Here is a 57671-nt window from a genome sequence, read left to right as displayed (position 1 = left end):
TGATGAAAAAATGGTTAATCTATGTTGAAAAAAGATGTGCTTCTAATATAACAGAAGAGTCAAAAGAATATGAAAATTATGTATGGGACATGGACTTTCATTATGGTGATTGGATGACTCCAAGCTGTGTTAAGGAAGATGGTAGTTTAGAGCCTATGATTTCTGCACAATTAACAAAAAATCAAGTTGCAACTATGTATTTTGCATATTCTTCAGAGCTTTTATCAAATATTGCACATATATTAAATAGAGAAGAAGATAAAATATATTACGCTGGTTTATCTAAGAAAGTAAAATATGCATTTAATGAAGCTTATGTAGATGATGAAGGCAAGATTTTAAATGATTTACAAGGCTTATATGTTTTAGCAGCGCATTTAAAAATGGGTAGTGATGAAGTAAATAAAAAATTTATAGATAGGTTAAAATTTAAGATTAAGGAAAATAATAATAAATTAGATACAGGGTTTTTAGGAACGCCAATATTATTAGATGTGCTAACTAATTATGGTGAAAAAGATTTAGCATATAAGCTATTATTGCAAGAAGAATGTCCATCATGGCTGTATATGGTAAAGCAAGGAGCAACAACTATATGGGAGTGTTGGGATGCAATTAAACCAGATGGAAATAGGAGTATGATATCCTATAATCACTATTCATTAGGAAGTGTACAAGATTATATAGTTCGTAAAATTGGTGGGCTTGTAAAATGCCCAGAGGAAAGCAGTAAATTTATAATTGAACCAGCTTTAGAATCGCCCTTTGAATATTGTAGCTTATCTTATGAAAGTCCATATGGAAATATAGAAGTTAGGTGGGACTTAAGAGCGTGTAGGAATGAAGTAAATATAGTAGTTCCAATAGGTGTTACAGTTATACTTAGAATAGTAAATCAAGAGGATAGGGAATTTGGCTCAGGAGTATATAAAATGAATTATATAATAGATCCGTTTTCAGAAAAATATTCAAGTAGAGCTTAAAGAATTATATTCTAGATTAAGAGTAATTGAATAAGAAAACTTTAAATATTTATAAACCTATATAAGAGCATGGATTTGATTTGAGATTCATGTTCTTTTTTATATGTTTATAAATGAACGATAGGATAAATTTAATATTACATATTAAAAAGTCATTAGAATTAAAGGAATAATAAAATGTACAAACTTAAATTCAGTTGTGGTAAATGTTATGATTAGTTGTTAAACAATTAAATAGAATGTATTAAAATGTTTACATGAAAAGCTTTTCTAAAGGAATGATACAAGTTATTTATTGAAAAAGTGAAGGAACTAACAAATAATGAATTAAGATTATTTTAATCCTAAAGCAAAAATATTATAAATTGAAAAGGAGTAATAAAATGAAAGATTTAACTATTTCAAATAATACAAAAACACCTTTTGGTAAATTACTATTTGGTATGTTAATTGGACAATCAACTTATACTATGGCAACAGTAATTCCTTTAGCAATACTTTTAACATTTAAGTTTTTGGAGATTGATCCACAAAATGTTACAGTTGATTTTAGTTTAGCATCTGGGGTAGGTGCATTAATAGGTGTTGTTTTTAATTATATAGGTGGTGCAATAAGTGATAGAACAACTTTCTTCTTTGGGCGTAGACGTACTTGGATTCTGATAGGGGCATCATTGGGCGCAGCTTCATTAATGGGTATTGCACTAACTAAAAGTGTTACGATGGTAGTTGTATTTTGGAGTACTGCACTTGCAGCCTATTCAACTGCATTTGCAGCTTATTCAGCTTTATTTTCGGACCAGGTAGAAGAAAAACGCAGAGGTACAGCATCTGGAGTTATAGGGTTATTTAATCCGGTAGCTATACTTGTTGGGATGATAATATTAACAGCCTTAAATAATCTTAGTTTAACTATGAAATATGGTGTAGTAGCTGCTATTTCATTAATTGGAGCATTAACAACTTGTATACTTGTTAAAGATGAACCAATTAAACATTATATATCAAATAAAGATTCAAATAATTCAACATTAGAAGAAAAGTTGTCTAAACTTTATCCAAGTCCCAAAAAATATCCTGCATTTACGTGGGGAGTAATAACACGTTTACTTGTTTGTACAGCTTTTGCTAGTCAAGTATATGCTACATTATATTTTATGCAAAAGTTTAATATATCTAAGGAAGAGGTAACAGGAGTAGCAACTTTAAACTCATTGATACAAACAATAGGTCTTGGAGTTTCAGCAGTTTTAGGTGGTATGCTTTCAGACAAATTCCGTAAGCAAAAACCTTTTGTAGCAGGTGCAGCTGTTGTAGTTGCTATTGGTGTATTTACTGCTGCTATAGCGCCTTCAATACAAGTTGTATTTATAGGAACAGGTATTTTAGGCTTTGGATATGGCGCTTATATTGCGGTAGATATGGCTCTAATTGCCAGAATATTACCCAATCCACAAGATGCGGCTAAAGATTTTGGAATAATGAATATTGCAGGTCAATTACCTCAATCTATAGTTCCAGTGGTCGCACCAGTATTGATAGGAGCAGGTGGATTTACATTACTATATGGTGTTCTTGCAGTTTCAGGTCTTTTAAGTGCAGCAGCAGTTGCTCCAATTCCAGAAATGCCTTCAAATCCTGTTGAGGAAGTAGCTATAGAATAAAGATATAGAAGGTTAATAAATTCATAGTTTAAAAAGGTGTAAAACTTAATTTTAACGATTAGGAGTTATACCTTTTTATATTAAATTATCTGCTATTCTATTTTTTCGTTAATATTTAAAGCATCATTTGGATATTTTTTAGTTTTTGTTTAAAAGATAAAATATTGATAGACTATCTTCTCTTTATGCTGGTTGTCTCATAAATTTGAATTTCATGTTGTTATCTATATTAATGCAGGTTATTCATTAGAAAAGTTTTTTCTATACTCAGTAGGATTGCAGCCAAAATATTTTTTAAATATTTTATAAAAAAAGTTTGTATTTTCATATCCTATACTATTAGCTACTTCGATTACTGGGATATTTGAGTTCTTTAAAAAAAATGCTGCTTTTTTTAGTTTTGCTTCTTGTAAGACAAAGGTGAAATTATTTCCAGTAAATTTTTTTATCACTGTACTTAAATAATTGGGATGAAAATGAAAATGCTCGGAAACAGAAGTTAAAGTTGCATCTTTGCAATTATTTTGTATATAAAGAATTATATCTGTAATACCAGCATTCTTAAGTAAATGACGACTTTTAGTATTGGTATGATTTTCATATACCCTAAGAAGCTCAGAGAAAATTATGATCATATAACTATTAATAACTTCATCAGAACAAAGCGATTTATCAAAATATTCACAAAGAACGTCTTCCATTAATTTAGAAAGTTTTGCAGATTCACTAGAATTAAATAATATATATTCATTAAAATCGTTACTATAGTAAAGTGCTCTAATAAAAAAGCTTGATAGTAAATCGTTTCCTGATAAACGATCTATTAAAATGTTATCAAGGTGCTTTTTACTCATAAGACAATTTACGATAATATCATTTTCAGATGCAGGCTCAATTGAATGTAATACATTAGTATCTAATATACATACATCCCCTTTATTCATAGCTATAGTTGTACCATTTACAACTTGATTACACTTGCCTGAATAAACATAAACCATTTCTATATAATCATGATGATGTTCTATAATTTCGCCAAAACGAGGATGACAAGTGAATATAATACCATTCTTTGGATGAGGTATAGTCTTAGTTTCAAATTGTTTTTTGGGATTTATTAAAAAGTCCTCCAAATTGTCATCATTAATTAAAGGGAATTTTCTCATTAGATTTTTATCAAAGAATGTGTTTTCAATAAAAGATTTTATAGCTTGCATGTCATTATTATTTTTAAAATTTAAAAGGTATTTTTCGAAAAAAGTGTGTTTTTGTAAAAAATTATTAAGTTCAAAAGAATTCATATTATCACCCTTTAACAGTTAATAGTATTAAAATATTTTTAATACCAGTACTTTAACATAACAATAGATAAAAAACAAATTTATTGTTGTTTCTTTACTTTGTTTGGAATATAAGGAGGTATTGACTTTATAAAGTTAAATTTGATTGCATATTAAGCTACAATCAGTCTGCATTGTCTTTATCAATTTTAAATTTATCAAGGAGTTTTCCTTTAGAACTAATTGAAGAGACTTCAATACCACTTGCAATAATATCAACTACAACGAAATGATATTTAGCTATAGGAGCTATTATAATTCCTTTTTTATCTTTAAACTTATCCCTGAGTGTTTCTCCACTGCCGCCTGTAATAACTTGATAAATACTTTTTTCGTACTGTATTTTTCGTCTAGAATAATTATGTTCATGGCCTGAGAATACCAGATCTATATTATAGTCATGAACAATCCTCCAGAAAGCATCTCTATTCTGAGGATATAAGTCCAAGCAATGTCCGTAATGTGCTCCTGTAGGAAAAGCAGGAGAATGAACAAAAACAATCTTATTTTTTACATCTGCAGAAGCGACTTCTTTAAACCAAGAAAGCTGTCTTTTTTCGATTTTGTTTATTTCGTTAAAGTGGAAGGCATTTAGTATTATTAATCTGACATCTTCATAATCTACATAAAATACGGTTTTGTTATAACCATCAAGATATGTATTAGGAAGCATATCATTATAAATTCTTCTAAAGATTCTTTCACAATTATCATCCTTAGGTTCGTTATTTACTTCATGATTGCCTACAACAGGAATTAAAGGTATCCCTGGATAATATTTTTCTATTAAATCTCTTAAAGTTTGAAGCTGATCCACTAATACGTTGTCTATGCTACTGCCAGCAATGTTATCTCCACCTAATACTATAAAGTCAGCCCTAGGTGTTAATTTACAAGACTCATTTAAAAGTTTTATTAATATTTTTTTATTAATACCATTTTCTTTTCCTTTTGAGTCACTTAAAATTAAAAATCTCATTTTTATATCACCACCAAAACATTATAAATAATTAATTAAATTTTAATACATCTTTTTATATTTTTTCTTTGAGTAATTTATCCATTGAGCATATAAATTTGGTCTGTTGTTTTTTAAAAATTTAAAAAAGTCTTCTTTGTATCCAATATCCTCTAAACCACTAATAAGTAAACTTGGAATGGTTGATTTTTTCTTCATTGCTTTGGCCGTATCTATAAGTTTAAGTTCTGTGGAAGGCATTACAAGGATATGAAATATTGCTGCATCCTTTCTTAAATAGCCGACATTAACTATGGCTTCATATAGTTCTATGAGTTTTTTTGAAATTTGAGAAGTTAAAATTTTTTCCTTTAATAAATATTCGTTTAATTCAATGCCATTAACATATTCTCTTATGATGTAGTTTACACCGAATTCGTAAAGTTGAGGGAAGTGTACATCTTTTTGAGACATTAGTAAAGTTTTTACTTCATTATTACATTCTTTATTTCGCTTAAAAACTTTTATGCATTTTTGAGAATCTATTCTATATACCTTACCTTGGGTACCTTTGCCTATAAACTCTAAATTTTTTATATCTATATTTAACTTAATGTTAATCGCCTGCTTCAAAAATAATCATAATATCAAGATATGCAAGGAAATATGTTTTTGTAACATCTAAATTATAGAGAGAGGGAATAATAACTAAATAAAATGAAATAATAAAAAAAGAAAAGAATATGAGAGGAATAAGGACGAACTTATTACCTATCATATCTTTTTCTTTTAAATTTGTTTTAAGCCCTATGAAGTTTGTAAAAATCTAAGTACTAGATTTTTAATGGCTTTTTAGCCTAAGTAGATTTTATATAGACTTATAGAATTTCTCAATAGCCTGTACAAGTTCCTCTGGTCTCTCAAGTTGAATCCAATGACCAGCACCATTAATTTCATAATAAGAGAATTTTGCACCAATATATTTTTCTGAATTTATCATTTGTGCTTTACTAAGATATAAATCATTAGTACTGTAGATTCCTAAAACAGGCACTTTAACAGTTGTAGGTGTTTCCTTATCCTTTGGTACTGCATATTTTGGATCAAGATTTGCACGATACCAGTTTAAAGCTGCAGTGAAACGCCCAGGTCTTTCTAAATCTGGAATCCAATTTTTATCCGCTTCTGGATTATTATCCGTAAACATTCTAAGCATTGCCCAATTATTTGCTGAAAACATGTTTTCTGCTCTGCCCTCAAATAAATTTGCCATGGTGTACCAACCTTTTTTCTTTTGTTCAAAACCACCATCATTTAAATAACTCATGGGATGTCCAACTGAAATTGCAACGTAAGATTCCAACATCTGAGGGCAGGCTATGGAAAAAGCCCATCCGATATTGGCACCCCAATCATGTCCAATTAACCGTATTTTTGAGTTTACTTTTAATGCAGCTAATATAGAAAGGGCATCTTTAACTATGTTTTCTACACGGTACTCTTCTACATTTACTGGAGCATCTGTTTCTCCGAACCCTCTTTGGTCAAATGCGATGACACGATATCCTTTTTCTAATAACAATGGAATGACTTTTCTCCAGGTTTTAAGTGAATCGGGATAACCATGAAGGAGCAAAACCGGTTCACCTTTTCCTTCATCGAATACATTAAAGTTCAAACCATTTACATGAAGTTTTTTTGTTGAAAAATTCATTTCTTTTCCTCCTTAATTCTCGATATAGGAAAAGAATAACATATAATACTGTTTTTGTCTTTGGACAGTTTTATAAATGTGATGTAAAATTATTTTTAAATGATAACTACAGACTAAACACTTTTTATGTGTTCATTCAACAGGCATCATTTTAATTAATGAATTAACTTCAAAATGAAATCGTTATTTAAAAATTGAGCAGTTAAATTACCGAAAAACTATTCGTATTAGCGTAGTTTTTTCACTTCAGCTAATAAAGAAACTGACTCTATGATACGTTTTAATTTAGTTTCTTGACGTTTAGCCGAAGTGATCCATGATACATATTCCTTCTGAGCAGTATATGAAAGTGATTGGAAGGTGGCTACAGCAGTTTCGTTATTATTCATTGCAATAGCAAAATCTTCAGGAATTTCCACTGAGCGTTCTTCATCATCCTTTTCTAAAGTTACGAATACTTCATCACCAAATCCTTTTTCAATTCTTTTTCGAATCTCTTGTGTAAGACCAAGCATGTAACAGCCACCCATGCTTACAAGGGAACCTCGATATTCAACACCATCAAAAGTTGCTTTCACTTTAACACGTTTTGAACCAAACACTTCTTTAACGTCAAATGGTGGTTCTACATAAGCCGCATTTTTGTTTTCATGTTGTTTTATAATTGTCTTGAATTCATATTTAAACAATTTGACACCTTCTTATATTAGTTTATTAGATTGAACAATAATTTACTTTTAGTTATTATATCAAATATCTGATAAAATTAATCCATATAAAGATTTTTATCATTGCATGGATAAAACAATTTCAATTTATGGAAAGAAACTTTTTGAATATTCTTCGCCAAAAGGTATGATTGAACTGATTAATGTTTTGACTAAACACTTAATAAACTTTCAAATATTTACTAAGCCTGAAAACATATTTATTACAAATGGTTCACAACAAGCGTTATACATTCTTGGGGTTATGCCATTTCCAAGTAGCAAATTAAAGATTCTTGTTGAGCAGCCTACATATTCAGTGATGTTAAACATATTAGAAAATGCTAAGATTCCCGTTATTGGCATTAAAAGAACCAATGACGGTATAGATTTAAATACATCTATTCTTACACAAGGGGAACTTGAAGTTTATTTAAAAAGCAGCATGTACAAGTTTCATGTAAGAAGAACAAAAGAATTTTATAGAAACAAAATGGGTATTTTAAGAAAACTATGCAATAAGAATTTAAATGATAAAATAACCTGGTATATACCTGATACTGGATTATATGCGTATATGGAGGTGAAAGAAGTTTCTTCACACAACCTTGAAAACAACCTTTTAAATAGCAAGATACTTGTAAGCAGTACAAATAATTCCTATATTGAAGGTTTCAAGCATACTGAAGGTATACGATTATGTGTATGTAATGCAAGTGAGGAAGAAATAATAAGAGCAGTTAATGTAATTAATATGCAGTAAAATTAAAAAAAGAAGAGTTTAACTATTGACTTTAACCTTAACTGGAAGGTTTATACTATATTTGTCGACTGAAAGGAGATGGAATTGTGTACACTATTGGACAATTTTCTAAAATTGGAAGAGTTTCAACTAAGACACTTAGGTATTATGATGAGATTGATCTTTTGAATCCTGCACATATAGACCAATGCAACCAATATAGATATTACTCTGATGAACAAGTCTCAAAAATAATTTTTATATCTGAATTGAAAGAGTATGGTTTAAAATTGGAAGAAATCAAAGTAATCATTGATAAACAAGATACTAATTTATTAAAAAAATTTCTTGAAAGCAAAATAAATGAAATTGATATGAAAGTTCAAAACAATTTAAAATTAAAGGATTTTATTGAAGAAAAAATTAAAAAAATTGATTTAGGAGGCAATATTATGGAGTTAAACAAAGATTTAAAAGTTGATTTAAAAGAAAAGCAGTCATTAATTGTTATGAGTAGGAGAGCAACTACAAGTATGAGTAACATTAGTAGTGTTATTGGTAAAGTATTTGAGGATATTTTTAAAATGAATCTTCAACCGACAGGTCCTATTATGACATCCTATTATGACAGGGAATTTGAGGTTGAAAATACAGATTTAGAAATTTGCATCCCTATAAATAGCAGCATAAATACTGAAAAGAGTGATAAAATAAAGGAATTTCCAGGAGGGTTACATGCATGTTGTACATTTGTAGGACCGTATTCTAAATTAGGAGAAGCCTATGCTAAGATTATGAAATGGATTGAAGAAAATGGGTATAAATGTATTGGAGCACCTTTTGACATATATTTGACAGGTCCAAGGACTGCTAAAAATCCAAATGAGTTTGTAACTGAGGTTTGCTTTCCAGTAAGTAAATAGTTTTTTTATTGAAATTCTGAGTGTTTTGAAGTAAAAATTAAATAATGTTTATATTAAAGGTTAAGTAGTTCTAAATAAATTACACTATGTTAAGTAGAGGCAGCTGAAAAATATATTAAAATTCCCTTAAACTTAGGTTTTGGGGAATTTTTCATGGATTATAAGAATTAATTAGTATAATATAAAGATAAAAAACATTTATAATTTATATCTATAGTTTTGTAGATAAGTAGTTTTATTAAAATAATAAAAACAATGGAGGTATTTATTATGGTTATTGCAATTATTGGTGCAGGTGCTATGGGATGCTTGTATGGAGCATACTTAAGTAAAGAAAATGATGTGATTATGCTGGATAGCTATGAGCCACAAGTTAATTCAATAAATCAAAATGGAGTTACACTTATAGAAGCAGATGGCAGTGAAAAAGTATATAAAAATGTAAAAGCATATAAATCTGGAACTTGTAAAGACTCTGTAGATCTAGTAATTGTATTTGTTAAGAGCACATATACAGAACAGGCACTTGAAGAAAATAAAGATTTATTTGGCAAGGATACATTTGTTATGACGCTGCAAAATGGAGCAGGTAATGATCGAAAAATAAAAAAATATGTTAATCAATGCAATATAATTATAGGAACATCAAAACATAATGCTGTAAATTTAGGGGAAGGAAAAATAAAACATGGAGGTTCTGGAATGACTACTATTGGAAGCAATTATAATGCAGATAATGTAGTTGAAGCAGTAGCTTCTTGTTTAGGAAAAGCTGGGATTGAGGTAGAAGTATCAGATGATATTCAAAGGATTATATGGAGCAAGCTATTTGTGAATCTTTCTATTAATACATTTACTGCTTTAATTCAAACACCTATTGGTTATATGATACAAAACGAGAGTGCATGGAACTTTGCAAAGCGTCTTGTCTATGAAGCTGTTGAAGTTGCAGAAGCAGATGGAACATATTTTGACAGAAGGGAAGCTTTAGAAATGGTGCGTGACGTATGTACCAAAGCTGGGACGGGATATTCATCTATGTATCAAGATAGGAAGAAAAAAATCAAGATGGAAATAGATGCTATAAATGGTGCTATTGTTGAACAGGCAAAACTTTATGGTGTACCTACTCCATATAATTCATTAATAGTGGATTTAATACATGCTGTAGAGGGAGCTTATGACTTATATGATTAAGATTTTTAACAAAAAATGAATTTAGAACTTATTATTATCATAGAAAGAACTTTTTATGATAATTAAATTTTATAAAGATATTATATCTAAAAAGATGTAATATCTTTTTTATAGCCTAGCATACCATAATTATTAGGGCAGTGCATTTATTAAAGCAAGACAATAGTATTATTTTAATAAAAGTTTAGTTATGTCTTTAAGTACATATTGCACAGTTTTAAATTAAATTTATATCGTATTGTTCCAGCAAAGTCATTACAGTATTATTAGGTGCAGTTTCTGTAATAATACTGTGGAAATCTGTTATATTTGAAAAATTGAAAATTCCATCTAGATTAAATCTTTCATTTTGTGTTATTAGAAATAATTCTTTAGATATTTTCATAATTGCTTTTTTAGTACCAGCATCCTCAGATTCACTAGTACTAATACTTCCATCTCGCAGATCTATTCCACTACATCCTATAAATGCTTTATTACAACGATAAAGTTTTATTTGTTCAATGGAATGAGAACCTATATTTCCACCTACAAGGGGATTGTAATCACCGCCGATAAAAATAACGTGTATTTGCGAATCTAAGCTAATCATTGATGAGATTTCAACCATATTTGTAATTAAAGTAATGTTTTTATTGTTTTGTGCAATCAGCTTTGCAAGCAGATAAGAAATACTAGATGCATCTAAAAAAATCGTATCACCTTCTTTTATTAGTTCATATGATTTTTTTGCAATTATTTCTTTTAAATCTGTATTCTTTTCAACTCGTTTGAAGAAACTCTCACCATTTACTATAGTACGTTTTATATTAATAGCACCACCGTAAGTACGTTGTAGCAAGTTGTTTTTTTCTAAAACTTGAAGATCTTTCCGAATCATACTTTCACTTACTTCAAATTGTGTACTTAAATCTTTCACCAATATCTTTCCATCTCTTTCTAATAGATCTAAGATATGTTTGTGTCTTTCTTCAATAAACATAATTTCCTCCAATTTATTCTCATTTACTTCTATTTTAACAATCATAATGTTAAAATGCAATTAAATTAATTGACAAATGAGAATAAATGAAATAAAATGACATTAAACGGTAATAAATTGTATAAAATAAGAATAAACTATATAGAGAGGAAGATGAATTTATGGATAAGGCAGTATTTTTTGATATAGATGGAACTTTAATGGATTGTTTAAATGGAATAACAGACATTACTCCTAGAGTAAAAAAGGCTATACGTGCATTGCAAGCAAAAGGAAATTATGTTTTTATTGCCACAGGAAGACCGTATGCTTTTCTAAATGAAGCTTTAAATAATTTTGGCTTTGATGGTTTTATACTTACTAATGGAGCATATGTAAAAGTTAAAGATAAGTGTATATATAAGGAAGCTATTAAGAAAGAACTTGTAAAAGAATTAGTATGTAATTTTGAAAAACTGAATATTGAATATATATTGCAGGGAGAAACATATTCATATATTAAAGATGAGCATAAAAAACTAAATTCATTTTATGATTCTTACGGTATACCTAAAAAATATTTAGAAGGTAATTACAATCTTGAAGAGGTAGACATATATAAAATTGAAATGTTATGTAATGATAAAAAAGGAAGAGATTATTGTTTATCATTAGGAAATGGTAATTTTGATTATGTTCATAACGTAGAAGAAGGTTCCTTTGAATTATATTCAAAAACAAATTCAAAGGCTACTGGAATTTTAAAAGTATTGGAGTGCTTAGGTATTCATTTAGAAAATAGTTATGCTTTTGGTGACGGAAAAAATGACATAGAAATGTTATCTACAGTAGGCTGTGGAATAGCTATGGGGAATGCTGATGATTATGTAAAAAGTTATGCTAAAAAAGTTACAGATACAGTACAAAATGATGGAGTAGCTTTAGAAATAGAAAAGTTTATTTTATAAGTGAGATATCCAATTTTATATTTGGTTAATCGAACTTACTCGGCGAACAAATGTACTTCCAGTTTCCTTAAAAAAATAAATAAGTCATTTAGAATTAAAAACAATTTTAAATTTTATTATGAAGTGTGCTGATTAAATTGTTAAAATCTTTAGATATTGAAAGAAGAACTAAAATGGCCCAATTAATTATGTTAAAAGGAAGTATATCAGTTAAAGAACTAGCTGAAGAATTTAATATTTCTGCTGAAACTATTAGAAAAGATTTAATATTATTAAAAAAAGATAATAGTATAAATAAAAACTATTGTGCTGCTATATCACCTAATTATTTAGAAAGTCATTTTGATGATAAATTGTTAAAAAACATAAGTGAAAAATTTAAAATTGCTCAAAAAGCGGTTGAAATGATCCACCAAAACGGTGTTGTTATTTTAGATTCTGGAACTACAGTTCTACAAATTGCTAAGTTATTAAATCTTAAAAGTGACCTAGTCATTGTTACAAGTTCATTAATTTTAGAAAACACTAAAAATCAACTCATTGTAATTGGTGGAGAATTGCAAAAAAAGAGTATGTCTTTCGTTGGGAATTTGGCAACGAAAGCTATAGAAAATATACATGCTGATATAGCATTTGTAGGCTATGATGGATTTCATAAAGATGGTCCTAGCTCTAGATCATATGGAGAATTAGAAGTTAAGCAGAGAATTTTTAAGAATTCTAAAGAGGTTGTTTTAGTAACTGATAGCTCAAAGTTTAGCCGGAATGGTTTATATAGATTTGCAACTTTTGATCAATTTAATTATTTAATAACTGACACAAATATTAAGGAGGAAGAACTTGAACTACTTTCAACCAATATTGAAGTTATCATCGTATAGTGGTTTTACATAAAAGGATTATTATAATATATGTCCTTTAAAAATATAGATTATACTACTTTCAGTTAGTGTATAATAAAAAAATAAAGTATTTAAAGATTTACTAAAATGTGGTGATGTTTTGAAGTGCTCATATGAGAAGAGAGAATAATGCACCTAGTATAAAGTATAGAATAACAAGGAATATTAAATTAAGTTAACTTAGGATCTATTATTCCTTTTTAGATGAGTGTAATTATCAGAAAATATTGAATATTGACGCAATAATTCGATTATAGTATATTGATATTAATGTGAGAAAGTATAAAAATAAGTGATAATTAGCAATTGTAATAACTAATAAGTTTACACAAGGAGTCTTGAAGAATTGGAGATTTTATTCAATTGAACAGTTAACTCAGTGTAAACAATATGAATTAATTGGTTGGAGCAAATTTTGTTATAAGATATTAAAAATATTAAGAGAATATTCTTTGAAAAATATAAGATTTTATTTAAGTAGAAGGAGAGTAAAATATGAAAGATGAGAGTAAGCAAACAATAACTGTTAAAACAATAATTAATGCGCCAGTAGAAAAAGTATGGGAATATTGGACAGAACCAGAACATATAAAAAAATGGAACAATGCTTCTGATGACTGGCATACATCTTTTTCAGAAAATGATTTAAGAGTTGGGGGAAAATTTCTTTCAAGAATGGAAGCTAAAGATGGAAGTTCAGGATTTGATTTTTGGGGTATTTATGATGAAGTGAAATTATATGAGACAATAGATTATACTTTAGGTGACGAAAGAAAAATTAAGATTACTTTTGCTAGTAAAGAAAAGTATACAGAAATAACTGAATCTTTTGAAGCTGAAAGCATTAATTCTATTGAGCTGCAACAAACAGGTTGGCAGGCAATTTTGGATAATTTTAAAAAATATACTGAAGAATCAATTTGATTTAATAAATTTAAATTTATTTTATTATGGAGATTAGTTCCTTTTGCCTTGGTGAGGTGCTAAATGCAACTAATTCTCTAAAGTCACAAAGGGGTATAGATGAATTGCTTCATAATAAAGAAAATCGAAAATTTAAAATTATAACAAGCATATGGATGAAGAATAACGAAGGGATAAATTATGGAAGAAAATAAAATAAAATTTAATACTATTGATGAATATATAATACAATTTCCAATCGAGGTTCAGGAAACACTTAAAACACTAAGAAAAGTTATAAAAGAAGCTGCACCTGAAGCAGAAGAAAAGATAAGTTACAAAATGCCCACTTTTATATTACATGGAAATTTAGTTCATTTTGCTGGTTATAAAAATCATATAGGATTTTATCCAGCACCCAGTGGAATAGAAGCATTTAAAGAAGAATTATCCCAATATAAAGGAGCAAAGGGATCAGTTCAGTTTCCTATAAAAGAACCATTGCCGTATGAATTAATAATTAAAATTGTAAAATATAGAGCTATGGAAAACATGAAAAAAGCTGAAGAAAAATTGAGGAAGAATTAATATTATATTATTTGAATTTCAAGTCTATTGCTTTAAGTTATTTTGGGATCCATTTAGCTTGCGGAAATAATATATTATTGAAGTAATCAAAGCTGCTACAATTTTTATAATAAGATCTGTAGCAGTATCTTCAAGTCCACCATTTACCATATTTGTCTTAAAAAAATAATCCCATAAGAACTCGAAAATTTCCCATAAGGTACCTAGAGTAATTGAAAAGCAAAAAGCAAATATTAAGCTGAAAGTAGCAAATCGTTTAATACTCACATGCTTTTCTTTTTGAATAACTCCTTGGATTAGATATAAGGCAATAATAACTACATAACCGCCAAATACTCCATGGAGAAATAAATCCCACCACCAAAACCTAGAATAAAATTTCAGAAATTCTCCAAAGTATAGCGTAAGTAAAATAAATATTACTGTTATTGGTTGAAAATTAGATGGAAGCATTAATTTTTTTTTATTAGCAGCATATGTAATTATAAAAGGAAGTATAATGCATATAATTGCTTGAACTAGTAGGAGTAAATTATTCCATTGTTTTGAAATAGTATTAAGAATTGCAGTAACTATTAATATTATTTCAAATAGTATTGTAATTCCAATAGCGAGCTTACTTTTCTTATTAATCATTAAAATTTACACTCCTTATTTATTATAATATTAAAAAAGCTATAACTATATCTTATCCATGTTTACTAAAAAATATGGTATAAATTAAAATTTATTTACTAACTTTATGTTTTTTTCAGAGGATTTATATTTATTTTATAAAAATTTTGAGAAAGCTGAGTTATGAACTATTTCTAAATAATAGAATACCTATTATTGAATAGTATGTTCAACTAAGTTTGCAATATAAAAGGGGGAGGAATAAAAATGGGAGAGAAAAAAGAAACAAGGATAATATTAACTAAGGAAGAGTTAATAGAAGGCTTTAAAAATTGTGGAGTAGCAAAAGGTCAGGCAATATTTGTACACACGTCGTTAAAAAGTTTAGGATTTGTTGTAGGTGGTGCTGAAACATTAATAAGAGCACTTCTTGAAATTGTAGGAGAAGAAGGCACTTTAATGATGCCTTCTCAAACCTGGAAAAACCTTGATCCATCAACTGGAGTACATTGGAAAGAACCAGAAGAATGGTGGCCTATAATTCGTGAAAATTGGCCAGCTTATGATAAAGAAATTACACCTGCAATCAATATGGGGGCAGTTGCTGAAATGTTTAGAAAATGGCCAGGAGCAAAAAGAACAAATCATCCAGCTAGATCTATAGCAGCAGTAGGTAAATATGCAGAGTACATTACAAAGGATCATGATTTAAGTAATATCTTTGGTGAGAATTCACCTGTAGATAAATTATATAAATTAGATGGTTATGTTTTACTTATTGGGGTTGGATATGAAAAAAATACATCTTTACATTTAGCTGAAACAAGAGCAAATTTTTCAAGTAAAAAATTTACTGATGAAAGCAGTGCAATAATGATTAATGGCAAAAGAGAATGGGTAACATATAATACTCAAGTCGTAGATGATGAAGATTTTATAAGGCTGGGACAAGAGTATGATAAAGAAAAGAATATAAAAGTCAATAAGGTTGGGAATGCTGAGGTAAGATTTATAGGGCAAAGGGATTTAGTAGATTGGACGATTAAATGGATGGAGAAAAATAGAGTTTAGAGAATTAAAAAGCTGTAAAACATGAAAATTAATATACTTTATTGACATAGGAAAAACCTGATTTCTATACGAAATATAATATTCATATAGAAAGCAGGTTATTCTATTTATTATATATTTATAGGATAAGCTTTTGTTGGATTAATTTTTCAATTTATAGATTGATAGCTTGTCATTTATTAATTGTGATTGAGAAGCTAATTCTTGAGTAGATGCAGCAGTTTCTTCAGCTGTTGCTGAATTTGTTTGAACTACATCTGATATTTTATGAACTCTAGATGTCATTTTTTCTATTGCATCAGCCTGATCTTTAGATTCAGTAGCAATTTGTTTTACTAAATTAGCAGTATCATCCACGTTTTTAACTATTATATTTAAAGCATCTGCAGTTTCCTGTGCTAATTTTTCTCCACCCATCACCGCGTGTAAGGAATTGGAAATTATAATTGTAGTGTTTTTAACTGCTTCAGAAGATTGAGCTGCAAGTCTTTTTACTTCATCAGCTACAACTGCAAAGCCTTTTCCAGCATCTCCAGCTCTAGCAGCTTCTATAGCAGCATTTAATGCTAAAAGATTTGTTTGAGAAGCTATTTCTTCTATAGTATTTACAATTTCAGCAATTTGTTTTGAAGAGTTAGTAATTTCTTTCATTGATTTCATTAAATCATTCATTTTACTGCGTCCATCAGTAACAATATCTTTTGTCTTATCTGAAAAGCTATTAGCTTTATATGCGTTGTCAGTATTTTTTTGAACTTGTGTTAATATTTTAGTGAAGCTTGATAATAAATCTTCTACAGCTTCTGCTTGAGAGGCAGAACCTTCGGAAAGCATCTGAGTAGTTCCAGATAGTTGTTCTGAACTATTTGCTATAAGACCAATTGCTTCACGTATTTGATGAAAAGTAGAATTTAAACTGGTAACAATTCTAGCAAGTGATTCTTGAATAGGAGAAAAATCACCTTTATAGCATATGGAATTATCTAAATTTATATTTAAATCTGAGTTTGATAATCTTTCTAATGTACTTGTAATATCATTTACATATGAAGTCAACATTTTTAAGGAGGTAATTAAATCATTACACATTTCACCCATTTCATCATTAGAAGTATAAGTAGAATCTATTTTTAAATTTCCTTCCAATAAGTTTTTTGATATATTTTTTATATTATTAATTCCTTCAATTAATTTTTGTCTTAATAATTTTTCGACTAGACTTGCGATGAACAATATTATTATTATGAAAATAATAATAGCTATTACACTTAAGTTTCTATATATATTGGAACTACTTACAAACTTCTCAGCATCTACTTCAGATTGGTTAGATATATCCTGAATAATATTTTGATTAAGTTCCATTGTTAGTGAATATGAAGATTCAAGAAGTTTTATAGCTCTTTCTTTTTTGCCCTCTTTAATTAAATTACAAGCATCTTGTCTAATAGGTTCTAATATTTTAATATTTTCTGAGAGTGATTGCAACAAGGTATTATCTTCGGCGGATATTTTATTTAATGTTTCAATATTCTTTTTTAAATCTTCAGCTGCTGCATTTGAAAGATCTATACTGTAATTTCTTTTTGAGGTCTCATTTGTTGATATAGCCTTATATAGATTATCGTCTAAATCCTTTAAATTATATTTTATATTAGAAATAGTATTTGAAACTGCATATGGTGAAGTATATAATTTATTAGTTCTTGAAGCCATAGAAATAATAGATATGGTTGAACAAATCATAGCTATAGCCGTTAGTATTATTATGAATTTAAAAGAATTAGATATCTTTTTTTCAATTGATTCATTTTCAATAAATAAAAATAATTTTTTAAAGATTTTACTATTTTGTAGTTTAGAAAAAATTTTTTTATTAAGTAGATTGATTTTAGGCAAGTTAAATGTTTTTTTTGTAAGCTGGTGAGTTTTATGTTTTAATGATAATTTTTTGAACATATGTGGCCACTCCCTTTATTAACATTTTACAAAAACTTAATATGAAAATAATTTACACTAAGTTTTTTATAGAGTTATTAAAAATAAATAAATTTTGGTAATGAATTTGTTTTATAAAAATATAAATAATTTTAATTATATCTATAATATAATTATATCAAGTTATGAATACGTTTTACAATATTAATTTAATAAAATATAAAATATTTTATTAAAAAATAAAATAAAATATCTTGTGGCAGAAAACATGTCCTTAAATTTTGATTTAGTTAAAAAAGTATTTATGAGTATAGAAGAGTTACTAAATTAAAATACTTAATATATGGATTTATAGAAAGAATACTTAGAAATTTATAAATGTGAATTTATAATTAACAAATGTGAGTAAGATGAAAAGTTATGATATACTAAGGTTATTGAAATATGAATATAAGGTGGAAGAAATATGAAGATAAGAAGTAGAAGTAAATATTTAAGTTTGATTTTAATAACTATACTAATGGGTTCGTTTGTATTAATGGGATGTGGAAATAATAAAAGTAATACAGCTAAAACAGATGAATCTGCTCCTAAAAGTGAAAGTACTAATACAGAGTCAGAGTCAACAAAAGAAAATAAAAATCTGCCAATAGCTACGATAACTGTAGAGGGATATGGTGTTATGAATGTTGAGCTATATCCAGAAATTGCGCCAAATACAGTTAATAATTTTATTTCTTTAGCTAATAAAGGTTTTTATAATAATTTGAAATTTCATAGGATAATTAAAGATTTTATGATTCAAGGTGGAGATCCTAAAGGTAATGGGACTGGTGGTCCTGGATATTCAATTGAAGGTGAATTTACATCAAATGGATTTGCAAATAGTTTAAAGCATACTAAAGGGGTAATATCTATGGCGAGAGCTCAAGATCCTAATAGTGCAGGAAGTCAGTTTTTTATAATGTCAGGAGATTCACCGAATCTTAATGGAGAATATGCGGCTTTTGGTAAGGTTATTTCAGGCATAGATGTTTTAGATAAGATTCAAAGTGTAGAAATCAGTTCTAATGATGCACCTAAAAAAGATGTAATTATTACATCAATAACTGTTGATACAAAGGGTGTAGAATATAAAGAGCCAAAGAAAAAGTAGAAATGAAAGTTTACTGAATAAAAATATATAATATAAATAAAATGTATCATAAGGTAAAACTAAAAAGTTTATCTTATATGGTACATTTTATTTAAGCACTTTATATGTATTTTATGAAAATTAAAAAATTATAAGTTTAGATAGTATTTTTATTACAAATATTATCATAATAATTAATTTTACAATTTATCTTATCAAGATTCTTCTGCAATTCTGCAATTTGATTTATAACTTCTTCTCGATGGCGAATAAATATTTCTCTACGAATATCAAGAGTTTCATCTCCTTCAAGATATAGGCTGATAACTTCCTTGATTTTTTTTATGGACATACCTGTATTTTTCAAACAAGAAATAAGTTCAAGCCACTCTAAATCTTTATCTTGAAAATTTCTGTTTCCAGAACTACTGCGATCTACAAACGGTAATAATCCCTCTTTTTCATAATATCTTAAAGTATGTGCAGTTAAATGTGTTTTTTCGGCTACTTGAGCAATACTGTATCCCATAATATATTTCCTCCTAATAAAAATATTAATGCGATTTCTATATTAGAGTATACTCTAAGTATTGAAATTTGTAAATTTAAATAATAAATTAAAAAAATGTTGACTTGGTGTTTACTTTAGGATGTAATATAATAATATGGAAAACTATGACGAAATTTAATTATTGGGAGGAAGTATTTTACAAAAGATAGGAGATGAAGATCACAATATTTGATTAATAAGCATTCGGTTTGAGATGCATTTAACTATCTAATGGATATGTTTCGATGTGTTAACGTGAACAGATGATTACTATAATAAAATCTAATATTAGTAATTAATAGAGGAAGAAGGAAATATAATGTTGATAAGAAAAAATGTTTTAAAGCTAGCAATACCTATAATGGTAGAGCAGACTTTTGTTATGTTACTTGGAGTTTGCAACACGATGATGGCAGGCCATATTGGAGAAGAGGCAGTTTCAGCAATTGGAATGGTAGATTCAATAAATATGCTATTTATATCATTCTTTGCAGCTTTATCAGTTGGAGCAACGGTGGTAGTTGCTCAGCAAATTGGACAAGAACAGCCTAAAAAGGCTAATGAAACAGCAAAGCAGGCTATAATTTCAGGATTTATAGTTTCAACGATAATAACATTACTTTTATGGATTTTTCGTGTACCTTTAATTAATTTTTTATATGGTTCAGCGGAAGAATTAGTTAAGTCTAATGCTAAATTATATATAGAATTTACGTTACTTACATATCCCTTTATTGCTATAGAACAAATTGCAAATGGTATACTTAGAGGGGCTGGAGATACAAAAACTCCTATGTATATTTCAATGTTTATGAATGTAATTAATATTATTTTAGGATACATATTAATATATGGAGTGGATTCTCTTTATATCCCATCATTTGGAATAATGGGAGCTGCTATAGCTATAGCAATAGCTAGAATGATTGGAGCTATGCTTATAATGATAATATTATTTAGGGGTAGTAAAATTATAAAAATTAAAAAGTTATTTCCATTTAAATTTGATATGAAGGTTCAAAAAAACATATTTAACATAGGAATACCAGCAGGTATGGAACAAGTAATTTTTCAAACTGGAAAATTAATAGTCCAAGTATTTATAGTAACTATGGGAACTTCTTCGATTGCGGCTAATGCTATTGGGATGTCAATATCACAAATAATTAATGTGCCAGGAAATGCACTTTGTTTAGCAGCAACTACCTTAGTAGGTCAGTATATTGGCAGGAATGATATTAAAGGAGCTAAAAGTACATTAATTTATTTAGTTAAGTTTACAACGATTTGTTTAGTATCTATAGGAATTTTATTTGCACCAATTGCAGAATGGGTAGCTAGTCTTTATACTAATGTTCCAGAGGTAATAAGACTTACAGGATTGCTGATTAAAAGCAATAGTATAGCACTACTGGCGTGGGCTCTTTCCTTTGTACTTTCATCAGGCCTTAAAGGTGCTGGAGATACTAGATATACTATGATGACTGCGTTTATTGGAATGTGGATATTCAGGATAGGTCTAGGATATATATTAGGAATTTTATTTGGAATGGGTATTCTTGGGATATGGATAGCAATGTATACAGATTGGATTGTTCGAGGAACAATGTATTCACTTAGACTTAGAGGTGAAAAGTGGGTTTTACATAGATTATAATAAAATGAATTGCAGATAAAATAATGAACAGTTTATAAATTATTTTATCCGCAATTTATTTTTTTATAAAAAGTATTGACTTATAGTCTACTCTAAGATGTAAAATAAATGTATATTAATTACTAAATAAATCTATTTATATTAAGGAGGAGTTATTTTGTTATACAGAACGTTTGGAAAGACAAATGAAAAAGTTTCAGCTTTAGGATTTGGATGTATGAGGTTACCAATTATTAATGGAGACACTACTAAAATTGATGAAGAAAAGGCTATAAAAATGATTCGACATGCAATTGATGAAGGTGTTAATTACGTAGATACTGCATATCCTTATCATGGTACTGGAATGGGACAAGGCGGAGAGAGCGAACCATTTGTAGGTAGAGCTTTAAAAGATGGATACAGAGAAAAGGTTAAATTAGCTACAAAGCTTCCAAGCTGGCTAATTAAAACTAGAGAAGACATGGATAAATATTTAAATGAACAATTAGATCGTCTTCAAACTGATCATATAGATTTTTATTTGGTACATGCTTTAAATGCAGGTAGCTTTGAAAATCTAAAAAAATTAGGTATAGATGAATTTTTAGATTCAGCAATAAAAGATGGAAGAATAAAATATGCTGGATTTTCTTTTCATGATAAGTTAGAAATATTTAAAGGAATAGTAGATTATTATGATTGGTCTTTCTGTCAAATACAATATAATTATTTAGATGAAAATTTCCAAGCAGGTACAGAAGGGTTAAATTATGCAGCTGATAAGGGCTTAGGTGTTGTTATTATGGAGCCACTTAGAGGTGGTAAAATAGTTAGAAATCTTCCAGAAGCAGTTATAAATACTTTTGATAAAGCTGAAAATAAAAAATCACCAGCTGAATGGGCATTAAGATGGGTATGGAATCATCCAGAAGTATCTGTAGTATTAAGTGGTATGAGTGTAATGGATGATGTTACAGAAAATTTAAAGACTGCCAGTGTTGCTGCACCTAATTCTTTAACAGAAAAAGAGTTAGAAATACTAAATGAAGTAAAGAAAGTATTTAATGATAGAATAAAAGTTAATTGTACAGCTTGTGAATATTGTATGCCTTGTCCAGTAGGTGTGAATATTCCTAAGAATTTTGCAGTTTACAATGAATATAGTTTATTTGTTACTCCAGTAACAGAAAAGGAACTTAAGGAAAGATATAATTCTGTAGGATCGCAAGAAAGAGCAGATAAATGTGTAGAATGTGGTAAATGTGAAGGTCATTGCCCACAAGTGATTAAAATTCGTGAAGAACTTAAAAATGTTACAGCATTATTTGCTTAGTTTATAGTATAAAATTATAATAAAGCAAATCTGTGGATATTATACATTTGATGGTATAACTTTTAAAAGTAGCAGAAACATACAAATATAAAAACAGATTTGCTTGCAAAAGGAGTTTTTTTAATGCATATACCAGATAACTATTTAAGTCCTTCAACTTGTGCTGCTTTTGGAGCGGTTATGTTGCCAGTATGGAAAAGGGCAAGTACTAAGATTAAAAATGAAATAACAAGGCAGAAAATGCCTCTTTTAGGTGTTGCTGCAGCTTTCTCATTTCTGACTATGATGTTTAATATACCACTTCCAGGAGGTACTACAGGTCATGCTATTGGAGCAAGTCTTATAGCTATTCTTCTTGGTCCATATTCTGCTGTCTTTTCAGTAACTATAGCCCTTGTAATTCAAGCATTATTTTTTGGCGATGGGGGAATTTTAGCAATAGGCGTAAATTGTTTTAATATGGCTTTTATAATGCCATATACAGCTTATTATTTATTTAAAGCTGTAAAAAAGATTTTTCCAAGCAAAATAGGAGAAGATTTGGGAGCATTTTTAGGTGGATATATTTCTGTTAATATTGCAGCTTTATTTGCAGCTATTGAATTTGGGATACAACCACTACTTTTTAAAGATACCTCAGGACTTCCGTTATATAGCCCATATGGACTTACAGTATCTATTCCAGCCATGATGATACCACATTTATTAGTAGTTGGTTTCTTAGAAGGGATAATAACCTTAGGAGCATACAGCTATATAAAAAAATCATCTCCAGAAATAATATACGAAGGAAAGTCTAAGAAAATGAAACCATTTTATATTATAATAGGAATCCTTGTTTTAGCTACACCATTAGGATTATTAGCTAATGGAACAGCATGGGGAGAATGGGGAGCAGAAGAATTTAAGGATTTTATAGGCTTTGTACCTAAAGGAATGGAAAATGGATTTCAATTTAATTCTTTAATTCCAGATTATAGTTTGGGAAATTTAGAAGAATATATTGGATATATTATATCTGCATTACTTGGAGTAGCAATTATATTAATTATATTTAAAATTTTATCAAAAATAAGTTTAAGGAAAGATACAAAAGGAGAATAAATGATTCCAAAATGGCTTTTAGAAAAAGATAATTATACTCCGAAGAAAGAAAAAAATTTATATATAGAAAAAAGCATTTTTTCCTTTATTAAAACAATATCAATTATTAGGCAAAACAAAAATAAGGATAAATTATTATATTTAATAAATCCTACTTTTAAAGTAGTAAGTGTAATACTAAATATAGTTTTAATTTCTATTTCAAGAAGTTTTGCCTATTTATTAATAATGGACATATATGTTATAGGAAATCTCATGCTTATGGAAAATAAATCAAGAAAAAGAATATTCATTAGAAGTTTAATATTTCCTACTATAAGTTTAATTGCATTAATACCATCCATGTTTTATGGAAATGTCTATAATAGTTTATTGCTTTTTCAAAAGATAATCACAACTATAATAATGATGAATTTATTAGCACATAACACTAAATGGAGTGAAATAAGTAAATCACTAAAGTTATTATATATACCAGATATATTTATATGGATTATGGATATAACCATAAAATATATTGTCTTACTTGGAGAATATTCTATTAATCTATTATATGCATTAAGACTTAGATCAGTAGGAAAGACTTCTAATAAATATGCTTCAATTACAGGAATTATCGGGAATTTATTTATAAAATCTTATAAAATGAGTGAAGAAATGTCTCAAGCTATGGAATGCAGAGGCTTCACTGGAGAATATACTACAAAAATTAATTTTAATCTAAAAAAAATAGATTATTTTTATATAATTTTAAACTTACTATTAATAATTACATTTATATATTTAAATTACTAAGTCATCTTTTAAGTCTTGTTAAAAGGCTTAAATAAATGCTGACGAAATTAAGGAGAAAGCTTAATGATAAATTTGAAAAATATTTCATTTACTTATAAGAATAAATTAGCGCTTGATAATGTAAATGTTCATATAAATGAAGGGGAAGGTATAGCTATAATAGGACCAAATGGAAGTGGAAAATCAACTTTTTTAAAGCTATTAAATGGTATTATTTTCCCTAACCAAGGCAAGTATACATTTAATAAGATTGAAATAAACGAAAAATATTTAAAGGATAGTAAAAATTTAAAGTTATTTCATAAAAAATTAGGATTTGTATTTCAAAACTCGGATACACAGCTTTTTTGTCCAACAGTATTTGAAGAAATAACCTTCGGCCTTATGCAAATGGAATTGCCAATAAAAGAAGTTAATGAAAGAGTTAATGATTGCTTAGGATTACTTAACATAGAGAAATTAAGGGAAGAACATCCTTACAATTTAAGTGGAGGGGAGAAAAAAAGAGTAGCAATCGCTAGTGTTTTAGCTATGAATCCAGATATAATAACTTTAGATGAGCCTATGAATGGCATAGATCCTAAGGGAAAAAGATTTTTAAGAGATTTGCTTACTAATTTAAATAAAAGTGGCAAGACTATAATTTGTGCTACACATGATTTTGAATATATAGAAGGAATATTTAATAGAGCTATTGTTTTTTCAGAAGAACATAAAATTATTGGAGATGATACATATGAAAATATTATAAAAGATGAAGAATTTTTAAGACAATATAACATTATATAATTGAAGATTAGGAATGTAAAATGAACAAGTCAGAAACAATATCAAAGTGATTTAAAATTAAACTGTTAATTGTACTTTAGGAATTGTTTTAGTTATATGTTTATATTAAAAGAGGAGTGTGACTCATATGAAAATACTATATTATGATTGTTTTTGCGGTATAAGTGGAGATATGAATTTGGCAGCATTATTAGATTTAGGAGTTTCAGAGGAATATTTAATAAAAGAAATTTCAAAACTTAAGTTAGAAAATGAATATGAAATAAAAATTGAAAAGGCTGTAAAGCATGGAATAACAGGAACTAGAGTAGACGTCATATTAAAAGCACATAATAATAAACATGTTAATGACAATCACCATAATCATGAAAACACCATTTCATGTACTCATGGTCATGAACATAATAATTCTCATGAACGTATTAATGAAAGTTACAATGATCATGGGAATAGTGTTTCACATGCTCATGGTTATAAACATAAGCATTTACATGACAACATTAATGACAGTTATCATATTAAGGTAGATAATATTTCACAGAATCACTCTCATGAGCATGACAATATAAATGAAAATCGCAATAATCATGAGCACAATCATTTACATGAAGAAAATTATGAGGATGTTCATACAAATAATCATGAACATCATCATAGAAATTTAAAGGATATCGAAAATATAATAAATTCAAGTGAATTAAATGAAAAAGTTAAAAAAATAAGTTTAGATATGTTTATGAAGGTGGCAGAAGCAGAAGCAAAAGTTCATGGAAAAGCTTTATATGAAGTACATTTTCATGAAGTCGGAGCCATTGATTCAATTGTAGATATGGTGGGAGCGGCTATTTGCTTAGATTATTTAAAAGTTGATAAGATAATGGCTTCACCAGTTCAAGTTGGTGGAGGTTTTGTTAAATGTGCTCATGGACTTATGCCAGTTCCAGCACCAGCAACTGTTGAAATATTAAGGAATATACCAATTAACACTGGAATAGTACCTTTTGAAACAACTACACCTACAGGAGCGGCAATACTTGCAGCAAATGTTCAAGAATTTACACCTAAAATAAATTTTCAAATAAAGAAAGCAGCATATGGAATAGGACATAGAGACTTAGAAATTCCTAATGTTCTAAGGGTTTATCTAGGAGAAGAAGTAGCAGTTTCTCAAATAGAAGAACAGTATATTTTAGAAACTAATATAGATGATATGAATCCAGAATTTTATGAATATGTGGAAGAAAAGCTTTTTGAAATAGGAGCTTTAGATGTATTCAAAACTCCTATATTTATGAAAAAAGGAAGACCAGGAGTTAAGTTAAGTGTATTAATAACTCAAAAAATTGAGCAGGATGTTTTGGAAGTAATTTTTAAAGAAACTACTTCAATAGGCGTAAGAAAATATAAAGTTGAGAAAATAATGCTTAATAGAGAATTTTCTAAGGTTAAAACTCAATATGGAGATATTACAATTAAAAAATCGTATTATAAAGGAAAGTTAGTTAAATATAAGCCTGAATATGAAGAATGTAAAAGTATAGCAAGAGAAAAAAATATGACTTTGGATAGTGTTTATAAAGAAGTTTATAAGAAAGTTTTAAGTATAGAGGATAACCAGTAGGAAGTTAGGTTATATGAAAGGTTGGATGGATATGATAAATAATGAAAAATATAATGAATTAATAACGTATCTTAAAAGTTTAGGTAAAGTTGTTTTAGCATTTTCAGGAGGAGTAGATAGTACTTTTTTACTTAGGGTGGCTAAAGAAGCTCTTGGCGATAACGTAAAAGCAGTAACTATTATGTCTCCATATATTCCTAAGTGGGAAATAGCAGAAGCTAAGGAATTAGTTAAAGAATTAGGGGTTGACCATGAAATTATAGAAGCTCCTATTATTGATTCTATTAAATATAATCCAGAGGATAGATGTTATCTTTGTAAAACAGCAGTATTTAGTATGATAATAGCTATAGCTAAGGAGCAAGGATATGATTGTGTAATTGATGGAACAAATTTTGATGATATAAGTGATTATAGACCAGGACTTAGAGCATTAAAAGAACTAGAGGTTAAAAGCCCAATGTTAGAATGTAAATTAACTAAAGCAGAAATAAGAGAATTTTCTAAAGAATTAGGACTTAATACTTGGGATAAGCCTCCATATGCATGTCTTTTAACAAGAATTCCTTATGGTGATGAATTAAAGGTAGAAGCTTTTGAGAGAATCGAAAAGGCAGAAAGATTTATGATGAGTATAGGTTTTAGAGCTGTTAGAGTAAGATGCCATGGAGATTTAGCAAGAGTGGAAGTTAATAGAAACGATAGAAGCAAATTGTTTGATGAAGAGATTTTAGATACTATTGCAGCAAATATAAAAGAATGTGGTTTTAAATATGTAACATTGGATTTACAGGGATATAGAGTCGGAAGTTTCAATGAGACTATAATAAAAAAGTAACATTTAAATAGAAATATAATTAAGACGTAATGTTACAAAAATGTAAAAATCAATTGATAAAAATTTTGGAGGTGATGATAATTAATGAATAGAGAAGAACTTAAAAATCTATTAGAATCTGTTAAAAATAATGAAATGAATATAGAGGAAGCCCTTGAAAATTTGGAAGATCTTCCTTTTAAAGATTTAGGTTTTGCAATGATAGATAATCATAGAGAATTAAGGGTAGGATATCCAGAAGTCATATACTGTGCAGGAAAAACTCCAGAGCAGATTAAAGAAATTGTTAGGTTTATGCTTACAAAGGATAATAATATTTTGGGGACTAGAGCTACAGAAGAAGCGTATAATGCAGTAAAAGAAATATGTAAAGAAGCAGAATACAACAAACTTGGAAAAACAATAACAATTAAGAAAAAAGAACAAACTCTTACAGATAGCTATATTGCAATTATTTCAGCGGGAACCTCTGATTTACCAGTAGTAGAAGAAGCAGTTGAAACTGCAAGGCTATTAGGTAATAGAGTTGAAAGAATAACCGACGCAGGTGTTGCAGGGATACATAGACTTTTTTCTAAGCTAGACGTTATTAGAGGTGCAAAAGTGGTTATAGTAATTGCAGGAATGGAAGGAGCTTTAGCTAGCGTTATAGGAGGACTTGTTGATAAACCTGTAATAGCAGTTCCAACTAGTGTTGGTTATGGTGCAAACTTTGGCGGGATTTCAGCTTTGCTATCTATGTTAAATAGTTGTGCAAGTGGCGTTAGTGTAGTAAATATAGATAATGGATTTGGTGCAGCATATAATGCAAGTATCATAAATAAGCTATAATTGAAATAAAAGAAAAATTTAATCCAATAAGTAAATTTTATATTTATTGGATTCAGTTATCTAAATAAACTAGAACGGCTTTGCACTATTTAGTGATAAGCTGTTCTTACTTTTATAAAGAATTTAATCAGTATAAAATTAAGTCAAAATGTAAATCCTAATAAATGAGGTGATATAGATGGATAATAACAAGAACAGAATGAAAGATAGACCTAAATCTAATGCAGAACGTAGAAAAATAGATCCTAAAGATAATGATGGATTGGGAATTATTGATGGTAAAAAAATAGGTGCACCTCCACATAAGGAAAAGGATCATTTTTAAAAATAAAGAGGATATGCAAAATTATTTTTATATATCCTCTTTCATTTATTGAATAATTTTGTTAATCTTCATATATAGAAAATTTTTTAGAATTAAAATATTTTATCAATATATAAATTAGGAGAAGAAAAAAATGAAGTTAGAATTAGATATTTATGAATTGGGAGAAATTTTAAGAAAGATAGAAGAAAAGTATAAACTAAATATATTAGTTAAATCAACTTTAAGTGGTGGATGGATGACTATTACAGGTGAGGCTGCTATAATAAAAGTTCCAGCTAATGCAAAGACAGGTTGTTGTAAAAAAAGCGACAATATTATAGATATAAAGATTTTATCAGAGAATAATCAAGATGGAATCATTATAAAATTTACGGGTGCTAAAAATAAAAAATTTAATGTAGATATATCAAGTACTAGATATAAGGAAGTATTGTCAAATAAATTAGAACAAAATGAAATAAAAATAAATGAAAATGAAAGCAAATTAAGGATTGATAAAGACATTATATTTACAATAAAAACATCGATGGATGAAATTGCAGAAATTATAAAAAATTAACTACTATATTCATAGGTATAAAACAATTTTAAAAGTGCAAAATAATATAAAAGTTATTTGTAGGCAGGTGAGATAAATGGACAATAGTATGAAAAGAAAGCATACCAATAAACATAAGAGTTTAAACCATAATCCTCAAGCTGAAAGTGCAAAAGCAGTCTTTGGTGAACCAAAAGCTAAAGATTCAGAATTTATTTCAAAAACTTTTAATTAATAAATACAAAAAAGATATTCATAGTTTTATTATGGATATCTTTTTTATTTGAAAGATAATATATGTAATTCAATAATAAAAATATTTTAGAATTTTTGGTGCTAATAAATTAAAGATAAAATTGGGGGACATATAAATAAAAACGCCACCCAAATTTAAAAAAGCTATTGACTTGAAGTGAACTCCAAGTGGTAGATTATATATGGAGAATCAAAGGTTTGATTTAAATTTAATATAATTTAAAAGGTTAGGAAATGCAATTATAATTTATGGGTTTCACTTTGGAACTGCTTCAATAGCTGCAAATGCAGTTTCAGGAACTATAGTTATGTTTCAAGTGCTTCCAGGTATAGCGATTGGTCTAGGCTTAACAGTAGTAATATGAAGATGCATAGGTGCTGGTGATTATGATCAGGCAAAATATTACACTAAAAAGATAATAGGTATTGTATATGCAGCTCATATGATAAGTACTATAGCAGTACTTGCATTACTTCCAAGTATATTAAATATTTATGGATTATCAGAAGCAGCAACGGCCTTAACAAAACAGACAGTTTGGGCTCATGGGGTAGTTATGGCATTAATATGGCCTTTGGCATACTTTACCTGTAACCTTCCGTGCAGCTGGTGATGCAAAATTCCCTATGACTGTAGGGATTTTATCCATGTTTTGCTGCCGTATTGCATTGGCTTATCTACTAAGTATCTATTTTAATATGGGAATGTTAGGTACATGGGTGGCTATGTTTATTGACTGGATTATCAAGGCTGTTGTTTTTGTATATCGTTATATAACTGGAATATGGAATAAATTTAGTGCAAATTAGAGAATGAACACATATATATTTTTATTGACTTTAAGTGGACTCTAGATGTTATAATGTGTAAAAAGGAGGGGAAAGGTATGATGATTGCGGAAGTAAGTAAAAAATATGATCTTTCACAGGATACACTCCGTTATTATGAACGTATAGGACTAATTCCAGCAGTTAACCGCAATAAAAGTGGAATAAGGGACTACAATGAAGAAGATTGCAGATGGATTGAATTTATAAAATGTATGAGGGCGGCAGGTCTTCCTATTGAAGTTTTAATTGAGTATGTGTCTTTGTTTCAACGAGGATATGAAACTATTGATGAAAGAAAGGAACTCTTAAAAGAGCAACGTACTTTGTTAGCTCAAAAAATGGAAGACATGAAAAAAACCTTAGAACGTTTAGATTATAAAATAGAAAGATATGAAAGTGGAATAATTACAAAGGAATATCAATTAAAAAGACTAGATTAGTTAGGATTTTTGTATTCAAAATAAAAAATTTAAAAATAGAGTACTTTTTACGCTGAAATTGAGAATAAGTAGGTGTAAAGGGTACTTATTTTATTTTTTGATTTAAACAAATTCATATCAGTGTGATGAGAGCATATTTTGTTACATATATAAGTTCTAAATAATTCTGTTCATCAAAATTAGATTTTAACTTTTAGAAAGAATAAATGAAGTAATTAACTAAATTATGAAGTTTATTAATTGAAGCTTATATATTTTGTTTATATTAAAATAAAAAAGATTGACTTGGAGTTAACTCCAAAGAGTATACTATACATGTTCCAATAATAGAAAGCTAAGAATAAGATGCGAAAACCACAAAATTAAGAAACCAAGGATTAAAGGTTTTCTAGCATTGCATTAAGCATATGAAATAGGAAAAAATAAAAATAAAGGAGAGATTGAAATGGCAATTACAGATTTTTCAAAAGAGTATCATGAAAGAATGTTTCCTGGACACGTATCAAAATTCCTAGAAACAGATCCAGAGTTTATTGAGTTTTTTGATAACTTTGCATTTGATGAAGTTGTAAATCAGGATGATTTAGATGATTGTACTAGAATGATAGCAATTATTGCCACCTTGATTGGATGTCAAGGAATTGATGAGTTTAAAGCAATAGTACCTGCTGCACTTAATTTTGGAGTAACGCCAGTAGAAGTGAAAGAAATTGTGTATCAAGCTGTAGCTTATCTTGGATTAGGAAGGGTATTTCCATTTCTGCAAGGTGTAAATGAGGTATTAACAGCAAAGGGAATTAAGTTACCACTTGAAGGGCAATCTAATACTACAAGAGAAAATCGTTTAGAAAAAGGAATTCAAGCACAGGTTGATATATTTGGAGATGGAATGAAAGAATTCTATAAGTCAGGATCAGAAGAAACACGACATATCAATCATTGGTTAGCTGATAATTGCTTTGGTGATTATTATACTCGTAGTGGACTTGATTACAAACAGCGCGAAATTATTACTTTCTGCTTCTTATCTGCACAGGGTGGGTGTGAACCGCAGCTTAAAAGCCATGCATCAGCAAATATGAAGATTGGTAATGATAAGCAGTTTTTAATTAAAATTATTTCACAGTGCCTGCCATTCATAGGTTATCCAAGAAGTTTGAATACACTTCATTGTGTAAATGATGCAGCAGCTCAGATGAATAAGTAAAAAAGAAAAGTTTGAATAATCAATTATATTCTTCTGAAAATGTCTATTCATTAAAATAGGATTTATGCTTTTAGAGATATCAGATATGAAGACATTAACTAATATGAATTATATTAATTAGAAGTTATATAAAATTATTAATTAATTTGAAGTTAACAGATAATGGCGGAAGCTTGAAGTAAGCAAAGGTTATGTTAAAATACCGATTAATTTGAATTTAACCCAAGATAATAGAAATATGCTACTATAAACTTTAATAATAAGGGAGAGTATAGAATATGAATAATAAAAAAGATTTTAATAACAACACAATTTTTCTAAAGGGAGATCCACTTCCAGAGCAATTTTCAAAGTATTTCATTGGTAAAGCTTATTTAAATATGCTTACAACTACTGGTGTACCAATTGGAAATGTAACATTTGAACCTAAATGTCGTAATAATTGGCATATTCATCATAAAGGTGGCCAGATTCTTCTTGTAACAGAAGGGAGAGGATGGTATCAAGAATGGGGAAAAGAGCCACAAGAGTTACATCCAGGAGATGTTGTTAATATTCCACCTGAAGTAAAGCATTGGCATGGAGCATCAAAAGATAGTACTTTTTCACATTTGGCAATAGAAGTGCCTGCTGAAGGTTCCTCTAATGAATGGTTAGAAGCAGTTACAGATGAAGTATATGGAAAGCTTAAATAATAAAATGTATCCTTCCTAAAAATTAGGTTGGATACATTTTTCTGTGTATTAAAATGTTAATCACTTTTCTTTTTGCTTTTTATTAATTTTCCTTCGTATTTTAATAATCTCTCTTCATAACCATCAATTTTATGATTTAAACGATCTAATAATTTTTGGATTTCTTCTTTTTTGTTTTCTAATGCTTTTTGTTGATTTAGTAAGATTTGTTTTCTTGCAGGAATGGTATTGTGACCTTCTTGAAACAAAGTAACATATTCAATTAAGGATTCAACAGAAATACCAGCGTTGCGCATAGAAGTCACAAAATAAACCCACTCTAAGTCTTCATCATCATATTCTCTATAACCACTTGAGTTACGTTGGACAGGTGGCAATAAACCTATTCTTTCATAATATCTTAATGTATCAGTAGAAATACCAAATTCTTTACTAACCTCAGCTATGCTTTTCATATTAATTCCCTCCATTGATTTTATTATTAATTAAGCCATAAAGGTTTTATCACTAATTATAAGTACTCAAAATAACAATTTCCTTATTATGTTGAAATACTATATTTGTTTGAAAATAATTCATTGATTTTATAATTTTTTCTATCTAATTAAACTATATACCTTTAAATTAACTCAAAAGCAAGTACTTTTTAATAGAAATAAAAAATTATAGCTATGATATATGAAAATTTAATGTAATAAGAATTAACTATTTATAAAAAGTAGTCATAATGTATTTGCTTAATTGAATATATTTTAGGTATAAGGGAGGGGAGGATTCATGAGTATGAACTTTAGAGAATTTATAGAAAATGATAGAGAAAAGTATAACATCCAAAAATTTGAAGGAAGCTTTTTAGATTATTTAAATATTGTTAAGGAGAATTCAGAGGCAGTTAAGCTCGCTCATAAGAGAATTCATGAAATGATAATTAGCAGAGGCGTAGAAGAGCTAAAAGCTGAGGAGAATCCTAGAGTTCGAAAAATCTATGGGAATGATACAATAAGAAAATATGGCTTTTTTAGAGAAGAATTTTATGGTATCGATAAGGTGATTATGAAGCTTGCTAGTTATTTCAAATCAGCAGCGATGAAGGGAGAAGAAGCTAGACAGGTACTATATCTTGTTGGTCCTGTTGGTGCTGGTAAATCTTCTATAGTTGAAAGCTTAAAATCTGCCTTAGAAAACTGTGAACCAGTTTTTGCATTAAAGGGATGTCCTATGCATGAAGAACCACTTCATCTTATTCCAAAACATTTAAGAGGTAAATTCGAAGAAATGTTAGGGGTACAGATTGAAGGGGATTTATGTCCTGTATGTAAATACAGGCTTAATCATGAACTTAAAGGAATATATGAAGATTTTCCAGTTGAACAAGTAGATTTTTCTATTAGATCAAGAAAAGGGATTGGAGTTGTGCCACCAGTTGACCCTAATAACCAAGATACCTCAATTTTAACAGGATCAATTGATATATCTAAGATGGACTTATATTCAGAGGATGATCCAAGAATATTTTCATTAAATGGTGCTTTTAATGTGGGTAATCGTGGACTTGTAGAATTTATTGAGGTATTTAAAAATGATGTTGAATATCTCCACACAATAATTACAGCAACTCAAGAAAAATCTATACCATCGCCAGGAAAAGGCTCCATGATTTATTTTGATGGAGTTATAGTTGCTCACTCAAATGAAGCTGAATGGAACAAATTTAAGTCAGATCATACTAATGAAGCTATATTAGATAGAATAGTAAAGGTAGAAGTGCCATATTGTCTAGAGCTTGATGAAGAGGTCAAAATATACGAAAAAATATTAAAGAAGAGTAATTTTAAAGCTCATATAGCGCCACATACTATTGAAATTGCAGCAATGTTTGCAATACTTTCAAGACTTACACTTTCAGCAAAAGCAGATGCTATTACTAAGCTTAAAATTTATAATGGTGAAGAAATTGTTGAAAAAGGAACTACAAAGAAGATTGATATTGGAGAGCTTCGTGAAGAGGCAGGGCAATATGAAGGCATGAAGGGCATAAGTACAAGATTTATTATAAAAGCTATAGATAATGCGCTTTCAGAATCAGGTTATGACTGCATAAATCCACTTAGTATAATGGAAAGTATAATTAGATCAGTTAAAGAACTTGATATTGCAGCTGATGATAAGAAACGATATTTAGGATTTATTCAAGATAATATTAGAAAAGAATATAATAAAATTCTTGAGAGGGAAATTACAAAGGCATTTATACATTCATTTAGAGAGCAAGCTGAGAGTTTATTTAATAATTATATAGATAATGCAGAAGCTTATGTAAATAAGAGTAAGATAAAAGATACTTCAACTGGAGAAGAATTAAATCCAGATGAAGATTTTATGAGAAGTATAGAAGAACAGATAGGTGTTTATGCAGCATCAGCTAAAGGTTTTAGGTCAGATGTTACTTCATATATGTTCTATATAGTTAGAAACGGTGGCGGATTAGATTATACCTCATATGAGCCGTTGAAAGAAGCTATAGAAAAGAAATTAACAGTTTCAGTTAAAGATTTATCTAGAATTATAACTAGATCCAAAGTTAGAGATAAGGAACAAGCTGAAAAATATGATTCTATGGTAGAAGAAATGAGAAGAAATGGGTACTGTCCTCATTGTTGTGATGTGATTTTAAAATATGCTGCTAATAATTTATGGAGAGATTAAAGTAAATTATGGCTATATTTAGAGATTATACTAATAATCAAGTTGATCATGACAGGTCCATAGAAGATAGAAGAAGACATAGGCAGCTTGTAGAAAAATCTATAAAAGAAAACTTAGGAGATATATTATCAGAAGAAAGCATAGTTGGGGAAAGCAAAAATAAAAAGTTTAAAATACCTATTAAAGGCATTAAGGAATATCAATTTGTTTATGGAAAAAATTCTAAGGGAGTAGCTAGTGGAGTTGGAGATGAAAAAAGAGGAGAAAAACTAGGTAATGGGAACAAGAAACTAGCTAAAGGGAATCAAGGTGCAGGAAATGATGAGGGTGATGATGTTTATGAAACAGAAATTACTCTCGAAGAACTAATGGATTATATATCAGAAGATTTAAATTTACCTAATTTAGATGAAAAGAAATATTCTGAAATAATTACTGAAACAAGTGGTAAAAAAAGAGGATACCAAACTCATGGAATAAGGCCAAGACTTGCAAAGAAAAAAACAGTTATGTCTAAGATTGCAAGAAAACAGGGAAAGAAAAGGGCACTACGAGAATTAGAAAATGAACAGGATTTAGAAAGATTTCCATTTAGAGAAGAAGACTTAAAATACTATAGAGTTAAACTGAAACCTAAAAAGGATAGTAATGCAGTTATGATATTTATTATGGATGCTTCCGGCTCAATGGATATAACAAAGAAGTATTTGGCAAGATCATATTTTTTTGTGTTAGCTAGTTTTTTGAAGAGAAAGTATAACAATATAGCCTTTGAGTTTATATACCATACTACAGTTGCAAAACGAGTAGATGAATATGAATTTTTTCATAAGTCTGAATCAGGTGGGACCTATATATCAAGTGGTATTAATGAAGCATTAAATTTAATTGAAGAAAAGTATCCACCCTCAGCATGGAACATATATAGCATATATGCTAGTGATGGAGATAATTGGTCAGAAGATAACGAAAGAGCAGTTATTGCAGTTAAAAACATATGTGAAATTAGTAATATGTTTGGTTATGCAGAACTTTTACCATCAACGTACACAACTACAATGTATCATAAGTTTAAAAAAGAAATAACGGATGAGAAGTTTGTGCCTGTAATTATAAAAGAAAAAAAAGATTTATGGGAAGCACTTAAAACTATGCTTAGGAAGGAGTTAGGCACATAAAAAATAATAAATTAAGAATATTAAATGTATTTTGTATTAAGACTTAGTGCTACTTGACGGTAGATTGTGATATTTTGGGTTAACCAGTACCACTTGAGAGTATAAGTTCAACTATATTCAAGTGGAATGTAAAATTCCACTTGAAAAATTTTGCTTTACGCCACGGTAGAAAGTAAGTTTTTCTAACAATTTATTATTAGGAAACTTATAAACATAATATAATACAAAATATTGGAATATAGTTTTGTTGTTTTTATGATACGCCTTAAAGGAGGAATAAGAAGTTGGATTATAGTTTTAGTGATATTCAAAATTGGAATGAAAAAATAGAAAAAAAGGTTAAAGAATATGGATTAGATTTTTATTCACAAGAATTTGAAATTATAGGTTTTAATGAGATGATAGGCTATGAAGCATATGTTGGAATGCCATCAAGATATCCTCATTGGAGCTTTGGAAAATCATATGAGAAGAATAAAACATTATATTCTTTAAATCTTACAGGTCTTCCTTATGAGATGGTAATTAATTCAGACCCTTGTTTAGCATATTTAATGAAAGACAATACTTTGTTGCTACAAATATTAACCATGGCACATGTATATGGTCATAATGATTTTTTCAAAAATAATAGGTTGTTTAAACAAGGAACTAATGCAAAATACACATTAGAAATGTTTAATTTGGATGCAAAAATAATAAGGGAATATATTGATGATCCAAGTATAGGATATGATGAAGTTGAGAGAATATTAGATTCTGCTCATGCTATAAGGTTTCAATCTAAAAGGAATATTGGAATAAAAGAATTATCAAATGACCAAATTAAAGAAAATATATTGAAAGAATATGAAAATAAAAGAGAAAATAGAGGCATTTTAGATTCACATGAAGAAATAAAATTGCCAGATTTGGAGAAAATTCCACTTGAACCTGTAGATGATCTTATTGGATTTATAATAGATTATGGTCATTTGGAAGAGTGGCAAAAAACTATTTTAAAAATAGTTAAAAGGGAAACAGAATATTTCATTCCTCAGATTGAAACTAAAATAATGAATGAAGGTTGGGCAAGTTATACTCATTATAATATTTTAAAACAACTAAAATTACCACAGGAACTACATTTTGAGTTTTTAAAAAGGCATAATGATGTAATAGCACCTATCATTGGTGGCATAAATCCATATTATATTGGGTTTAAAATATTTGAAGATATTGAAAAGAGATATGGAAAAGAAAAAATATTTGAAGTTAGAGAAATTGAGAGAGATTCTTCTTTTTTAAGACGTTATTTAACAGAAGAATTGTGCAAAGAATTAAATTTATTTCAATATAATGTAAGGACTTTTGATACTATTATTGAAGAAATTTCAGATGAAAGTGGATGGAAGACAATAAGAGATACTCTTTCATATACTGCTGGAATGGGCAATATTCCTTATATTAGAGTTATAGATTTAAATAGGAAAAATCATACTTTAACTTTGGAAAATATATTTGACGGAAGAGTCTTAGATCTTTCTTATGCTAAAGAAACTTTAAAATATATACAGGAGCTTTGGGGGCACGATGTTAAATTAATTACTAAATCTAGTGATAGGCAGGAAGTAATCTTAATATGTAATCAAGAAAAGAAGATAATTGTAACTTAATTCAGTTAACAGCTAGCAATTACAGCCTAAATTCCTTCCCAATTTAGAAAATATAATTAATATTCTAATTAGTAATATTAATCATATTATAATTATGAATTTGTTAAAAGTAACCAAAATACTCTAAATGAATAATCTATTTATGTGAGAAATTAATATTGGGGGAGAATATGATGAACTTAAAGGGCAGTAAAACCGAAAAAAATTTATTTAAAACATTTGCAGGAGAATCAAGAGCAAGAAATAAATACTCTTTTTATGCAGATAAAGCTAGAGAAGATGGCTTTATGTATGTTGGAGATGTATTTGATGAAACAGCAGGAAATGAAAAAGCTCATGCTAGAGAAGTATATAGAAGATTTTTAGATAGAATTAGCAATACGAAAAATAATTTAATAGAATCAGCACTTGGAGAGTCTGAAGAGAGCAAAGTTATATATAAGGAATTTGAAAAAATAGCAAGAGATGAGGGCTTTGATGAAATTGCAGATTTCTATAAAGAGCTTCAAGAGGTTGAAGATCATCATAAGGAAAGATTTTTGAAATTAGCTAAAAGGCTTAAGGAAGAAAAATTGTTTAAGTATGATAAAAACGAGGAATGGTTATGCTTAAATTGTGGATACATTTATGAAGGAAAAGAAGCTCCAATGAGATGCCCACTATGTAAATATGCAAGATCGTATTTTAAAAAGCTTGATAATGGACATTGCAAATAGGGGGCAAATATATGATTTATGAATATCCAAAGGAATTTATTGTTCCTGTTGTTTATGTTGAAAATTTGCTACAAAAAAGAAATGAATCCATGCGAGGTTGGAATATATTTAGTATGGAAGAGAGCTTAGAAGATAATGAAATAAATTTTGGAAATATGGGATTCATTGGTGAAAGCGAAAACGCAAATTTTCCATATACGTATCAAAATTTATTGAAGAACCAATATGAAGAACCTACTTATAATTATGATATGATTCAAGAAATTTCAGATAATGATTATATAAAAAATATATTAAATAACATAGATGAAGATTATGCTATTAGTGAAACTTTAAGTATTTAAATTTGGTGGTATAAAATAAATCATAAAAATCCAAATTAATTTAGAACTATTGCGTAGAAATTCTCAATTAATTATTTTATAAGGAATTAATTATGAAATTTGATGATTTAGCTAGAAAGCAATATGATGATATAGCTAATTTAAGTATATTGCTAAAAAATTATGTAGATTCTTATAGATTACTAATTGGAGGTGCATCAGAACTATATAATGTTAATATAGCAAAGAAAAGTGAGGTGAAAAAGGCCTTGGAGAGAGTTGATCAAGTAGGGGATTTAATAGATAGGTTAATCAATACATTAGATAAATGTGAAGGCGCATATTTAAAGTATTGTAAGATTAAAAATGATTATATTATAGTAAGTACAGAAAAGGATAAGATATTCACAGAAATAGATAATGAGTTAAACCTTCAAAATTCTGAAATACGAGAATTATAGAAGTGGAATTTTTGGTGAAGAATTATAAATTATATATATAAAAAACTCCGTCTTCATAATTATTAAGACAGAGTTTTTTATAATTTATACATTTTAAAATTTTTTCAACTTAATCGTGCTTACCATTAAGTATGAACCAGCAATCATTAAAGCAGCAACAATATAAATTGATATTTTTCCGCTTAAATTAAGTAATGAAAAAAGGGCCATAAAACAACCAACGATTGTTATTGGTATACCAGTGAAAGAACCATCAAAGTCTGCAGTATTAAAACGAGCTAATCTATACGCACCACAAATTGGAAAGATTAATAGTATAGCAAACCCTAATAATCCATATGGGCCAAAAGATTTTAAATTAAATAATATATATACTAATATAGATGGCGCTACGCCAAAAGAAACCAAATCAGCTAAGGAATCTAATTCCTTTCCTAAATCACTAGAAACATTTAAAAAACGAGCTATTCTTCCATCATATCTGTCTACTAATCCTGCTAGTAAAATAAATGCTCCTGCATATGCAAATTTTTCATTCATTACTGATAATATTGACATAATTCCACAAGATAAATTAATAAAGGTAAATACATTAGGAATACAGCTTTTCCTCATAAAATCACTCCTAAAATTATAAAAAATACTTACAAGGAATTATTATAACATATAAATCAAAATAATATAAGAGATAATTTAAGTTTAAGATTTTATTAAGATTATCATATCGACATTAAATAGTGAAAATGATATAATCAATTTTGTTTAATGGTCAGTATGTGTAACATTTTATTAGGTTCAATTTTATAGATAGAATACTAAATGTTGCATTTTAACATAATATTTTTATAAAAACTTTTTAATTGATTTTATGTATCATTAAAATAAAATAATATAAAATTTTGGGAGGCAGGTTAATTTATGAAAAAAGTAAGATTCATATACAACCCATACTCAGGTGAAAATAGTATTATAAATGAATTAGATAATGTTATAAAATTGCATCAAGAAGCAAATTTAACAGTTGTACCATATAGAATTCAAAGAGGCAGAGACTTAGCAGAAGCTTTAGATATAATTGATGAAACATATAGTTATATATTAATAGCTGGTGGAGATGGAACTGTAGACTCATTAGTGAATGCTATGAAACAAAGAAATGTAAATTTGCCAATAGGAATATTGCCAGTTGGGACTGCAAATGATTTTGGAAAGTTTATTAATATGCCATCAGATATAGAAGAAGCTTGTAAACAAATTTTAGATTCCAAACCAGTAGCAGTTGATTTAGGAAAAATTAATGATAAATACTTTATAAATGTGGCTAGTACAGGACTTTTTACTGATATATCTCAAAAAACAGATGTAAATTTAAAAAATACAATGGGCAAATTAGCTTACTATTTAAAAGGACTTGAAGAATTACCTAATTTTAGAAAATTGAAAGTGAAGATATCATCAAAAGAATGTGATTACGAAGGAGAAATGTATTTACTTTTAGTTTTTAATGGTCAGACAGCTGGAAATCTTAATTTAGCTATAGAAGCAGAGATTACAGATGGTAAGTTAGATGTAGTGATGTTTAAAGCTATACCAATAATAGAATTATTACCATTGTTTATAAAACTTCTAAAAGGAGAACATTTAGATTCTGATAAGGTTGTTTATTTTAAAACTGATAATGTATATATTGAATCTTCAGAAGATATTGTTACAGATATTGATGGAGAAAGAGGTCCAGATTTTCCTTTAAGAATCAAATGTATTAAGGGTGGAATTAAACTTTTAGGTATAAAATAAAATAAATTATAATAAATATAAGTAACAGTAATGTTTGTGGGAGTGTAATTTGTGAATTTTGCATACTATTTATTTTTGTTACTTATAATTTTTTTATCTATCTTTATTATGAAAAAAAATTTAGAAGTTTCACCACGAAAAATAAAGATTTATTTAACAATAGTAATTACATTATTTTTATTAAGACATATAGCATTATTTCTTTTATGTATATTAGAAAATAGCACTATAATATATTATTTAAAATCAATAATCTTTTTAAATCATTTATCAATTCCGCTTATAGTACTTGTTATAACTTATGTTTTCTTAAGGGCAGAAAGATTGAAATTTATCTGGAGTTATATTATTGCAATATTTATATGTACTATTTATATAGTTATAATGTACACTTCAAAAGTAACAGTACAAGTAAGTTACTTATATGGATTTATATTAGAAATAGATAAGCAAACAGTGTTATTTTTATTTTCATTGATATTACTAGCAGTTTTACTTATCATAAATGTAATTTTATTAGATAAGCCTTTTGTAAATAAAGCTGGAATATGGTTTATAATTATAGCAATTTTAATAGTAATTATAGAAGATATTATTATTTTAGGTGGAATTAAAATTTTTCCTTATTCAGTAATAGGGGATACAATATTTCTTATGATTATGAATTTAGTATTAAAAGGATTTAATGGAGGATTAAAAAAATAATTCAATAAAATTATAATACTATTAGTGCTGAAATATTTGAGTAATAATGTTTAGATAATTAAAAAATAGTTAAAAAATTAGAACTGTCAGAATGGCAGTTCTTTTCAATTTCATAATGTTTGAGTTATACATATCTTAAGCTAATTAGAAATAAATTTATATTTGATTATGATATTAATATATAATTTACATAGAATTAATTTTAATTAATAACTGGAAGATTAATTTTCTTCATATAACAAATCATTCTAACAGAAAAGATAATGATTAATGATAAATGCTGTGCAATATGAGGTCCTAGAGCAGGATATAAAAACCATAGTGTGAGTGAACCAATAATACCTGCAACGCAATAAATATCAGTTTTGAAAATTTCAGGCTTTCTATTAGTAATTATATCTCTAAGCATTCCACCACCAACACCTGTTATACTTGCAGCAAATAAAAATAACATTAAATTATATCCATTTTCAATAGCCTTAAGACCGGAGGATACAAAAAAGGCAGAGAGACCAATAGCATCCATTACTACAAATAGAGTATTATATTTTAATTTACCACGAAGAATAATAGGAATTGTTGCTCCTAAAATAATAAAAGGAATGGTTTTGTAGTTAGAAAAGAATAATGGAATTCCAACATTAGTAACAATGTCACGAAGAACTCCTCCTCCCATAGCTGTAACAGTAGCTAAAATATATATACCGAATAAATCAAATTTTTCATCAATTGCAACAAAAGCACCAGAAGCTGCAAATGCAAAGATGCCTAGATATTCTAATAAGGCAATGTCATACATGGATAAAATACTCCTTTCAATTTAGATCATTGTGCATAAAAAAGAGACGAATTGCGTAAACAATTCGCCTCTGTTATGTTACCTGAAAGATTCTCTTTAATAAGGCATATTAAAAAACAATTAGTAAGTATGCTTGTCTAAAATGTTTATCTGCCTAAGCGAAAGATTGCTTCTTGGGTGTCATAAGACTTTCCAGAGTTCCGTCAGAATTCGGTCCTTTTGCCTGAGAGTTTGTTGCGGTTTCACCTTCGGCGCTGCTATTTGCAGTCTCTCCCAAATTCGTCATACGATCACTATAAATTTCTAAATTGATTATAAAGTAGTTTTAATTGGATGTCAATAAATCTATAATTCTTTTATTTGCTCAATTAAAACAAAAACATATAACAACAATATAGTATATGAAATAAGTTAAAGAAAGTTTCTCTGATTTATTTTTTTATGCTATATAGTTTGATGATTTTCCAGAGTAAAGTTAATGGGCAAGCTCAATCAAGAACAATTATAGCAACTAATGTTAGAAGAATGCTTTACATTAATAAAGTGGCTGCCTTATATTAAATTGTAAGGTAGCCACTTCGATTAATGTATCCTTTTTTTACTAGTATTATTTTTGCGAGAAGAATTTTTTATGATTTTTATATTTTTATTTAAATTATTTTTTGAACTATTTGATGAATGGGAATTTAAAACATTTTTAGAATTACTATTTTTGTTAGTAGCAAATTTTTTATTTGAAGTTATATTATCATTTTTATTTATATTGTCACTAGTTGGTTTATTTCTATTTTTGCCTTGATAACCAAGCTTTCCAGGGGTTAATCCTATTAAACAATCTTTTCCATTACCGATTAAGTCTTCTCTGTGAGCTTTAATTAAAGCTTTCTTAACTTTTTGATGATTTTTTGGCACGGCAAATTGTATTAATGATCTTTGCATATCTTTTTCTTCAGATGTTCTTGGAACATACACTTCTTCTCCTGTAATTGGATTAACACCTGTGTAATATATTGTAGTTGATAAACTACCTGGTGTAGGATAAAAATCTTGTACTTGTTCTGGTGTATATCCCATTTGTTTTATATATTCAGCTAGCTCAATTGCTGCATTTAAATCTGAACCAGGGTGAGAAGACATTAAATAAGGAACTAAAAATTGTTTTTTATTTATTTTCTCATTTATTTGAAAATACTTACTAACAAATTTATCATAGATTTCCTTTGTTGGCTTACCCATTTGATTTAGTACTCTTGGAACAATATGTTCTGGAGCAACTTTTAATTGACCGCTTATATGATGTTCACACAATTCTTTAAAGAAAGAATCATTTTTATCATGAATAAGATAATCATATCTAATTCCTGAGCGAATAAATACTTTTTTTATTCCAGGCAAATTTCTAACTTTCTTCAAAAGTGAAAGATATTCAGTATGATCAATTGTTAAATTTTTGCATGGAGCTGGGAACATACATTGCTTATTTTTACAAGTACCATGTTCTATTTGCTTTTGGCAAGCTCTATGTCTAAAATTTGCAGTAGGACCTCCGATATCATGTATGTATCCTTTAAAGTTAGGTAAAGTTGTTAATAATTTTGCTTCTTCAACAATTGAATCTTGGCCTCTATTTTGAATAACTCTTCCTTGATGGAATGTTAAAGCACAGAAGGAACATGAACCAAAACATCCTCTATGGCTGGTTATTGAAAATTCAACTTCTTGTATTGCAGGTATTCCACCTTTTGCTTCATACATTGGATGATATGTCCTTGTATAAGGTAAATCATAAGTCATATCCATTTCAGCTTGAGTTAAATCTTCTTGAGGTGGATTTTGAACTAAATATCGATCACCATATTTTTGAATTATAGTTCTACCATTTATAGAATCTTGTTCATAATATTCAGATTTATAAGCAGTGCCATAAGCTTTTTTATCAGTATATACTTCTTCAAAAGAAGGAACTTTAACCACATTTTTTATATTAGATATATCTTTAGTTAAATAACAAGTGCCACGAACTGTAGTAATATTTTTTATACTTGCGCCATATCTCAATAATTCAGCGATTTGAATTACAGTTTTTTCTCCCATACCATACATTAATAAATCTGCTTTTGAATCTACAAGGATGCTACGTCTAACTTTATTATCCCAATAATCATAATGGGCAAAACGTCTAAGACTTGCTTCTATTCCACCAATTGCAATAGAAGTATCCTTATAAGCTTCTCGTATTCTATTACAGTAAACTATAATAGCTCTATCTGGTCTATGGCCAGCTTCACCACCAGGAGAATATAAATCTTCACGTCTTGTCTTTTTAGCAGTAGTATAGTGATTAACCATAGAGTCTATATTTCCTGAATTAACTAAAAATCCATACTTAGGTTTACCAAGTCTTTTGAAGTCCTCGCAATCATTCCATCTTGGCTGAGCTATAATTCCAACAGTAAAACCCTGCGCTTCAAGGGTTCTACCTATAATAGCAGTTCCGAAAGAAGGATGATCTACATAAGCATCGCCAGAAACAATAATAAAATCTAGTTGTTCAATTTTTCTTTTTTTTAAATCCTCTTTACTAATAGGTAAAAATTCCTTGCAAAGTTTCATATATTATTAACTCCAATTCTTTATTTTTTCAAAGTTTATTCTTAAAGTATATTAACATAACAATAATTAGTTTACAAACAATATACACATATAAAAAATAAGCACCTATAAAAAAGGGCGAAGCACAATCAAGAATTTATACACATAAAAAAAGTGTAAAGAACAATAATGAACTTATTAATCACAACAAAAAACTTTTATAAATATAAAAATCCTAAATAGTTATTCATTATATAACTCAAAATGGAGGAGATAATTATAAAGTAATAAAAATTTATTGCCTTTTTACGGCTATGTAATATAATAAATAGAGGTAGTAATAATTGAAGGAATATTAAATGATTTCATATTAGACTATCCATTGCCAAAAACTTAAGTATTTTAATAAATATTAGATGATAAAAAAATAAAATGTTAACTTTTAACTGAACCAAGGGTGGTGTAAAAGATGGAGGATGGACCTCAGAATATAAACTTTAATATAGCAAAAACTAAATATATTCAGAAGAAAAGTCCTTTATCTAAAATAAGGCTCAAAAGTTTTAAATAAATATATTATTTATCATTTATTTTAGAAATATGAGTTCCATTTAAAGACTTTCTTTCTGTGCAAAGTAGGAGGACACAACTATGATGGGATTATCTATATTTCTATATACAAACATTATAGATAAAAAAGTTTATGATGAATTTGGAGATGTTTTAGGTTATTTGAGAGATGTTTATGTGACTACAGAAGGTGGATATCCGAGGGTAATTGGATATAAACTTAAAAGAGATGGAGTTACATTTCATTACGAATTTAGGTATATAGAGTTTACTAATAAAGATGGCAAGTTTAAGATAAAAACACGAGGAAGCAAAGAAATACTTCCAATGAGATATAGTTATTTACTTTCTGAAAATCTATTAGATAAAAAGATAGTTGATATAAATGGAAAACAAGTAGTTAGGGTTAATGATTTGAGAATTGCAAGAATTGCAGGTGAGTATAGGGTTATTGGAGTTGAAACAGGACCAATGGCTAGATATAGAAGGCTTAAAATAGCAGGAATTATGAAATTTTTCTATAAAATTATGAGGAAGGACTTGGAAGAGAAAGTTTTAAGATGGGACGATGTTGAATCATTAGAAATGGTAGATAATAATTTGAAATTAGCTGTTCCATATAAAAAGTTATCCACTTTGCATCCAGCTGACCTTGCAGATATATTAGAAAATTTGGATGCAACTTATAGAAAACAAGTTTTAGAATCTTTAGATGAAGATTTAGCAGCTGATACTTTAGAAGAAATAGATTCCGAATATAAAGGTGCTATAATTAAAGATCTATCTGATAGCAAAACTGTTGAAGTATTAGAAAACATGCCTAATGACGAAATTGCGGATTTATTAGATGATTTAGATGAAGATGAAAGAGAAAAAATATTAATAAATTTAGAAAAAGAAGACGCTGACGAGGTTAAGGAACTTTTGCAGTATGAAGATGAAACTGTTGGTAGTATAATGAGTAAAGAATTTATATCTGTAAATTTAGATATTACAGTTGGAGAAACTATTGATATGTTAAGGGAAATGAAACCAGATGAAGAGGTCATTAATTATGTATATATAACAAATGAAGAAGATCAGATAAAAGGTGTAGTTACTTTAAGAGAATTGATAATAAATGGACCTAATATAAAGATAAAAGAAATAATGGACGAAATAGTATCCCGTGTAAAGCATGATGATGAAATAAATGAAGCTATAGAAGTTGCAGCGAAATATGATTTGAATTCTGTACCAGTAGTAGATGAAGAAGGAAAGCTAGTTGGAATAGTAATTATTCATGATTTGATTGATGAATTTTTATATCCTCTTTGGAAAAAGAAGAATTAGTTAAAATGAGAGAAAGTGAACACTTTTTATGGAATTTTCTTAAAAAGTGTTGACTTTTTTTTTTAATAGAATATAATGTTAATATAAACCTTATCAAAACACTAGGAATTAAAAACCGTGAAAAAGGAAAGTATCATAAAGGAAGTTTACAGAGAGAAAAGATTGCTGAGAACTTTTCATCAAGAATTTATGTGAAGTGCCCTTTGGAGTTGAAGTCTGAATACTAGTAGGATTTTTCGGGTTCACCCGTTATAGCGATAGGACATTTTTTAGTGTCTAAATGAGTGGGATTAATATTTAATTAATTCAATTAGAGTGGGAACGCGAAATTTTACTTCGTCTCTATATTTTTATAGAAGATGAGGTTTTTTTTGTTATATAAAAGAGTATAGCAATAATACTAATCTAAAAATATTAAATATATTGTATAAATTTTTGAGGAGGAGAATACTATGATTTATAATGGAGGATTATCACTAATTGGAAATACACCAATTTTGAAGGTGAATAATTTAATTAAGGATGAAAATATTGCAGATATATATGTTAAACTTGAAAAATTTAATTTAGGAGGAAGTGTTAAGGATAGAGCCGCACTTGGTATGATCGAAAAAGCTGAAAGAGAAGGTGTATTAAAACCAGGAATAACAATAGTGGAACCAACAAGTGGAAATACAGGAATAGGGCTTGCACTTGTTGGAAAATTAAAAGGATATAAAGTTATTATAGTAATGCCAGAGACAATGAGTAAAGAAAGAAGAGATTTAATTAAGGCTTATGGGGCAGAACTTATATTAACTGAAGGTTCTAAAGGAATGAAGGGTGCTATAGAGAAAGCAATAGAAATAGGAAGTCAAGAAGGATTCTTTATTCCACAACAATTTGAAAATATAGCTAATCCAGAAAAACATTATGAAACAACAGCAGAAGAAATATATAAAGATATTCCAGATCTAGATGCATTTGTGGCAGGTGTTGGAAGTGGTGGAACTGTGATAGGTCTATCTAAAAACTTAAAGAATAAAAATTCTAATATCAAAGCAATTGCAGTAGAACCTGCAAATTCCCCTGTTTTAAGTGGTGGAAATCCAGGGGGACATAAAATTCAAGGAATTGGAGCTGGATTTGTTCCTGGAATTTTTGAAAAAGAATATGTAGATGAAATAATAAAGGTAAAAGATGAAGATGCTTTCAAAACAGCAAAAGCATTTGCAGCAGACGAAGGAATATTAATTGGAATATCTTCAGGTGCAGCAGTATATGCTGCAATACAAATAGCAAAAAAACTTGGGAAAGGTAAAAAAGTATTAGCAATTGCTCCAGATGGAGGAGAAAAATATATATCAATGGGAATATACGATTAAAATAGTGTTTTTATTAACTTGGTTTTGTTGATATAGAGAGCAAAATTTATAGCTTTGCATCAGTAAAATAATCAACAAACATATTTGAAATTTAATTACTACTGAAAACTATTGAAAAGGAGAATGAATAAGCTGTGTTTAAAAGATTAAATTATGATTTAGAAAGAGTTTTAAATGAAGATCCAGCAGCTAAAAGTAAAATAGAAGTATTATTATTATATCCATCTATCCATGCATTAATATCATATAGAATAGCACACTTTCTCTATTTGAATAAAAGATTTTTTTTAGCAAGATTAATGTCTCAATTAGCAAGATTTTTTACTGGTATAGAAATTCATCCAGGAGCTAAAATAGGAAAAGGATTATTTATAGACCATGGAATGGGCGTAGTGATTGGAGAAACTGCTGAAGTTGGAGATAATGTTACTTTATATCATGGAGTAACATTAGGTGGAACAGGGAAAGATACAGGAAAAAGGCATCCAACGATTGAAGATGGTGTATTAATAGGAACAGGAGCTAAGGTGCTTGGACCGATTACTGTAGGAAAAGGAGCTAAAATAGGAGCTAATGCAGTAGTTGTAAAAAATGTGCCGGCTAAAGCAACAGCCGTAGGAAGTCCAGCTAAAAATATTGTAAGGGCTACAAAAGCAGCAACTATAATTGAAATAAGTGATATAAAGGGGCGCAAGAAGAAAATATATAATGATATGGTTATTTAGTGATATATAGATGTTGGAATAGTTTAGTTAGATATAAGTAATGGTCATTTGTATTAAGTATAGGTTCAGTAGGATTTGCTTATAGACATTTTGAGATTAAAAATGTTTTAATAAAAATTTATTATAGTATATTTTAAGTAATAATTTGTAAGATGCTTGATAAGTAGAATAAAAAAGAGTATGGAAGTTTGGACTATTATGTTTGATTTTCATACTTTTTTATTTGAAAAATAATATAAATGGGTAAGAATGAGAATTTTGTCTAACATATATAGTATTTTTAAGAATTGCATACATATATGAAAAAATATATAATGTATATTGACGTTATGAGCAAAATACACTTAAATGGTGTTCTAATATATAAATTAAGAAAGTAATATCTATATATATAAAAAAGTGTAATGTATAATAATATAGATAGTTTTTTATAGGAAAGGTTGGGATGAAATGCTATCACCAATTGCAATAGCAATAATAAAAAGATTACCAGAAGGATTAGTTATAAATGTATCTCAAAAAATAGTTGCCAATTATATGAAAAAGTATGCAAACATAAAAGTTAATGGTATCGAAAAAATAGATAGTGTTAAGAAGCCAAGAGTATTTGTATGTAACCATCTAAGTAATTCTGATGGGTTGGTTTTATCGAAAATATTAAAAGAAAAAAGTGATCCTTATTTTATAGCAGGAGTAAAATTATCAGATGATCCAATAACACAATTAGGAACTAAAATAGTAAAAAATATACCGATAAAGCCTAGCTCGGCAGACAAAGAAGCAATTACTAATGTTGTAAAGGCTCTTAAAGGTGGAAATGATGTTTTAATATTCCCAGAGGGAACTAGAAGCAGAACTGGTGGACTAATAGAAGGAAAAAAAGGAATACTACTATTTGCGAGAATGGCAAAAGCAGAAATAATTCCAATTGGAATGGCTGGAACTGATAAATTATTACCTATAAGTAAAGATGGTGATATGGGAGCAGAAAAATGGCAACATGCAGAGGTAATTATAAATATAGGTAAAAAAATTGAATTCCCTAAAAAAGAAAAAGATGAAGATAAGCATAAATATGAAGATAAGTGTATGGAGATACTAATGAGAAGTATATCAAATCTTTTACCAGAAGAGTATAGGGGAATTTATAAATAAGGAGAATGAAAAAGAGATGAAGGCAAGGACAAAAAAGATTGTAGATATTTTAAAAAACGCATATCCTGATGCAAAGTGTGAATTAGATTATGAAACACCTCTTCAATTACTTATAGCTACAATATTGTCAGCTCAAACAACAGATAAAAAGGTAAATGAAGTTACAAAAGATTTATTTAAGGAATATCCCGATTTAGATGCTTTTTTAACTTTAACAAATGAAGATCTTGAAGAAAGAATAAAACAAATAGGTTTGTATAGAAATAAATCTAAAAATTTAGTACTTATGTTTAGGCAGGTTAAGGAAAAGTTTAATGGAGAAGTTCCGAGGACTATGGAAGAGATAATGTCTCTTGCAGGAGCTGGGAGAAAAACAGCTAATGTCGTTTTATCTAATGCCTTTAATGTGCCAGCTATAGCAGTAGATACCCATGTATTTAGGGTATCTAATAGATTAGGTCTTGCAAAATCAGAAAATGTTCTAGAAGTAGAAATGCAGCTGCAGGAAGAAATACCTAAAAAAGAATGGACACTTATGCATCACCTTTTAATATTTCATGGGAGAAGATGCTGTACCGCTAGAAATCCTAAATGTACAGAATGTCCATTAAATCATTTATGTAAGTGTGAAAATAAGACTAAATAATATATAAATTATAATTAATTTGCTATATAAAAAAGTTCAAAGTAACTAAAAGTATATGTAATTTGATTACAAGAATATATTATAGTAAAAAATATATAAATAAGAAGCGTAATTAAATGAGCCACGGTTAAGATTATTTAAAGACTTAGTGGTTCTTTTAATGTTTTCATTTATTTATTAAAATAAATATAGGCTTAAATAATTAAATTATTATAGAAATATTTATCGCCTAATAAAAATCAAAAAATATTTGGAGGTAATTCATGAAAATTGGAGTTATAATGGGTGGTATATCATCAGAAAGAGAGATATCATTAAAAAGTGGTAAGTCTATAATTGATAATATAGATAAGGAAAAATATGAAGTTGTACCAATAGTGATAGATAAAAGAGAAGATATAATAACTAAAACTAAGGGAATTGATTTTGCACTTCTAGCATTACATGGTCAATTTGGTGAAGATGGAACCGTTCAAGCAGTACTTCAAACCTTAGGAATACCATATTCAGGATGCGGTCCTTTAAGTAGTGCTATGTGTATGGATAAAGATGTATCAAAATCTATTTTAGAAGCAGCAGGAATTAGAAATGCTCCTTGGATTAATTTAAGAAAAGATGATGAAATAGATTTTAATGAAATAAATAAATTAGGGTATCCAGTTGTAGTTAAACCAACTCATGGGGGATCAAGTGTAGCTACCTTTATTGTAAAAGAAGAAAAGGATATTGAAGGCTGCGTTGAACAAGGATTTAAGTGGGATAATGAAGTTATGATTGAAAAATTTATAAAAGGTGATGAAATAACATGTCCTGTTTATGGGGATAAAATGCTGCCAGTAATTGCAATAAAACCTAAATCAGAATTTTTTGATTTTGCGTCAAAATATCAAGACGGTGGAGCAGAAGAAATTGTAGTAGAGTTAGAACCAAAGTTACAACAAGAAGTAGAAAAAATGGCATTGGAAACCTATAAGGCGCTAAAATGTGAAGTATACTCTAGAGTTGATATGATAGTTACAGAAGAGGGAATACCTTATATTTTAGAAGTGAATACACTTCCAGGAATGACTAAAAACAGTTTAATTCCTAAAAGTGCAGCAGCTTTAAATATAAGTTTTTCCAAATTAATAGATATGATAATAGAAGATTCAATAAAAATAAGCAGATAAAATAAAATTCAAGGCTTGAAAAAGATGGTTTTATATACAAGATTAATTTAAAAAAATAAAATATATTTAATTCTAAATTAATAACATCTCTACAGTTTTATGAAGAGATGTTATTAATTGGTATGTATATTTAATATAACATAGAAGAAATAGAATATCATAATATTGATTTACAATACTATTGTTTCTTTTTGCAGTCTTTGCATATGCCTTTCATAACTAAGTCATGATCTGTCAAAGTGAAGCCTGTTGAATTTTGAACCATTTCTTGGATTTGGAGCATAGGGCATGGAATTTCAACTTCTTTATGACAAATATCACATTCCAAATGATGTCTATGTGTTTCTCCCTTGAGTTTATATGAAAATACTCCATCATTAAGAGTAATCTTTTCTAAAAGTCCTTTTTCTTCAAATAATTCTAACGTTCTATAAACAGTGCTTAAATTAATATTTATGTCATTACATCTATAAATTTGGTGTATTTTTTCAGCAGATAAACTGTTTTCAGAATCTTTTAATATATTTAAAATTTTTATTCTTCCTTTAGTAATCTTAATATTTTTTTCTTTTAGAATTTCTATTGGTTCCATTTTTATATCCCCTAACAACTAAATATTAAATATATTATACCATATATCCATAAATGATTAAGACATATTGCAGAAAATAATAAATCAGCATGTTTACCTAATAGCCTGTTATAAGGCAAACATACTTAAAATAGACTCATTAAAAAAGAGCAGCTATGCTGCATATGAGAGCATCTAATATCATTGCATCAAGAACTTATTATTTTTGTTTATATGCTTAAAAAAATATCATCTTAAAACCTAAAAATATAAGAGTAATTCCTGCTAAAAAGTTTGAATATTCAGTTACAAACTTTATTTTTTTTATATATCTGCAAAGAATAAACCCTAAAGTACAAATAAATAGTGTTATCAGTCCAATTAAAATTGAATTTACACAAAGCAGTAACTTGTTATAAGCTTCATGAAATGCAGTAAAACCAATTACTAAAGCATCTATACTTACTGATATTCCAAGAACAAGACAGGTGCTATTTTTTATTAAAATTTCATTTTCCTTTTCATAAAAACTATCTATTATAACAAGTATTCCTACAATTACAATAATTATTCCACCAGCAATAGAAGAAATATTTGTAATATAAGTATCAAATAAATATCCCAAAATTCCTCCTATATATGTAAATAAAAATTGAAAAAATGCAAAAGATAATATGAATTTTAATTTATGTTTTCTATTAAGTATTGGATTTAAACCTATACTTAAGGTTACTCCAAAGGCATCCATAGCTAATGCAATTCCTATTATTATAACATCGTATAAATTCATTTTTTTTATCCTCTCCAAATATTAAATTAGGGTATATAAAAATATATTTTTTTAAAATGATTCTTATTCTATAATAATCAAAGTTTTTTTTCATGCAAAAAAATAAAAAAAACCTTTATTAAATACTCTTTTTGGTGTATATTATTAAATAGTGTATTATTAATGGCTTAATAGTATATCACATTTTATATATTTAGTGTAACGAACAAGGAGGAAATTTCATGTCTAATTGTATAATAGCTCAATCAGGTGGTCCAACGTCAGTAATTAATTCAAGTGTAGTAGGACTATTAAATGCGAATGAGGAACTAAAAACGTTTGAAAAAGTATATGGTGGTTTAAATGGGATTGAGGGAATATTAAATAGAAATATAATTGATTTATCATCAGTATCTGATGAAGAAATTAACAACTTTAGGTTTACACCATCTTCAGGACTTGGATCTTGTAGATATAAATTGAAAGATGTGGAATCTTATGACGAAGAATATGAAAAATTAATAAGTATTCTTAGAGAATATGATATAAAAACATTTTTTTATGTTGGTGGAAATGATTCTATGGATACTATTGCAAAGCTTTCTAAGTATGCAAAGATTAATAATATAGATATAACATTTATAGGAATTCCTAAAACTATAGATAATGATTTGAAATTTACTGATCATACTCCTGGTTTTGGAAGTGCAGCAAAATTTATTGGAACAGCCGCACTTGAAACTTATTTAGATGCATCAGTTTATATTAATAATGGGATATTTATTTTAGAAACTATGGGAAGAGATACGGGATGGCTTGCAGCTTCAGCCTGTCTTGCAAAAATAGATAATAAACCAGTGGCAGATTTTATATATCTTCCAGAAGCTGAATTTGATAAAGACAAATTTTTAAAAGATGTTAAGGAAAAGTTTGAAGAACAAAATAAAGTTTTCATAATAGTTTCAGAAGGAATAAGAGATAAGGAGGGAAAGTTTGTTTCCGAATTTGAATGTGTATCACAAGATACTTTCGGACATGCTCAATTAGGTGGTGTTTCGAATTACTTAAGAATGCTGATTCTTGAGCAAGGGTTTACAACTAGAGTAAAAGCATTAGAACTTGGAATTCTTCAACGCTGCGCAATGCATTGTGCATCAGATACTGATCTAACAGAAGCTTATATTGCTGGTAAAATGGCATTGAAATATGCAGCAGAAGGTGAAAATGGAAAAATGGTAAGTATTAATAGAAAATGTAATGAAAATTACGAAGTTGAATATTCTTTAATTGAAGCAGATAAAGTTGCTAACAATGTAAAATATTTTCCATTAGATTGGATTAATCCAGAAGGAAATTTTGTAACAGAAGAAGCGTGTGCTTATTTTGAACCCTTAATAAAAGATATGCCAAATCTAACCTTTGAAGGAAATCTTCCTAAATTCAAAGTATTTAACTAGAATGTTACATTAATAAAAATAGTAAATTTATTTTATTAATTTGTCTAATATGTTTTTCAATAAAAATAACGGGATGTAATGAATATAAATATTTTATTCATCACATCCCATAGAATAATAATTAATTACATTTTTTGTATTTCATTGTTAGACTATGAGTCATAGATTATAATTTTATTTTTCCAATACAGATATCTTCTATAACATTTAAAAAGATATTTACTTCATCAATTGAATTGTATAGAGCAAAGCTTATTCTTACCATTCCTAACATTTTCTTTTCAGGATTTTTAAGAAATTCCTTAGCTTCAGCTTCTGTTGCATTCATAAGTCTTCTACAATAAGGATGAGCGCAAAACCATCCATGCCTTACAGAAATCCCTTTCTTGTTAGCTAAAATCTGGGCTACATCATGATGATACATATTTTCTACATTGAAGGTTGTAATTCCAAGTCTATCACTTATGTCTTTTGTATCACCATAATTTATTATTTTTGGAATACTTTTAAGTCCATTTATAGTATGAGTTAAAAGAATGTGTTCTTGCTTTTCTATATAGTCATATCCAATAGTATTTATAACTGTTAAAGAATTGATTAAGGCCATTATACCCAAGAAATTTTGTGTTCCAGCCTCATTTTTTTCTGGGGGAGGAAGATAGGTGACTTCATTATCGAGCACTAAATCAACAGTTCCACCACCAAAATAATCAGGATCTACGTCTATAAAATCTTCTTTTAATCCTATTATTACGCCAACTCCAAAAGGAGAATAAATCTTGTGTGATGAAAATACCAAAAAATCTATCTGTTCCTCTTCTGATTTTCCACTAATATCAAGTCTTCTATGAGGTACAAGCTGTGCACCATCTATAATTAATTTACAATCATATTTGTGGACTATTTTTGCTATAAGGTGAATATCATTTATATAGCCTGTTACATTAGATGCACCAGTAAGAGATACATATTTTACTTTATTATAATTTGCTTTTAGTTTTTTTTCTAAATCTTCAATATTAAGCCTGCCATTTTCATCCACTTCAATATATTCTACTTTTCCTCTATTTCTCCATGGCAAATCGTTTGAGTGATGCTCCATTCTTGAAGTTAATATTATATCATTTGGTTCTCGCATAAGAGTTTTTGCTAATTTATTTATGCCTTCTGTAGTGTTATTAACATAAATAACCACATATTTTTCCTTATCTTTTATATTAAAAAAATTCATCAAAAAATTTTTCGATTCTTTATATAAATTAGTAGTTATTTCTGCTTTTTGACCAGTACCCCTCCCTATGGATGCATAAGTATTGCTTAATTTTTCAATATATTCAATACTTGATTTAATAGGTGGAGTAGTAGCAGCATTATCGAAGTTTATTGTATTCATCCAATGTCCATCTGAAGTACAAACTTCTTCATCTAATCCAATAAATAAATCTTTGATGTTTTTCTTATCCTTTATCTTCATATGCATCTCCTCCAATATATATATTATTCCTAGAATATATTTAGTGTTCCAGTAAGTAGATAAGTGATAGTCCAAATCTACGATTTGATGTGAATCACTTACTTAGCGAACGAATGTGAGTCGAGTTTCCTTAAGTAGAGAACTCAAATCTACGATTTGATGTGAATCACTTACTCAGCGAACGAATGTGAGTCGAGTTTCCTTATTAATTTTTTGCTTAATAAATATATTCTTTCCAAATTAAACTTGTATTATATATGCTTATATCGAATATTATTCAAAAGTAATAAATAATATATATGTTGAAAAAATAATCTTCTTTAAATTTAGTTATGGCAACTTAATTTTATTGAACAATCAAAATTACAACATATATATTATAATATTGTAATAGATAATATGAA

58 protein-coding genes, 1 riboswitch and 1 other annotated feature (1 of these 60 running past the window's edge) are annotated in these 57671 nt (G+C 28.2%); of the genes, 42 read left to right on the top strand and 16 right to left on the bottom strand.

Annotated features, from left to right (window positions below; translation table 11 throughout):
* Together CLPUN_RS13265 and CLPUN_RS13260 are read left to right on the top strand one after the other, a co-directional pair.
* On the top strand, nucleotides 1-983 hold the end of the coding sequence (locus CLPUN_RS13265; protein ID WP_077847744.1) for an alpha-L-rhamnosidase. The gene continues 1705 nt to the left of window position 1, outside the view; the window shows 983 of its 2688 coding nt (coding positions 1706-2688); its start codon lies beyond the left edge, outside the window; it ends in the stop codon at nucleotides 981-983.
* Between the two features lie 383 nt (nucleotides 984-1366).
* A complete protein-coding gene (locus CLPUN_RS13260) occupies nucleotides 1367-2647 on the top strand; it encodes an MFS transporter (protein ID WP_077847743.1) in 1281 nt (426 codons plus the stop codon).
* Nucleotides 2648-2886: 239 nt separating this feature from the next.
* Here the strand turns inward: CLPUN_RS13260 and CLPUN_RS13255 are convergent, their stop codons facing one another.
* The 5 genes from CLPUN_RS13255 to CLPUN_RS13235 all read right to left on the bottom strand — a co-directional run bounded on the left by CLPUN_RS13255 (nucleotide 2887) and on the right by CLPUN_RS13235 (nucleotide 7348).
* Nucleotides 2887-3948 (bottom strand): AraC family transcriptional regulator, encoded by a 1062-nt coding sequence (locus CLPUN_RS13255; RefSeq protein ID WP_077847742.1) that lies wholly within the window; start codon nucleotides 3946-3948, stop codon nucleotides 2887-2889.
* 163 nt (nucleotides 3949-4111) lie between these two features.
* Nucleotides 4112-4966, bottom strand: coding sequence for a metallophosphoesterase family protein (locus tag CLPUN_RS13250; protein ID WP_077847741.1), 855 nt, complete (start codon nucleotides 4964-4966; stop codon nucleotides 4112-4114).
* A 42-nt stretch (nucleotides 4967-5008) separates the two neighbouring features.
* A complete protein-coding gene (locus CLPUN_RS13245; RefSeq protein ID WP_077847751.1) occupies nucleotides 5009-5419 on the bottom strand; it encodes an RIO2 family protein in 411 nt (136 codons plus the stop codon).
* A 394-nt stretch (nucleotides 5420-5813) separates the two neighbouring features.
* A complete protein-coding gene (locus CLPUN_RS13240; protein WP_077847740.1) occupies nucleotides 5814-6659 on the bottom strand; it encodes an alpha/beta fold hydrolase in 846 nt (281 codons plus the stop codon).
* Nucleotides 6660-6886: 227 nt separating this feature from the next.
* Entirely contained in the window at nucleotides 6887-7348 is a 462-nt protein-coding gene (locus CLPUN_RS13235; RefSeq protein WP_077847739.1) for a YdeI/OmpD-associated family protein, read from the bottom strand.
* 106 nt (nucleotides 7349-7454) lie between these two features.
* Here CLPUN_RS13235 and CLPUN_RS13230 point away from each other — a divergent pair, with 106 nt between their 5' ends.
* The 3 genes from CLPUN_RS13230 (at nucleotide 7455) to CLPUN_RS13220 (ending at nucleotide 10228) form a co-directional block, all read left to right on the top strand.
* Nucleotides 7455-8129, top strand: coding sequence for an aminotransferase class I/II-fold pyridoxal phosphate-dependent enzyme (locus tag CLPUN_RS13230; RefSeq protein WP_077847738.1), 675 nt, complete (start codon nucleotides 7455-7457; stop codon nucleotides 8127-8129).
* An 86-nt stretch (nucleotides 8130-8215) separates the two neighbouring features.
* Nucleotides 8216-9031, top strand: a complete 816-nt coding sequence (locus CLPUN_RS13225; protein WP_077847737.1) for a MerR family transcriptional regulator — start codon at nucleotides 8216-8218, stop codon at nucleotides 9029-9031.
* A gap of 270 nt (nucleotides 9032-9301) precedes the next feature.
* Nucleotides 9302-10228 carry a ketopantoate reductase family protein gene (locus CLPUN_RS13220; protein ID WP_158078766.1) on the top strand — a complete coding sequence of 309 codons (927 nt, stop codon included), beginning with the start codon at nucleotides 9302-9304 and terminating at the stop codon, nucleotides 10226-10228.
* Between the two features lie 217 nt (nucleotides 10229-10445).
* On the opposite strand, the gene CLPUN_RS13215 is transcribed toward CLPUN_RS13220, so the two are convergent.
* Nucleotides 10446-11210 (bottom strand): DeoR/GlpR family DNA-binding transcription regulator, encoded by a 765-nt coding sequence (locus tag CLPUN_RS13215; protein ID WP_077847735.1) that lies wholly within the window; start codon nucleotides 11208-11210, stop codon nucleotides 10446-10448.
* Nucleotides 11211-11371: 161 nt separating this feature from the next.
* Here CLPUN_RS13215 and CLPUN_RS13210 point away from each other — a divergent pair, with 161 nt between their 5' ends.
* From CLPUN_RS13210 to CLPUN_RS13195, 4 genes are all read left to right on the top strand, one after another.
* The gene (locus tag CLPUN_RS13210) at nucleotides 11372-12157 is read left to right on the top strand and encodes a Cof-type HAD-IIB family hydrolase (protein ID WP_077847734.1); all 786 of its coding nucleotides are present in this window, start codon (nucleotides 11372-11374) and stop codon (nucleotides 12155-12157) included.
* A gap of 173 nt (nucleotides 12158-12330) precedes the next feature.
* The gene (locus tag CLPUN_RS13205; protein ID WP_077847733.1) at nucleotides 12331-13038 is read left to right on the top strand and encodes a DeoR/GlpR family DNA-binding transcription regulator; all 708 of its coding nucleotides are present in this window, start codon (nucleotides 12331-12333) and stop codon (nucleotides 13036-13038) included.
* A gap of 516 nt (nucleotides 13039-13554) precedes the next feature.
* Nucleotides 13555-13983 carry an SRPBCC domain-containing protein gene (locus CLPUN_RS13200; RefSeq protein ID WP_077847732.1) on the top strand — a complete coding sequence of 143 codons (429 nt, stop codon included), beginning with the start codon at nucleotides 13555-13557 and terminating at the stop codon, nucleotides 13981-13983.
* A gap of 180 nt (nucleotides 13984-14163) precedes the next feature.
* A complete protein-coding gene (locus CLPUN_RS13195; RefSeq protein ID WP_077847731.1) occupies nucleotides 14164-14550 on the top strand; it encodes an iron chaperone in 387 nt (128 codons plus the stop codon).
* A gap of 24 nt (nucleotides 14551-14574) precedes the next feature.
* Here the strand turns inward: CLPUN_RS13195 and CLPUN_RS13190 are convergent, their stop codons facing one another.
* Nucleotides 14575-15186 carry a DUF2238 domain-containing protein gene (locus tag CLPUN_RS13190; protein WP_077847730.1) on the bottom strand — a complete coding sequence of 204 codons (612 nt, stop codon included), beginning with the start codon at nucleotides 15184-15186 and terminating at the stop codon, nucleotides 14575-14577.
* A gap of 246 nt (nucleotides 15187-15432) precedes the next feature.
* On the opposite strand from CLPUN_RS13190, the gene CLPUN_RS13185 reads away from it, so the two are divergent.
* Nucleotides 15433-16236, top strand: a complete 804-nt coding sequence (locus CLPUN_RS13185) for an AAC(3) family N-acetyltransferase (RefSeq protein WP_077847729.1) — start codon at nucleotides 15433-15435, stop codon at nucleotides 16234-16236.
* 141 nt (nucleotides 16237-16377) lie between these two features.
* Here CLPUN_RS13185 and CLPUN_RS13180 read toward each other — a convergent pair whose 3' ends face one another.
* Nucleotides 16378-18195 carry a methyl-accepting chemotaxis protein gene (locus tag CLPUN_RS13180; protein ID WP_143329053.1) on the bottom strand — a complete coding sequence of 606 codons (1818 nt, stop codon included), beginning with the start codon at nucleotides 18193-18195 and terminating at the stop codon, nucleotides 16378-16380.
* Nucleotides 18196-18640: 445 nt separating this feature from the next.
* Between CLPUN_RS13180 and CLPUN_RS13175 the strand changes: the two genes are divergently transcribed.
* Complete coding sequence (locus tag CLPUN_RS13175; protein WP_077847728.1) at nucleotides 18641-19330, top strand: peptidylprolyl isomerase; 690 nt, start codon at nucleotides 18641-18643, stop codon at nucleotides 19328-19330.
* 136 nt (nucleotides 19331-19466) lie between these two features.
* On the opposite strand, the gene CLPUN_RS13170 is transcribed toward CLPUN_RS13175, so the two are convergent.
* Nucleotides 19467-19838, bottom strand: a complete 372-nt coding sequence (locus CLPUN_RS13170; RefSeq protein WP_077847727.1) for a MerR family transcriptional regulator — start codon at nucleotides 19836-19838, stop codon at nucleotides 19467-19469.
* A 340-nt stretch (nucleotides 19839-20178) separates the two neighbouring features.
* On the opposite strand from CLPUN_RS13170, the gene CLPUN_RS13165 reads away from it, so the two are divergent.
* The 16 genes from CLPUN_RS13165 to CLPUN_RS13105 all read left to right on the top strand — a co-directional run bounded on the left by CLPUN_RS13165 (nucleotide 20179) and on the right by CLPUN_RS13105 (nucleotide 33103).
* Nucleotides 20179-21516 (top strand): MATE family efflux transporter, encoded by a 1338-nt coding sequence (locus CLPUN_RS13165; protein ID WP_077847726.1) that lies wholly within the window; start codon nucleotides 20179-20181, stop codon nucleotides 21514-21516.
* A gap of 157 nt (nucleotides 21517-21673) precedes the next feature.
* Complete coding sequence (locus tag CLPUN_RS13160) at nucleotides 21674-22831, top strand: aldo/keto reductase (RefSeq protein WP_077847725.1); 1158 nt, start codon at nucleotides 21674-21676, stop codon at nucleotides 22829-22831.
* 123 nt (nucleotides 22832-22954) lie between these two features.
* Complete coding sequence (cbiM, locus tag CLPUN_RS13155) at nucleotides 22955-23935, top strand: cobalt transporter CbiM (protein WP_077847724.1); 981 nt, start codon at nucleotides 22955-22957, stop codon at nucleotides 23933-23935.
* Nucleotides 23936-24730: an energy-coupling factor transporter transmembrane component T family protein gene (locus CLPUN_RS13150; protein ID WP_077847723.1), complete on the top strand. Its 795-nt coding sequence runs from the start codon at nucleotides 23936-23938 to the stop codon at nucleotides 24728-24730.
* A gap of 63 nt (nucleotides 24731-24793) precedes the next feature.
* Nucleotides 24794-25519: an energy-coupling factor ABC transporter ATP-binding protein gene (locus CLPUN_RS13145; protein WP_077847722.1), complete on the top strand. Its 726-nt coding sequence runs from the start codon at nucleotides 24794-24796 to the stop codon at nucleotides 25517-25519.
* Between the two features lie 127 nt (nucleotides 25520-25646).
* Nucleotides 25647-27140 (top strand): nickel pincer cofactor biosynthesis protein LarC, encoded by a 1494-nt coding sequence (larC, locus tag CLPUN_RS13140; protein WP_077847721.1) that lies wholly within the window; start codon nucleotides 25647-25649, stop codon nucleotides 27138-27140.
* A 31-nt stretch (nucleotides 27141-27171) separates the two neighbouring features.
* Nucleotides 27172-27978 (top strand): ATP-dependent sacrificial sulfur transferase LarE, encoded by an 807-nt coding sequence (gene larE, locus CLPUN_RS13135; protein WP_077847749.1) that lies wholly within the window; start codon nucleotides 27172-27174, stop codon nucleotides 27976-27978.
* A gap of 84 nt (nucleotides 27979-28062) precedes the next feature.
* Nucleotides 28063-28809: a nickel pincer cofactor biosynthesis protein LarB gene (gene larB, locus CLPUN_RS13130; RefSeq protein WP_077847720.1), complete on the top strand. Its 747-nt coding sequence runs from the start codon at nucleotides 28063-28065 to the stop codon at nucleotides 28807-28809.
* A gap of 178 nt (nucleotides 28810-28987) precedes the next feature.
* Nucleotides 28988-29134 carry a hypothetical protein gene (locus tag CLPUN_RS28085; protein WP_198944337.1) on the top strand — a complete coding sequence of 49 codons (147 nt, stop codon included), beginning with the start codon at nucleotides 28988-28990 and terminating at the stop codon, nucleotides 29132-29134.
* A gap of 133 nt (nucleotides 29135-29267) precedes the next feature.
* The gene (locus CLPUN_RS13125; RefSeq protein WP_077847719.1) at nucleotides 29268-29696 is read left to right on the top strand and encodes a UDP-N-acetylglucosamine pyrophosphorylase; all 429 of its coding nucleotides are present in this window, start codon (nucleotides 29268-29270) and stop codon (nucleotides 29694-29696) included.
* A 76-nt stretch (nucleotides 29697-29772) separates the two neighbouring features.
* Nucleotides 29773-29910 carry a CPC_1213 family protein gene (locus CLPUN_RS28080; protein ID WP_198944336.1) on the top strand — a complete coding sequence of 46 codons (138 nt, stop codon included), beginning with the start codon at nucleotides 29773-29775 and terminating at the stop codon, nucleotides 29908-29910.
* Between the two features lie 463 nt (nucleotides 29911-30373).
* Nucleotides 30374-30544: a hypothetical protein gene (locus CLPUN_RS28075; protein WP_198944335.1), complete on the top strand. Its 171-nt coding sequence runs from the start codon at nucleotides 30374-30376 to the stop codon at nucleotides 30542-30544.
* Nucleotides 30545-30557: 13 nt separating this feature from the next.
* Nucleotides 30558-30740, top strand: coding sequence for a hypothetical protein (locus tag CLPUN_RS28070; protein ID WP_198944334.1), 183 nt, complete (start codon nucleotides 30558-30560; stop codon nucleotides 30738-30740).
* Between the two features lie 77 nt (nucleotides 30741-30817).
* Nucleotides 30818-31201 (top strand): MerR family transcriptional regulator, encoded by a 384-nt coding sequence (locus CLPUN_RS13115; RefSeq protein WP_077847718.1) that lies wholly within the window; start codon nucleotides 30818-30820, stop codon nucleotides 31199-31201.
* 445 nt (nucleotides 31202-31646) lie between these two features.
* Nucleotides 31647-32408, top strand: a complete 762-nt coding sequence (locus CLPUN_RS13110; protein WP_077847717.1) for a carboxymuconolactone decarboxylase family protein — start codon at nucleotides 31647-31649, stop codon at nucleotides 32406-32408.
* Between the two features lie 278 nt (nucleotides 32409-32686).
* Nucleotides 32687-33103 (top strand): cupin domain-containing protein, encoded by a 417-nt coding sequence (locus CLPUN_RS13105; protein ID WP_077847716.1) that lies wholly within the window; start codon nucleotides 32687-32689, stop codon nucleotides 33101-33103.
* Between the two features lie 56 nt (nucleotides 33104-33159).
* Here CLPUN_RS13105 and CLPUN_RS13100 read toward each other — a convergent pair whose 3' ends face one another.
* Complete coding sequence (locus tag CLPUN_RS13100; protein WP_077847715.1) at nucleotides 33160-33558, bottom strand: MerR family transcriptional regulator; 399 nt, start codon at nucleotides 33556-33558, stop codon at nucleotides 33160-33162.
* 328 nt (nucleotides 33559-33886) lie between these two features.
* On the opposite strand from CLPUN_RS13100, the gene CLPUN_RS13095 reads away from it, so the two are divergent.
* The 6 genes from CLPUN_RS13095 to CLPUN_RS13070 all read left to right on the top strand — a co-directional run bounded on the left by CLPUN_RS13095 (nucleotide 33887) and on the right by CLPUN_RS13070 (nucleotide 40142).
* Complete coding sequence (locus tag CLPUN_RS13095; protein WP_077847748.1) at nucleotides 33887-35809, top strand: PrkA family serine protein kinase; 1923 nt, start codon at nucleotides 33887-33889, stop codon at nucleotides 35807-35809.
* Between the two features lie 8 nt (nucleotides 35810-35817).
* The gene (gene yhbH / locus CLPUN_RS13090; protein WP_077847714.1) at nucleotides 35818-36987 is read left to right on the top strand and encodes a sporulation protein YhbH; all 1170 of its coding nucleotides are present in this window, start codon (nucleotides 35818-35820) and stop codon (nucleotides 36985-36987) included.
* Nucleotides 36988-37271: 284 nt separating this feature from the next.
* The gene (locus tag CLPUN_RS13085; RefSeq protein WP_077847713.1) at nucleotides 37272-38642 is read left to right on the top strand and encodes a SpoVR family protein; all 1371 of its coding nucleotides are present in this window, start codon (nucleotides 37272-37274) and stop codon (nucleotides 38640-38642) included.
* A 173-nt stretch (nucleotides 38643-38815) separates the two neighbouring features.
* Nucleotides 38816-39358 carry a rubrerythrin family protein gene (locus CLPUN_RS13080; protein WP_077847712.1) on the top strand — a complete coding sequence of 181 codons (543 nt, stop codon included), beginning with the start codon at nucleotides 38816-38818 and terminating at the stop codon, nucleotides 39356-39358.
* Nucleotides 39359-39369: 11 nt separating this feature from the next.
* On the top strand, nucleotides 39370-39702 hold the full coding sequence (locus CLPUN_RS13075; protein WP_077847711.1) for a hypothetical protein: 333 nt from the start codon (nucleotides 39370-39372) through the stop codon (nucleotides 39700-39702).
* A gap of 92 nt (nucleotides 39703-39794) precedes the next feature.
* Entirely contained in the window at nucleotides 39795-40142 is a 348-nt protein-coding gene (locus tag CLPUN_RS13070) for a hypothetical protein (RefSeq protein WP_077847710.1), read from the top strand.
* A 93-nt stretch (nucleotides 40143-40235) separates the two neighbouring features.
* On the opposite strand, the gene pssA is transcribed toward CLPUN_RS13070, so the two are convergent.
* A complete protein-coding gene (pssA, locus tag CLPUN_RS13065; protein ID WP_077847709.1) occupies nucleotides 40236-40757 on the bottom strand; it encodes a CDP-diacylglycerol--serine O-phosphatidyltransferase in 522 nt (173 codons plus the stop codon).
* A gap of 303 nt (nucleotides 40758-41060) precedes the next feature.
* On the opposite strand from pssA, the gene CLPUN_RS13060 reads away from it, so the two are divergent.
* The gene (locus CLPUN_RS13060) at nucleotides 41061-41939 is read left to right on the top strand and encodes a YegS/Rv2252/BmrU family lipid kinase (protein WP_077847708.1); all 879 of its coding nucleotides are present in this window, start codon (nucleotides 41061-41063) and stop codon (nucleotides 41937-41939) included.
* A gap of 51 nt (nucleotides 41940-41990) precedes the next feature.
* Nucleotides 41991-42644, top strand: coding sequence for a hypothetical protein (locus CLPUN_RS13055; RefSeq protein ID WP_077847707.1), 654 nt, complete (start codon nucleotides 41991-41993; stop codon nucleotides 42642-42644).
* Between the two features lie 202 nt (nucleotides 42645-42846).
* Here the strand turns inward: CLPUN_RS13055 and CLPUN_RS13050 are convergent, their stop codons facing one another.
* Nucleotides 42847-43443, bottom strand: coding sequence for a trimeric intracellular cation channel family protein (locus tag CLPUN_RS13050; protein WP_077847706.1), 597 nt, complete (start codon nucleotides 43441-43443; stop codon nucleotides 42847-42849).
* A gap of 201 nt (nucleotides 43444-43644) precedes the next feature.
* A riboswitch (glycine riboswitch) is annotated at nucleotides 43645-43729 on the bottom strand.
* Between the two features lie 296 nt (nucleotides 43730-44025).
* Nucleotides 44026-46056, bottom strand: coding sequence for a YgiQ family radical SAM protein (locus tag CLPUN_RS13045; protein ID WP_077847705.1), 2031 nt, complete (start codon nucleotides 46054-46056; stop codon nucleotides 44026-44028).
* 630 nt (nucleotides 46057-46686) lie between these two features.
* Between CLPUN_RS13045 and CLPUN_RS13040 the strand changes: the two genes are divergently transcribed.
* The 6 genes from CLPUN_RS13040 to CLPUN_RS13015 all read left to right on the top strand — a co-directional run bounded on the left by CLPUN_RS13040 (nucleotide 46687) and on the right by CLPUN_RS13015 (nucleotide 52996).
* Entirely contained in the window at nucleotides 46687-47937 is a 1251-nt protein-coding gene (locus tag CLPUN_RS13040) for a magnesium transporter MgtE N-terminal domain-containing protein (RefSeq protein ID WP_198944332.1), read from the top strand.
* Nucleotides 47938-48045: 108 nt separating this feature from the next.
* Nucleotides 48046-48284: a binding site (T-box leader), on the top strand.
* Between the two features lie 105 nt (nucleotides 48285-48389).
* On the top strand, nucleotides 48390-49301 hold the full coding sequence (gene cysK, locus CLPUN_RS13035) for a cysteine synthase A (RefSeq protein ID WP_077847704.1): 912 nt from the start codon (nucleotides 48390-48392) through the stop codon (nucleotides 49299-49301).
* A 134-nt stretch (nucleotides 49302-49435) separates the two neighbouring features.
* Complete coding sequence (gene epsC, locus CLPUN_RS13030) at nucleotides 49436-50026, top strand: serine O-acetyltransferase EpsC (protein ID WP_077847703.1); 591 nt, start codon at nucleotides 49436-49438, stop codon at nucleotides 50024-50026.
* Nucleotides 50027-50476: 450 nt separating this feature from the next.
* On the top strand, nucleotides 50477-51181 hold the full coding sequence (locus CLPUN_RS13025; RefSeq protein WP_077847702.1) for a lysophospholipid acyltransferase family protein: 705 nt from the start codon (nucleotides 50477-50479) through the stop codon (nucleotides 51179-51181).
* Between the two features lie 16 nt (nucleotides 51182-51197).
* Nucleotides 51198-51827, top strand: coding sequence for an endonuclease III (gene nth / locus CLPUN_RS13020; protein ID WP_077847701.1), 630 nt, complete (start codon nucleotides 51198-51200; stop codon nucleotides 51825-51827).
* A gap of 263 nt (nucleotides 51828-52090) precedes the next feature.
* The gene (locus tag CLPUN_RS13015; protein ID WP_077847700.1) at nucleotides 52091-52996 is read left to right on the top strand and encodes a D-alanine--D-alanine ligase; all 906 of its coding nucleotides are present in this window, start codon (nucleotides 52091-52093) and stop codon (nucleotides 52994-52996) included.
* A 178-nt stretch (nucleotides 52997-53174) separates the two neighbouring features.
* Here the strand turns inward: CLPUN_RS13015 and CLPUN_RS13010 are convergent, their stop codons facing one another.
* Together CLPUN_RS13010 and CLPUN_RS13005 are read right to left on the bottom strand one after the other, a co-directional pair.
* Nucleotides 53175-53588 carry a Fur family transcriptional regulator gene (locus tag CLPUN_RS13010; RefSeq protein ID WP_077847699.1) on the bottom strand — a complete coding sequence of 138 codons (414 nt, stop codon included), beginning with the start codon at nucleotides 53586-53588 and terminating at the stop codon, nucleotides 53175-53177.
* A gap of 217 nt (nucleotides 53589-53805) precedes the next feature.
* Nucleotides 53806-54357 (bottom strand): manganese efflux pump MntP, encoded by a 552-nt coding sequence (locus CLPUN_RS13005; protein WP_077847698.1) that lies wholly within the window; start codon nucleotides 54355-54357, stop codon nucleotides 53806-53808.
* A 221-nt stretch (nucleotides 54358-54578) separates the two neighbouring features.
* Here CLPUN_RS13005 and CLPUN_RS13000 point away from each other — a divergent pair, with 221 nt between their 5' ends.
* Nucleotides 54579-55793, top strand: a complete 1215-nt coding sequence (locus tag CLPUN_RS13000; RefSeq protein ID WP_077847697.1) for a 6-phosphofructokinase — start codon at nucleotides 54579-54581, stop codon at nucleotides 55791-55793.
* A 166-nt stretch (nucleotides 55794-55959) separates the two neighbouring features.
* Here the strand turns inward: CLPUN_RS13000 and CLPUN_RS12995 are convergent, their stop codons facing one another.
* Nucleotides 55960-57267: an aminotransferase class V-fold PLP-dependent enzyme gene (locus tag CLPUN_RS12995; RefSeq protein WP_077847696.1), complete on the bottom strand. Its 1308-nt coding sequence runs from the start codon at nucleotides 57265-57267 to the stop codon at nucleotides 55960-55962.
* Between the last annotated feature and the right edge of the window lie 404 nt (nucleotides 57268-57671).

This window comes from Clostridium puniceum (assembly GCF_002006345.1).
GTDB lineage: Bacteria > Bacillota > Clostridia > Clostridiales > Clostridiaceae > Clostridium > Clostridium puniceum.
This window is presented reverse-complemented; position numbering and strand designations above follow the sequence as displayed.

Excerpts from the sequence above, each read along its gene's own strand:
- CLPUN_RS13260 (WP_077847743.1), top strand. The coding sequence starts at position 1,367 with ATGAAAGATTTAACTATTTCAAATAATACAAAAACACCTTTTGGTAAA.
- CLPUN_RS13255 (WP_077847742.1), bottom strand. The coding sequence starts at position 3,948 with ATGAATTCTTTTGAACTTAATAATTTTTTACAAAAACACACTTTTTTC.
- CLPUN_RS13250 (WP_077847741.1), bottom strand. The coding sequence starts at position 4,966 with ATGAGATTTTTAATTTTAAGTGACTCAAAAGGAAAAGAAAATGGTATT.
- CLPUN_RS13245 (WP_077847751.1), bottom strand. The coding sequence starts at position 5,419 with ATGTCTCAAAAAGATGTACACTTCCCTCAACTTTACGAATTCGGTGTA.
- CLPUN_RS13240 (WP_077847740.1), bottom strand. The coding sequence starts at position 6,659 with ATGAATTTTTCAACAAAAAAACTTCATGTAAATGGTTTGAACTTTAAT.
- CLPUN_RS13230 (WP_077847738.1), top strand. The coding sequence starts at position 7,455 with ATGGATAAAACAATTTCAATTTATGGAAAGAAACTTTTTGAATATTCT.
- CLPUN_RS13220 (WP_158078766.1), top strand. The coding sequence starts at position 9,302 with ATGGTTATTGCAATTATTGGTGCAGGTGCTATGGGATGCTTGTATGGA.
- CLPUN_RS13215 (WP_077847735.1), bottom strand. The coding sequence starts at position 11,210 with ATGTTTATTGAAGAAAGACACAAACATATCTTAGATCTATTAGAAAGA.
- CLPUN_RS13210 (WP_077847734.1), top strand. The coding sequence starts at position 11,372 with ATGGATAAGGCAGTATTTTTTGATATAGATGGAACTTTAATGGATTGT.
- CLPUN_RS13205 (WP_077847733.1), top strand. The coding sequence starts at position 12,331 with ATGGCCCAATTAATTATGTTAAAAGGAAGTATATCAGTTAAAGAACTA.
- CLPUN_RS13200 (WP_077847732.1), top strand. The coding sequence starts at position 13,555 with ATGAAAGATGAGAGTAAGCAAACAATAACTGTTAAAACAATAATTAAT.
- CLPUN_RS13195 (WP_077847731.1), top strand. The coding sequence starts at position 14,164 with ATGGAAGAAAATAAAATAAAATTTAATACTATTGATGAATATATAATA.
- CLPUN_RS13190 (WP_077847730.1), bottom strand. The coding sequence starts at position 15,186 with ATGATTAATAAGAAAAGTAAGCTCGCTATTGGAATTACAATACTATTT.
- CLPUN_RS13185 (WP_077847729.1), top strand. The coding sequence starts at position 15,433 with ATGGGAGAGAAAAAAGAAACAAGGATAATATTAACTAAGGAAGAGTTA.
- CLPUN_RS13180 (WP_143329053.1), bottom strand. The coding sequence starts at position 18,195 with ATGTTCAAAAAATTATCATTAAAACATAAAACTCACCAGCTTACAAAA.
- CLPUN_RS13175 (WP_077847728.1), top strand. The coding sequence starts at position 18,641 with ATGAAGATAAGAAGTAGAAGTAAATATTTAAGTTTGATTTTAATAACT.
- CLPUN_RS13170 (WP_077847727.1), bottom strand. The coding sequence starts at position 19,838 with ATGGGATACAGTATTGCTCAAGTAGCCGAAAAAACACATTTAACTGCA.
- CLPUN_RS13165 (WP_077847726.1), top strand. The coding sequence starts at position 20,179 with ATGTTGATAAGAAAAAATGTTTTAAAGCTAGCAATACCTATAATGGTA.
- cbiM (WP_077847724.1), top strand. The coding sequence starts at position 22,955 with ATGCATATACCAGATAACTATTTAAGTCCTTCAACTTGTGCTGCTTTT.
- CLPUN_RS13150 (WP_077847723.1), top strand. The coding sequence starts at position 23,936 with ATGATTCCAAAATGGCTTTTAGAAAAAGATAATTATACTCCGAAGAAA.
- CLPUN_RS13145 (WP_077847722.1), top strand. The coding sequence starts at position 24,794 with ATGATAAATTTGAAAAATATTTCATTTACTTATAAGAATAAATTAGCG.
- larC (WP_077847721.1), top strand. The coding sequence starts at position 25,647 with ATGAAAATACTATATTATGATTGTTTTTGCGGTATAAGTGGAGATATG.
- larE (WP_077847749.1), top strand. The coding sequence starts at position 27,172 with ATGATAAATAATGAAAAATATAATGAATTAATAACGTATCTTAAAAGT.
- larB (WP_077847720.1), top strand. The coding sequence starts at position 28,063 with ATGAATAGAGAAGAACTTAAAAATCTATTAGAATCTGTTAAAAATAAT.
- CLPUN_RS28085 (WP_198944337.1), top strand. The coding sequence starts at position 28,988 with ATGGATAATAACAAGAACAGAATGAAAGATAGACCTAAATCTAATGCA.
- CLPUN_RS13125 (WP_077847719.1), top strand. The coding sequence starts at position 29,268 with ATGAAGTTAGAATTAGATATTTATGAATTGGGAGAAATTTTAAGAAAG.
- CLPUN_RS28080 (WP_198944336.1), top strand. The coding sequence starts at position 29,773 with ATGGACAATAGTATGAAAAGAAAGCATACCAATAAACATAAGAGTTTA.
- CLPUN_RS28075 (WP_198944335.1), top strand. The coding sequence starts at position 30,374 with ATGATAAGTACTATAGCAGTACTTGCATTACTTCCAAGTATATTAAAT.
- CLPUN_RS28070 (WP_198944334.1), top strand. The coding sequence starts at position 30,558 with ATGACTGTAGGGATTTTATCCATGTTTTGCTGCCGTATTGCATTGGCT.
- CLPUN_RS13115 (WP_077847718.1), top strand. The coding sequence starts at position 30,818 with ATGATGATTGCGGAAGTAAGTAAAAAATATGATCTTTCACAGGATACA.
- CLPUN_RS13110 (WP_077847717.1), top strand. The coding sequence starts at position 31,647 with ATGGCAATTACAGATTTTTCAAAAGAGTATCATGAAAGAATGTTTCCT.
- CLPUN_RS13105 (WP_077847716.1), top strand. The coding sequence starts at position 32,687 with ATGAATAATAAAAAAGATTTTAATAACAACACAATTTTTCTAAAGGGA.
- CLPUN_RS13100 (WP_077847715.1), bottom strand. The coding sequence starts at position 33,558 with ATGAAAAGCATAGCTGAGGTTAGTAAAGAATTTGGTATTTCTACTGAT.
- CLPUN_RS13095 (WP_077847748.1), top strand. The coding sequence starts at position 33,887 with ATGAACTTTAGAGAATTTATAGAAAATGATAGAGAAAAGTATAACATC.
- yhbH (WP_077847714.1), top strand. The coding sequence starts at position 35,818 with ATGGCTATATTTAGAGATTATACTAATAATCAAGTTGATCATGACAGG.
- CLPUN_RS13080 (WP_077847712.1), top strand. The coding sequence starts at position 38,816 with ATGAACTTAAAGGGCAGTAAAACCGAAAAAAATTTATTTAAAACATTT.
- CLPUN_RS13075 (WP_077847711.1), top strand. The coding sequence starts at position 39,370 with ATGATTTATGAATATCCAAAGGAATTTATTGTTCCTGTTGTTTATGTT.
- CLPUN_RS13070 (WP_077847710.1), top strand. The coding sequence starts at position 39,795 with ATGAAATTTGATGATTTAGCTAGAAAGCAATATGATGATATAGCTAAT.
- pssA (WP_077847709.1), bottom strand. The coding sequence starts at position 40,757 with ATGAGGAAAAGCTGTATTCCTAATGTATTTACCTTTATTAATTTATCT.
- CLPUN_RS13060 (WP_077847708.1), top strand. The coding sequence starts at position 41,061 with ATGAAAAAAGTAAGATTCATATACAACCCATACTCAGGTGAAAATAGT.
- CLPUN_RS13050 (WP_077847706.1), bottom strand. The coding sequence starts at position 43,443 with ATGTATGACATTGCCTTATTAGAATATCTAGGCATCTTTGCATTTGCA.
- CLPUN_RS13045 (WP_077847705.1), bottom strand. The coding sequence starts at position 46,056 with ATGAAACTTTGCAAGGAATTTTTACCTATTAGTAAAGAGGATTTAAAA.
- CLPUN_RS13040 (WP_198944332.1), top strand. The coding sequence starts at position 46,687 with ATGATGGGATTATCTATATTTCTATATACAAACATTATAGATAAAAAA.
- cysK (WP_077847704.1), top strand. The coding sequence starts at position 48,390 with ATGATTTATAATGGAGGATTATCACTAATTGGAAATACACCAATTTTG.
- CLPUN_RS13025 (WP_077847702.1), top strand. The coding sequence starts at position 50,477 with ATGCTATCACCAATTGCAATAGCAATAATAAAAAGATTACCAGAAGGA.
- nth (WP_077847701.1), top strand. The coding sequence starts at position 51,198 with ATGAAGGCAAGGACAAAAAAGATTGTAGATATTTTAAAAAACGCATAT.
- CLPUN_RS13015 (WP_077847700.1), top strand. The coding sequence starts at position 52,091 with ATGAAAATTGGAGTTATAATGGGTGGTATATCATCAGAAAGAGAGATA.
- CLPUN_RS13010 (WP_077847699.1), bottom strand. The coding sequence starts at position 53,588 with ATGGAACCAATAGAAATTCTAAAAGAAAAAAATATTAAGATTACTAAA.
- CLPUN_RS13005 (WP_077847698.1), bottom strand. The coding sequence starts at position 54,357 with ATGAATTTATACGATGTTATAATAATAGGAATTGCATTAGCTATGGAT.
- CLPUN_RS13000 (WP_077847697.1), top strand. The coding sequence starts at position 54,579 with ATGTCTAATTGTATAATAGCTCAATCAGGTGGTCCAACGTCAGTAATT.
- CLPUN_RS12995 (WP_077847696.1), bottom strand. The coding sequence starts at position 57,267 with ATGAAGATAAAGGATAAGAAAAACATCAAAGATTTATTTATTGGATTA.